Source organism: Pigmentiphaga sp. (assembly GCF_033795525.1).
Lineage (GTDB): Bacteria > Pseudomonadota > Gammaproteobacteria > Burkholderiales > Burkholderiaceae_B > Pigmentiphaga.
In genome coordinates this window covers 113,316-170,986 of sequence record NZ_JARYGM010000002.1, presented here as the reverse complement: position 1 = coordinate 170,986, position 57,671 = coordinate 113,316, and the positions used below count along the sequence as shown (strand labels likewise).

Genomic DNA, 57,671 nt, shown 5'->3' with positions numbered 1-57,671 from the left:
ACATCGGCGTGAAGGTCACCACCCATTCCCCCACGTTGACGACGCACGTGATCGACCCCGACGTGGACGAAGCACGCGACTACCTGTTGCAGGACATGCTGATGACCAGCAACGTGGCGCGCTGGGGCTACGCGGCTGGCGTGGGCCAGGCCAGCCAGGACCAGCCCCGCACCAACCTGGCTGCGGACCCATACTTCACCGACGGCCGGCGGCTGGTGCTCTTCGTGGCGCAAAGCCCGCGCGCCATGCAGGACGCCGAGTTCGTCCAATGGCATCCGGACGACTGCGATCCGGCCAAGCCGCGCGAAGCCCGGCGCCATTGCGTCAGGTGAACGATCTGCTGGCTGCCTGTAGACCTCGCTTATCCGCCGAACAAGTGGGGTTCACACCGCCGCCCCACAAGCAACACGAATCTCATCCAACAGCGCCCGCACGCTGTCCGGCAACTGCGCGCCGCTCCGCGTCGTAATCCCTATCCTCCGCTGCAGCCCGTCGAGCGATACCGGCAGCATGCACAACTGCCCAGCTTCGACCTCGTACTGCAGCTGATGGGTCGACAAAACCGTCAGCATGCCGCCCGTCACCAGCATCCCCCTGACCAGCGCCAGGTCGCCCGTCTCCACGGCGGGAACGGGTGGCGGTTCGCCATGGGCGGCGAAGAAGGCCTCCAGCGACTCGCGCAGCGGCGTGCCGGGGCGGGACAGCACCCAGGACTGGCCGCGCAGGTCGGCCAGTTGTACCCGTCGGCGCTGCGCGAGGGGATGTGTGGTCGCGGCCATGACGCACAGTTCGTCGGTAAACAGCAGTTCGTGATGCAGGGCCTGGTCGCCATCGGGACGCAACGCCCCGATGATGAAGTCCAGCTTGCCGCTCAGCAGATCTGCGCATAGCTGCTCGTAGGGGCTCTCGCGCGCATGCACGCGCAATTCAGGATGCGCAGCGCGGAGCGTGGCGATGGCCTGCGGCAGGATGCGGGTACGGGCGAGCGGCAGCGCGCCGACGGCGATCACGCCGGCCATGCTGCCCCGCAGCGCCGCGATGTCCTGGTTCAGATAGCGCAGCTCCGCCAGCGCCCGATCGAACCTGAGCAGCCACCGGCCGCCCTGGGTGCTGGGCACCATACCGCTGGGGGTGCGCAGGAAAAGCCGTTCGTGCAGTGCGGCCTCCAGCCGGGCAATCGAGGCGCTGACGGCGGGTTGCGACACGCCAAGGCGCCAGGCGACGGTCGGCATATGGCCGGTCTCGGCCAGCAGCGATGCCACCGTCAACCGGCGTTCGTCGAACAATCCTTCGACGGCTGCCGTGGTGGGCTCGATAGTCCGGCCGGCGCGAGCCGCTTCGTCCAACACCTGTTCGAGCTCATGTTCGATCCGGCAGAAGCGGGCATAGGCCAGCCGGCCGGCGGGCGTCGGCAGCATGCCGCGCCCGTGGCGCTCGAACAGGGGCACGCGCAGGCGCTGCTCCAGCTGACCAATGGCCCGGCTGACCGCCGACGCGGTGCGCAATAGCGTTTCGGCGGCCGGGCGGATGCCTCCATCCCGGGCAACCGCCGCCGACACGCGCAGTTCGCGCAAGGGAATCAAGTCCAGCCGGGAGAGCGTGTCGAGAGCGTCGGGTCGCATGGTAACCAATAAACAGAATCGAACGGGCGGTTTGCACAACTCAACCCGCCCACGTGCCCGGTTGGCACAATTCCCCAGAGCATCCAGGATAACGATGCCTGAACAGATAAGAGTACGACAACAGAGGAGACACAGAATGGATGACCGCCTACGGGGGGCCGCGCGCCGCCGATTCCTCAAGCTGGCTGCCGCCGCACCGGCCCTGGGCGCCTGGCCGGGATTGTCGCGGGCGGGCGCTTATCCGCAGCGGCCGCTGACCTTCGTCGTGCCGTTCGGTCCCGGCGGCAACGTGGATAGCGTTGGCCGCCTGCTGGCTGCGGCCATGGGTCCTCTACTGGGGCAAACCATCATCGTGGAGAACCGCGCCGGCGCGGGCGGCAGCGTCGGCGCCGCGCTGGTGGCACAGGCCGCGCCCGATGGCTACACCTTGATGGTCGGCTCGAACGGCCCGCTGACCGTGAACCCCTTCGTGCAGGCTAGGCTGCCCTACGACCCATTGAAGGACTTCGCCCCCATCACGCTCGCAGGCTCGGTCGCGCATGTGCTGATCGCCAACAAGAGCCTGGCCGCCAAGACGCTGCGGGATGTAACCGAGCTGTCGGCCCGGCAGTTCGTCGGCTGTGCATCGTCCGGGGTGGGCAGCGCTACCCACCTCACGCTGGCGCGCTTCAACGCGCAGACCGGAGCCCGGATCGAGCACGTGCCCTTCCGCGGCGGCAATACGCTGGTACCGGCGCTGCTGGGCGGCGACGTCCAACTGGCATCGATGGAATTCTCCACCGCGCTGCCGCTGCATCAGGCCGGAAAGGCCCGCATCGTCGCGGTCGCCGCGGCCCGGCGCAGCCCCTTGGCGGCGGACGTCCCCACTTTCATCGAGAGCGGCGTGGCGGAATTCACGGCGCAAAGCTACGTCGGCCTGCTTGCGCCAGCACGCACCCCGGCAGACGTGCAGGCCAAGCTGGAGCAGGCGGCCAATTCGGCGCTGGGTTCCGGAGAGCTGGCGGACCGGTTGCGCGGCCTGGGCCTGGACGTGGCCGATACCGCACAGCGGCAGCGTAGCGGCTTTGCGGCCTTCCTGCACGCCGAGTATGAACGATCGGGCGAGGCCGCCCGACTGGCGGGCATCAAGCCCGAATGATTTTGCAAGAGAGGATCACATGAGCATTACCCTGGGCATTATCGGATTCGGCGAGGTCGGCGGCATCTTTGGCCGCGGCCTGCGCGACAAGGAAGGCGTGGACAAAGTCTGCGCCTGGGACCTCAAATTCGGCGGCGACGCCGGCCCCACGGCACGCCAGGCCGCTACCGCGGAAGGCATCGAGCCGGTCGGCAGCATGGCGGCGCTCTGCCAACAGGCAACGCTGCTGATTTCTGCCGTTACGGCGTCCAACACGCTGGCCGTGGCCGAGGAGGCCGCCCGCCACGTGCGTCCCGGCACGCTGTTCCTGGACCTGAACTCGGCTTCACCCGGCACCAAGCGCAATGCCGCCGCCGCGCTGGAAGCCGCCGGCGCCCACTACGTCGAAGCCGGTGTCATGACCTCCGTCCCGCCCTACGGCATCCGGGTCCCCATGCTGCTGGGCGGCGCGCGGGCGCAAGACCTGGCCGCCACGCTGGCCGGCTGGGGCATGGACGCCAAGCCGGTGTCCGATGAACTGGGCGTGGCATCCGCGATCAAGATGAGCCGCAGCATCATGATCAAGGGCCTGGAAGCGCTGGTGATCGAAAGCTACGCCACCGCGCGCCACTATGGCGTCGAAGACCACGTGCTGCCCACGCTGCGGGAAACCTTTCCGCAGATCGACTGGGCCAAGCAAGGCGCCTATTTCTTCAGCCGCGTGGTCAAACACGGCAAGCGGCGTGCCGAGGAAATGCGCGAAGCGGCGCAGACGGTGCGCGAGGCCGGTTTCGACCCGTTCATGGCTAGCGCGACCGCCGACAAGCAGGCCTGGGTGGCCGGCCTGGCGCAGGAAGGCTTGTTCGACGGATTGGACGCCCAGTCGCCTTGGCAGGCCTATGCGGACCGTTTGCTTTCGCGTCGTTGACCGTTGCGCGCCACAGGACACGACCGCCTTATTGTTTCAGCTCGGACACGGCCTGCGGCGTGTTCCTGAAACTGATCGCCATCCGGTTGTAGGCATTCATCAGGCTGATGGCGATCGTCAGGTCGACCAGTTCGCTCTCGTCGAATACGGCCCGTGCCGCCTCGTAGTCCTCGGGTGGCACGCCAGTCTCGGCCACGCGCGTGACGGACTCCGCCCACGCCAAGGCGGCGCGCTCGCGCTCGTCGAACAGATCGCCGGCTTCTTCCCACGCCTGCAGCAGCGTGAGCTTTTCGATGGACTGCCCTTTCTTCAACAATGCCCGCGTGTGCATGTCGAGGCAGTAGGCGCAGTTGTTGATCTGCGAGATGCGCAGGTAGACCAGGTCGACGAGGGTATGGGAAAGACCGCTCTTCATGACGTAGCTATAGACGCTTCCCAGCGCGGCCACGCCGCCCGGGGCGATCTTGCTGTAATCGAGACGTTGGCTCATGGTGTTTACTCCTGGATGAGAGGACTTGCCGGACGAGGCGCCCGCGGCTGTTGCGCGGCCCCTGCCGGCGTTCTAGGAACCAGGGCCGCGAGGCCCAGGGAGATGGGTGGAATGAGCCATTTACCCCGTCCAGTGTAAACGGCCGTTCCGGATCAGGGCATCAAGCCACGCTGGCGCAACACGGCCTTGGTGATCGCCTGCCGCGCCGGCCCGTCGCTAAGCTGCGCCATGCGCATGTTCAGCGCATAGAAGTAGACTCTCCCACCCCGCTCCAGATAGCCGACCAGCCAGCCGATCTGCTTGTCCTTGGCCGGTTCCAGCCCGGTCCAGCCGGATTTGCCGCTCAGCCGATAGACATCGGTCGCTTCGAGCAGGAGGGCATCCTTCACGATGCGGGTAGAACGGCGAGAGACACCCAGCTTCTCGGTATAGAAGCGCTGCAGGAAGCGCACCTGCTGCAGCGCGGAGATGCGCAGATCGCCCGTCAGCCAGAAGTCATCGATGCGGCCGCCGATGTTCCGGTTGCCGTAATCGAACCGGTCCACGTAGGCCTGCATGCGGGCAGCACCGATGCGGCGGGCCAGCTCCTGGTAGTACCACACCACCGAATTCGGCAAGGCCGTGGCCAAGGTATGGTCCTGCGTCCAGGCCCGCGGCCACCAGTCCTGCCTGGGGGCACGGCGGCTGTCCCACCGCAATGCGAAGTCCGGTCCGCTCGCAACGCCGGTTTCCAGCGCGATCAACGAATTGGGAATCTTGTAGGTCGAGGCCGGCAGGAATCCTACCTGCGCACGGGGCGCGTCATGGCAAACCAGTGCGCCCGTCTGCCCGTCGAGCAGCACAAAGGTTCCCTGGGCCCCGGCCTGGCTAAACACGCGGGACAGGTTCGGATCTTCCTCGCACGGGAGGGCCGCCCAGGCAGGTGCGGTCGCGAGCAGCGTCATGCCGCAAGCCGCGGCGAGTTTTCGAAATAGGTTCAGTCGGAACATGATGTCTCTTGCAAAGTCTGGAGTGAATGACTGGTGTGCACGCTATCCCGGGTAACGGCAGCGCAAGATTACGCGTGCGCCAGACACGGGTAAAACAGGCCTGCGTAACCGGTGTAACCTCCATTCCCCGCACGCTTGCCTTTCCCACTTTTTTCTCGTTGCATCATGCCCAGGCAGAAAGTCCGCATAGAACTTCGCCCCCCTCAAGTAAACGGGCATCCGGCCCGCTACCAGTCGCTATGGCTGCTGGTACGCCTCTACTACGCGGAGCGCACGCGCACTGGTCCCGTGCCCGTCTCCGCCCTGCTCGCCCGCTTCCCGGGTAGCGCCAAGCTGCGCATGATCGTCTCGCGCGCCTATGCCGACTACCGCGCCTGGGGCATCGAGGTCGGATGGGGCCGGAACACGGACCGCGATCCCGCCTTGCTGGAACTGTCGGGGCGCAGCCGCGGCCCGTTCTGGCTGGCGCGAGGCCAGGCGCAACGACTGGACTTGAGGCTGGACGGTAAACCGGTGCGGTTACCCCAGGTCGCGGACTTCCTGGGACCCGAGTCCGCGCAGGATGACCGCGAGGATCCCGTTGCCTACGTCATGCAGGACGTCAGCTACTGGAACGAACTCACGCATGCCCTGCGCATGGCCAAGGACGGCGCCGCGAGCGCCGCCGAGCGCAGTGTGGCGCAGCGCTTTCGGGCGGCGCACCGCGCTGCCCAGGACGACTTCCAGGCCGCCTTGTCCGTCCTGAAAGAAAGCCTCGCCTGGCGCCGCCACGGGCAGGTCGAGCGCAGCGAAGACGCGCTGTCGCGCCTGCAACCCTACCTGCTGCCACGCGACGCTGGCCCGGGCCTGCCCACCTTTGCCGCCATGGCGGCCATTGCACATGCCTGGAACCTCTATGCCCAAGGCGGTGTACCCGCCGCCCAGGCTGAACTGGCGCGCATTGGGACCGACCTGGAACTGCAACCCGTCATTCGCTATAACCCGCGCGTGCGCTTCGAATTCCTGAACCTGCGTGCGCTGCTGTCCAAATCGATAGCCATGGCGCTGCAAACCGTTCCGCTTGCCGAACGCGCCGAAGCGGCGACCCAGGCCATCGAGGATCTCTCCGGCGCGCTGCGAGCCGCCTATGAAGCCGATTCCATCGAATCGGCCCAGGACGTCGCCGCCAATATCGGCTGGTCGCTGTGGCTGTTCTGGACCCACGGCTTGCTGGATACGGCGCAAGGGCCCGCTGAAGTGGTGCAACTGCAGGCCATCCGGTGGATAGGCCTGTCCGAATGGATATGCGACCGCTTCGGCGTCGGCGGCGGCTCGGCCTGGAACACCGTATTCCTGCTTCGCATCGCACGCGGCACATGCGCAGCGCAAGGGCGGCTGGACCTGCGCAGTTTCCAGGCCCAAACGCCGCTTTCCATGCGGCGCGTGGTGCAGGCCACACAGCCCTACCATGCGCCGTTCTCCGCGGCCAAGGGCTATACCAGCTGGTCGAACGTCGCGCGCTACACACTCGAGGAACACGACGCCGGGCATGCCCAATACGGCGCCTTGCAGCTGGCCAACGTGCTGCTGGAGACGGCATGGTTCAGCGCCTACGAGAACGGCCTTTGTGCCCAGGCCTATGACGCGGTCGAGCGGTTGGGCAAGCTGATGAAATCGCTGCGGAAGGATGAACGGCGGTTTTTCCGCGAGAGCCTGGCGTATTTACCGTGGGAGCTGGTGGCCGAAGCCGCGGAGCTTATGCCTGCGGCCGGAACACCGCCCGCAGGCAGTTATCGTCCTTTTTCTTGAACATGGCGTAGCCCCGTGCTCCGTCGTCCAGCGGCATAGGATGAGTCAGCAGGAACGACGGGTCCAGTTTTCCGCTCTGGATCAACTCGAACAGCTGAGGCACGTAGCGGTGGCCATGCTGCTGGCCCGAACGAACGGTCAGTGCCTTATTCACGATGGCACCCATGGGGAACTTGTCCATCCATCCTCCGTACACCCCCATGACAGACACCACGCCGCCCTTGCGGCACGCGCGGATGGCCTGCCGCAGGACGATGCCCCTGTCCGTCTCCAGAAAGGTGTGCTGCTTGGCGTAGTCGTACCAGTATTGCGGACCGTTCCCATCGGCCTCCATGCCGACACAGTCGATACACCGGTCCGGTCCCCGCCCGCCGGTCATCTCCTTGAGCGCCTCGTGTACGTCCACCTCTTCGTAGTTGACGGCCTCCGCTCCGCCCTTGGTCTCGGCCAGCTGCAGCCGCTCGGGAATGCGGTCGATGGCGATCACTCTATGCGCGCCCAACAGGTAGGCCGAGCAGATGGCCATGAGGCCCACGCCGCCGCATCCCCATACCGCTACCACGTCGCCCTCCCGGATGTCCGCCAGATCGGCGCCCATATAGCCTGTGGGCACGGCATCCGAGACGAACACCGCCTGTTCGTCGCGCACGCCTTCCGGGATCTTGAACGCGTTCACCTCGCCGAAAGGCACGCGGATGTACTCGGCGTGGCTGCCGGCGTAGCCGCCGAAGGCATGGCTGTAGCCGATGATGCCGGCGCAGGCATGGCCGTACGCCAGCTCCGTGAGCCGTGGCTTGGGATTGGTGTTGTCGCAGCAGGAAAACGCCTTGCGCAGGCAGTGCTCGCACGAACCGCACGCCAGGATGGACACGACGATCACCCTGTCGCCCTTCTTCAACGACGTCACGCCGTGGCCGGTCTCCACGATCTCGCCCAGGAATTCGTGCCCCAACACATCGCCCGGCTTCAATGCAGGCACGAAACCGCCGATCAGGTGCAGGTCGGAACCACACACCGAGGACATCGCCACGCGGACCAGAATGTCCTTGGGATTCAGGATGGCCGGGTCCGGTACCCGTTCAACGCCTAGCTGGTTGGGAGCCAGCCAACAGAGTGCGCGCATTCGCCTTCTCCTTACGCCTGAGGCTGCAATGGCGAGACGGCGGCTTCGCCGGTCTCCATGATCTGCTTGAGCCGTCTCAAGTCCTGGGTCATTTGCTGGGAAGGCGTCTCAGGCAAGAACACCCGGCTGGCTACCCGGCCCAAGTGGCCGGCTGGAGGCTGGTAGGCAACCACTGCGCGTACCTCCGTACCGCGATTGCCCGGCGCATCGTGAAACTCCACCCAGCCCGCATTGGGAACATCGGCCTCCTCGTCGGTTTCCCACGCGATACGCTCGTTGGGAAGGTCCTCGGTAATGGTCGAGGTCCACTGCACCGACTTGCCCAGCGGCGCCTTCACCGTCCAGCGCGACTGACGCTCATCCATCACCTCGATGCGCATGACGTGCCGCATGAAGCGGGGCAGATTCGAAAAATCGCGCCAGAACCCGTAGAGCTCCTCGCGGGGGCGCGCAATGGTCACCGCGTACTCGGACACAGTCGCGGCGGGCCAGCGGCGCGACCGCGCCACGGCGTCTTCGTACGGAGACGGTTGCAGCGCGCGCTTGGCCCAGCTGTAGCCCGTCACTGCGCGGCACAGCAGGCCGCCCGCGGCCACTATGCCGAGCTTGGCGCCTGCCCCGTCCCGGCCTGCCGCCCAGCACAACAGCACCAAGCCGCCCAGGCCCGAGGCAATACGTTCGCCCGTGCCCACGTTCGGACCCTTGTCCCGGGCCGAGGGTGCCCGCACGTCGGCCGGCCAGCCGGTCCGCGGCGACGCCTCGCCGGCCGGATCATGATGGTTCAGTACGCCGTCTGCATTCATTGCCGTTTTTCCTGCATGGGGGTTATCTGTCCGCGCCGCGGCCTGGAGCGGCCGGGCGCCGTTGCTCCGCTCACCGCAGCCGCTTCACTACTCTTGCCACCCGTGCGATACCGCCCGTGCCGCTTGCCGCCCGCCCGACCAAGGCGGTGCCCGCGGCCGTGAACAGCCCCCGTCGCAACGCCGTGCGGCTGCGCATCCCGGCCACCATGAGCAACACCCCCAAGCCGAACACAATCAAGTGCTCGCCCGGGAAATCCGGGCGGCTGTCATCGAACGCCTTCAGGCGCGCGAGGGGGGATCGAACGGGGCGATCATTCGTCGACGAGCTGGGTACGAGACCGGTTTCCAAGGCAGTTCTCCAGGACCTAACCGGCCTGAGCCCAGCAAGCGACATGCCCGTGGCGGCGCCCAGCAGGCTTTAACTTTTTGTAACGGACTTCTTATAATCGACGTCTTTCGCCCAAAAACGCCCCAAATATGTCCGTATCCCCCACCGTCAACGCCACAGCGCGGTGGCTCGACGTAGTCGAGACCTTCGTCACGGCCGCCGCCGGCCTGGCTTCCGCTTACGCGGGCTATACGGCATATCGACTGTCCAGGCACAACCAGACCGAACAGCCATGCCTGTCTATCCAGGGTCGCCGGTCCGCTGCCCAGGGCGCTCCGCGCCAGTTCCCGCGGATAACCTGGACATTGGACATGACAGTCGTCAACCAAGGGCCCCGACCGTTCCAGATCACCAACGCCGCCCTGCATTTGGTGGACTTCAACGGCGACACCGTCCCCATTCCGCTGCACGAGCTGGCCGGAACCTGGCTGATGTACGGCGACATGGTGAGCGACCACTGCGACATCATCGATACTGAAGGTTCGATCTGGAGCCGTCTTATCGAGAGCATGGCCGATGAGAACCGTCCCCGGTTCGTCATACAAACGTCCACGGGCAAGCGGTTCGAGCAAGTGATTTCGATGGACAGCTGGGTGTACATAAGGTCCAGGGCCGGCATTTGAGCCCCTGCCAGCTCAAGCACAGCAGCGGCATCACGCCCTATGCCGGCGTGATCTACCGCCTGAACGTGCAAACGTCCCTACGCCTGCCCACGCTGGTCGATATAGACTGATTGCTAGGGGCGGCGTATTGGTCAGCGGTTAGCAGGCGCGCTCATCTTGCGCACCACGGCATACAGGCGTCCGGTCTCCTGTACCAGAAACTGATCGAATTCCGAAGCGTCCTGATATGCCAGCGTTGCCTCCATCTTTTTCAGGCTGTGCTGGAAGTCCGCATCGTTTACCGCGGCACGCACGCTGGCGCGCAACGCCGCCATCACCTTTGGCGGCGTGCCCGCCGGCGCGAAAAGACCGGACCACACATAGTAGGTACTGTCGTAGCCAAGCTCCTTCAAGGTCGGGACATCGGGCATGCTCGACAGCCGCTCATCGCCGAGTATGGCCAGCGCCCTCACCTTGCCGCTCTTGGCGAAGGTAGCCGCGGTGGCAGGACCGCCCGTCGATAGATCGACCTGACCGCTGGCCACGGCCATCAATGCCTGGGAGCCGCCCTGGTAGGGAACGTGCAGCAGCTGTATGCCCGCGGCCTGAGCAAAACCATCTACACCGACATGCGCATTGGCGAAATAACCTGTGGACGAATAGCTGACCGTTCCTGGCTTGGCCCTCGCCCGGGCGACGATCTTCTCGACCGTACTCCCCTCCGGACGCATGGCCCCCATCAGTACGGTCGGCTCGTAAGTAATGCGCGCCACGGGCTGGAATTGCGCCAATTCGTAGGCCGGCACCTTGCCCTGCATGCGATCGGCTTCCGGCAAAATGACGTGACTGGTCAGGCTGATCAACAAGGTATAGCCGTCGGCGGGCGCGCGGGCCACCGCCGAGGCACCGATCGCCCCCCCTGCGCCCGGCCGGTTCGTCACGACCACAGGCTGGCGCAGGGTCTTTTCCATTTGCGCCGCCAACACTCGCCCCACCAGGTCTGCCAAGCCACCCGGCGCAAACGGTACGATCAGCGTGATGGATTTAGAAGGGAACTCCTGCGCCGCTGCATGCATGGCGGCAAGGCTGGCCGTTGCCGCCAGCAGCCATTTTCCGAATGTCATCCTTGTCTCCTGGTCCGCTTATGGTTTTGATATGCGACCCCGTACGCTCAAGGCGCCGGAACGACGGGATTGGACAGGACTCCGATTCCCTCGATCTCGCCTTTGACCACATCACCGACCTCGAGGTAGCGCGCCGCACGGACGATGTCATTACGCGTATAAGGTTTGCCTCCCAGCTCCTCGTCCCCGGCCCATGCCGTTCCGCCCGGCGTGCCGGTCGTGATTACATCGCCCGGCTGCAGCATCAGGAACTGCGAGAAGAAGCTGACCAACCGATAGACACCTGCAATCATCAGCGCGGTGCTGTTGTTCTGCCTCAGTTCGCCGTTAACGGTGGTACGCAGCGTTAGCCGCTGAGGGTCGGGAATATCGTCCGCCGTGACGACCACGGGCCCCACGGGGCACGAGGTTGCGAAATTCTTGCTGCCCCCCAACTCGATGACCGCAACGCCTCCCTGGAACGTGATCTGACGATCTCGCAATGTCACATCGTTCAGAATGGTATAGCCGTAAATGTGCGCGGCTGCGTCTTCTTCCCGAATCCATCGTCCCGGTTTGCCGATCACCACAGCGAGTTCGATTTCGTAGTCCAGCTTGCGGGTAAGCCTGGGGTCCAGCTCGATACCGGCGTCCGGCCCGATCACCGCACGCGGGGTCTTGAAGAAAAACGCCGGATCCTTGCCCGTCGACGCCAGATCGGCAATTTCGTCCAGGTGGTCGGCATAGTTGCCGCCTGTGGCCAAAATGATGCCAGGCGTCAATGGCGCCAACAGCCGGGCCGAAGGTACCACCACCCGCGAACTGCCGGCCGCGAGCGCGCGTCGTGCCAACGCCTGTCCCGACGCGGCGGAGGCAATGAATGCATTGACGTCGCTCAGCACCGTCCGTTCGGCCTCGCTGAGCCCGCCGCTAGCCGCGCACGTTGCGGCGATGTCCACCACACTGCCTTCGTTGTCCAACACCCCGAGGCGCGCACCCTGTGCACTGTCGAATCGGACAAGTTTCATCCCCGCTCCCTTGCTTTCATTTAGATCGAGTCTAGGGATCGTCCTTGCATGACGCCAAATTGGTCAGAATGGTACATTCTTCGCAAGGATTGGTTCGAACCAATCCGTACAAGAACCGAGGAAGACACGCATGCGCAAGAACGCTCCTGTCGAGCCCGTGCAAGCCGTAACGCGCTACATCGCCCAAAGCAAACTGCGCCCTGGAGAACGCCTGCCGGCAGAGCGCCATCTTGCGCCTCTGCTCGGCCTGAGCCGGGGCCATCTACGCCACGCACTGGCCGAGCTGGAAGCCAACGGCCAGGTGCAGCGCCATGTCGGCCGTGGTACCTATCTCAGCAGGCCCACGCGTCGGCCCGCGTCCCTGGAACCCTTGAAGATTGCATCGGTGACCAATCCGGTCGAGCTCATGACCGCGCGCCTGATCATCGAGCCGCAGACAGCCGCCCTGGCGGCCACCTATGGCTCGGCCCAGGATTTCTCGCGCATTATGGCGGCACTGCAACAGATGGAAGGCGAAAAAATCCTCTCTCGAACCCAGGCACAGGCCGAATCCTTCCATCGCGCTATCGCTGCGGCCTCGCACAATCGCCTGTTGCAGGCGCTGACCGACATCCTGTTCGAAGTGCGCACCGCCATACATGCCAGGCCTGCCGGCCCCTTCAACATGGCCGAGGACATCCAGCGCATGTATATGGAGCACGCAGCCATCGCGCAAGCCATCGTTAAACGCTCAGCTTCGGAGGCGGAGCGCCGCATGCGCTTGCATCTGGAATCGGTGCAACGGCAAACGGAGTCGTTCATAGTACCCAGCCGAACTCCGCCGCGTCATGACGACTGAAAAACCGCCGGCCGCCGCATCCAGCTCCCGCACCAAACCGCGACATGCACGATCCAGCGTCAAGTCCGCGGATCGCGTCCTCGACATACTTGAACTCCTGGCCAGCACGGGGCGCGCCATGACGCATGCCGAGATCTCGCGCCGGACAGGCATCCCGAAAAGCAGCCTGACCGCGCTGTTGCACAACCTCGTGGGCCGCGGCTACATCGAACAACTGCAGGACTCCCAGCAGTTCCAGCTCGGCGAAGGCGCCTATGCACTCGCACGGCGCGGCGCCCACAATCGCGACCTGCTGCGCGCCGGCGAACCGTGGCTGCAACGGCTCATGCATGAAACAGGAGAATCGGCCGGGCTCAGCGTGCTGCGCAACGACATGGCCGAGCGCATCGCGTCCGCTCAATCGCCCGACGCCGTGCTGTATTCCGTGCACGTCGGTGTCATGCAGCCGCTGTATGCCAGTTCGGCAGGCAAGGTATTGCTTGCGTGGTTGCCCCCGGCCGAGCGCGAGGCCTATCTGCAGCGCGTCAAGCTGCAACCGCGCACCAAGCAGACGATACGCTCCGTGGCGGTCCTGCGGCGGCAGTTGCATCAAATCCGGGAGGACGGCGTGGGCTGGTCCTTCAGCGAATTCACCTTCGGCATCGTCGGACTCGCCGTGCCCGTCCTGGACGTCCACGGGCGCGTGCTCGCGGCCCTGGGACTGGCCATGCCGGCCAGCCACCTGGACGACGCGCGCAAGCCGAAACTGCTAAAGGTATTGCGCAAGGCCGCCCTTGAGATCGCCGCGGCCACGGAGCAGGCCAAGTATCCCGGGTGAAAAGTGTTCACATGTGAGAACACGGTCTAGCGGTATCCACTCTTGAGCGCAACACTGCACGGCATGACACGAGACACCCACCCAGGTTGTCCAGGAGAGACGCATGCCGCAACCCACCCACATCCAGGAATCACTGAGTATGCCCGTCGCGGGCCGTTATGACGTCATCGTCGTCGGGGGCGGCGCTTCGGGCACCGTCGCCGCCATCGCCGCAGCGCGCACGGGGGCACGCACGCTGCTGATCGAACGCGGCGGCTGCCTGGGCGGCGCCGCTACCGCCAACCTCGTGGCCCAATGGGTCGCATTCTTCCATGGCGAAACGCGCGTGGTCGGCGGAATTCCCTACGAACTGGCCGAACGCGTGCAGGCCGCGGGCGGATCGGACGGATTCCACCGCTACGTGATGGGCGAAGCAGCCGGCACTCCGTTTCCGCTGCGGGTATTGCCCTTCAATCCCGAAACGGTGAAATGGGTGCTCGACGGCGCGGTGAATGAAGCCGGCGTGGACGTGCTTCTGCACACGACCTTCGCCCGGGCATTACTGCAGGAGGGGGCCATCACAGGCGTAACGGTCGAGACGGTACAGGGCCGCCTGGCCTGGCTCGCGCCCGTGGTGGTGGACGCGTCCGGCGATGCGCTGGTGTGTGCGAGCGCGGGCGTACCGTCCAAGAACGATGTCGGCGACCGCCAGCCCTGCACACTGTCCTTCCGGCTATCGAACGTGGACGTGCCGCGTTTCAAGGCGGTGCCGTCGGACCGGCGCCGCGCCCTGGTTCTGGGCGGCTTGCAGCGGGGGGAACTGTTCTGGGAAAGCCTGTCCTTCGTCAGCACCCCGGGCGGCACCGACGCTATCTGCCTGATGAGCCGCATCCAGGACATCGATGCGCTGAACGCCCGCGACGCATCGCGCGCCGAGCAGGAAGGCCGCCGGCAGATCGCCAGCATCGTGCGATTCCTGCAACGCGAGATCCCCGGCTTTGAAAACGCCATCCTGGCAGATGTGGCCGAGCGCGTGGGCGTGCGCGAGACGCGCCGCATCGAGGGGCGCTACACGCTGAACGAAGACGACATCATGCAGGCGCGCAGCTTCGAGGATGCCATCGCCCTCGGCGCCGGTCCCATGGACCGCCACCAGCCGGGCGGCACCGGCATCCGCCTGTATGCGCCGCCCGCCCCCTTCGAGATTCCGCTGCGCGCCCTATTGCCTGTGAACGTGGAGGGCCTGCTGGTATGCGGCCGCACGCTCAGCGCGACACGCGAAGCGATGGCCGGCGCGCGCCACATGGCGACCTCCATGGCAATGGGACAAGCGGTAGGCACACTCGGCGCCATTGCGGCGGCCAGCGGCCGCAACCCCTCGTCGGTCCCCGCCAGGGAGGTACAGCAGAGCCTGGAAAAAGCCCAGGCGCTTTTCCGCCGCGCGCAGCTTGCCAGTCAGGGCCAGCCGGCCTGATTCCCAGGAGACAACCATGAAAAAAACACTGTTCACCACCGCCTGCTTCGCCATACTTGCCACAGCCACCACCGTGGCATACGCCCAGGAATGGCCGAGCCGCACCACCACGGTGGTCAACCCTTTCAGCGCCGGTACGACCACCGACACCGTAGCGCGCGTCGTGGCCGAAGGACTGCAAAAGAAGTTCGGCACGCCCTTCATCGTGGACTCCCGGCCCGGTGCCGGAGGCATGATAGGCACCACGCTTGTCGCCCGTGCGCAGCCCGACGGCAGCACCTTCGGTGTCAGCATCGCCGGTCCGCTGGTCCACAACCCCTTGCTCTACAAAAGCATGGCCTACGACCCCGCCAAGGATCTCACGCCCCTGACGCTGGGCGTGCACCAGCCCTGCCTGTTGATCGCCTCCAAGGCGCTGGGCGTCAAGACGCTGCCCGAACTGATCGAGGTGCTGAAGAAGAATCCCGGCAAATACAACTACTCGTACGTGGGCAATGGTTCGCTGGGCCACCTGGTCATGACGCTGCTTGCCAACAAGAGCGGCACGCAAGTCGTCCCCGTGATGTACGCCGGCGCGGTCCAGGCTACCACCGCCGTGATGACGAACGAGGTGCAAATGGGCTGCCTGCCCGCGCAGGCCACCATGGCACAGGTGCGCGGCAACAACGTGGTCCCGATCGCGGTGTCCACTGCCGACCGCGCGTCGCTATTGCCCGACGTGCCGGCCCTGCGGGAGTTCTACCCCGAGATCGTCGGCAGCGCCTGGATGGGGTTCGTTGGGCCCGGCGGGATGCCACCCGCGCTGGCCGAGCGCATCAGTGCCGCAATCGGCGAAGTGCTGCGCCAGCCGCACGTCGTGGAACTGCTGCGCCAGCAGTTGATGCAACCCGCGCCCGGCACGCCGGTGCAATTCAAGGCGTTCATGCAAGAAGAGCTGGCGCGCTGGAAGCCCGTCATCGTCGACAACAAGATCACCGCCGACCAATAACCGTCGGCACCGAGCACCCAGGGAGAATGAGCATTGAAAAGCGATAGCACCAAGCCTTTGGGCTGCACCGCCAAGGGCGTGCCCGTCGTAGCGGAAGCCGACGTCGTCGTCATCGGCGCGGGACCGGGCGGATTCGCGGCCGCGCTGCGTGCCCGGCGCGAGGGCTGCCGCGTGGTCCTGGTCGAAAAATTCGACATGCCCGGAGGCGTCCATACGTCGGGCCTCCAGGGCGCCGCCAACCCAGGCATCGGCGGTATCCACACCGAACTGATGGAACGGTTCGCCAACGCGGGGGCCATCTACATCGCCACCGAGAAAGAACTGCCCGACTGGGCCGGCAATGCGCTGTCGCACTACGACTACTACCTCAAGCCAGGCTCGCCCTTCCGCCGGGCATCCTTCAATCCCGATGCCGCGGGCAACATCATGCTGCAGATGCTCGAGGAAGCCGGCGTGCAATCCTTCTACGGCGCCTCCTTCGCGGATGTCGAGATGGAGGCCGAAGGCCACGAGCGCCGCATCACCCATGCCATCATAGAAACGGTACAGGGCCGCCAAGCCATCCGTGGACGCATCTTCGTGGAAGGCAGCGGCACCGCGGAAGTGGTGGCGCGTGCGGGCGCACCCTTCGTAAGCGGCGGCGGACGGCAACCCGAAACCGTAGCCAAGGATGCACTGGAGCGCCCCATCCCCGGGGGCCTGCTCTGGATCATGAGCGGCATCGACTTTGCGCAGACGGCGGCCTACCAAAAGAGCAAGAACGATCCCGCGTTGAGCAAGCTGATCAACGCGGCGCGCGCGGCGGGCGACATTCCCCCGGAACTCTATCGCCCACGCCTGGCCGACCAGGGCGTCTATGGCGACCACTACATCGGCCATCCGACGGTGGACATGAGCCCCATCCAGGGGCCGGGTACCTTCATCCTGTGGCAAAACGTACCCTACGAATGGGCGCTGCACATGGACGAAGACGCCGAACACGCCTCGCGCGCCAAGAAAGAGCTGCGCCGGCTGATCGACGCCGAGGCCACCTTCCTGCGCAAGTACGTGCCGGGATTCCAGCATGCCTTCATGACCCACGTCGGCCGCTACGTCGGCGTGAGGGATGGCCGCCATCCCATAGGCGAATACGTTTTCTCCATCGACGACGCGCGCGAGGAACGGCGCTTTCCCGACGCCGTCACACCGCCCATGACCAAGACCTTCTTCTGGGACCAGTACGCGAAATACACCTTCGAGGTGCCCTATCGCTGCTTCCTGCCCAAAGAGGTCAACAACCTGCTGCTGACGGGCGCATCGCTGTCCTTCACCTTCGAGACCATCTTCATGGTCATGCGCAACTTCCCCTGGTGCTGCCAGACCGGCGAAGTCGCCGGCCACGCCGCCGCCCGCGCCATCCGCGAAGGCGTCGGGCCCAAGCAGATCCGCTGGACCGAGCCTCTGGCCTTCTAACCTCCAAGGAGACACGACATGAATGCTTCGGTCATCACCGAAACCCTCGCCACGCCCGTGCTGGGCCACTACGACGTCATCGTCGCCGGCGGCGGCGCGTCCGGCCTGGTGGCCGCCGTCGCGGCGGCCCGCAGCGGCGCGCGCGTCGCGCTGGTCGAACGCGCCGGCTGCCTGGGCGGCACCGCCACCTCGGGCATGGTCGCGCAGTACATCGGCCTGTTCAACGGCACCGTCCGCTGCGTGGGCGGCATAGGCTTCGAACTCACCCAGCGCATCCAAGCCGCGGGCGGCAGCGACGGCTTCCGCCGCTACACCCTCGCCGAGGCCAGCGCCAACCCCGTCACCATCACCAACTTCCCCTTCAACCCGGAAATCGTCAAGATCGTGGCCGACGACATGGCGCGCGAAGCCGGCGTGGACGTGCTCCTGCACTCGCGCGTCGTCGGCCCGCTGATGGAAGGCGGCCGCGTAGCCGGCCTGCTGCTGGAGAACGTTTCCGGCCGCCGCGCGCTGCGCTCGCGCATGCTGGTCGACGCCACCGGCGATGCCGTCATCGCGGCCGCTGCCGGCGTTCCCTACGTGGGCGAAGAACCCGAGCTTCGCGACAAACGCCAGCCCCTGACCCTGGTGTTCCGCATGTCCAACGTAGACGTGCGCACCTTCCGCGCGATCCCGCGCGAGCGCAAGCGCGCCATCGCCCTGGACGGACTGCAGCGCGGCCAGCTCGCCTGGGAAAGCCTATCCTTCTGCAGTACGCCCGGCGACACCGACGCCATCTGCCTCATGAGCCGCATCCACGGCATCGACGCGCTGGACGGCGCGGAACTGACACGGGCCGAACAGATCGGGCGGCAACAGATCAAGACCATCGTGCCCTTCCTGCGCGAACACGTGCCCGGCTTCGAACAATCCGTGCTGGCGGGCATCGCCGAACGCGTCGGCATACGCGAAACGCGCCGCATCGTCGGCCGCTACACCCTCACGACCGAAGACATCACGGGCGGCAAACGCTTCGCCGACGCCGTCGCCCTGGGCGCCGGACCCATGGACCTGCACGAAGCCGGCGGCACCGGCGTCGACCTGTGGATGCCGCCCGCCCCCTTCGAAATCCCCCTGGCCTGCCTGCTGCCCCAGTCCATCGAAGGCATCGTCGTCACCGGCCGGGCCATCTCCGCCACGCGTGAAGCCAACGGCGGCGCCCGCCACATGGGCACCGCCATGTGCCTGGGCCATGCGGCGGGCGCCTATGCCGCCCTGGTTGCCGGCGGCCAGGCCACGCTGGAGAACCCCGCCATCGACACGCTGCGCCAGACGCTGCGCGACCAGGATGCCTTGGTATCGACGGACGACGCACTGGCCGGCGCGGACAAGAACTCGGTCGAGGCGCGCCCCGCCTGAATGAATCAAAGAAGGAGACAACTATGCACAACGCCGTTAGACGCAACACGCTGGCAGCTGCCCTATTGACGGCAGCTACGGCCGGCGCCGCCTTCCCCGCGCTGGCCCAAGACTATCCCAGCAAACCCATTCGACTGATCGTGCCCTTCCCCGCCGGCGGCCCGTCCGACACCACCGCACGGTCGATCGCCGAAGGCCTGGGCAAGGAACTGGGCCAACCCGTCGTCGTGGAAAACAAGCCCGGCGCGGGCGCCATCATCGGCAGCGAATTCGTACTGGGACAGCCCGCCGACGGCCACACCCTGCTGATGGCCAGCAACGTCATCTCCACCGGAAAGTGGCTCTACCCCTCCATGGACTTCGAACCCGTTCGCGACTTCCGCGCCGTGGTCGGCGTGTTCCGCAGTCCCCACCAGGTGGCCGTCGCGCCCGACTTTCCCGGCCAAGGCATCCAGGACCTGATCGCCATGGCCAGGCGCGAAGGCGGGCGCATGAACTATGGCTCGGGCGGTTCCGGCACCATGCCGCACCTGGGCGCGGAGCGGTTCAAGCAGGTTACTGGCGTGGAGATGCAGCACATCCCCTATCGCGGCTCGGCGCCGGCCAACGTTGCGCTGGTGGCGGGCGACGTGCCGGTTCACTTCGATATCGAGTTTTCGGTACAGCCCCTGCTGAAGTCGGGCCGGCTACGGTCGCTGGGGGTGACGGCGTTGAAGCGGTCTCCGCAGTTTCCTGATGTGCCCACGCTGGATGAGCAGGGGGTCAAGGGCTTTGAGCTGTATTCGTGGTTTGGGATTGTGGCGCGGACAGGGACGCCGGATAGCGTCGTCAATCGGCTCAATCAGGCGATCAACCGGGTGATGGAGACGCCGGCGTTCAAGGAACGGCTGGCGGCACTGGGCGCGGAGAAGATTGGCGGCCCGCCGAGGGCGTTCGAGAAGATGATCAAGGATGACTATCGGCTTTGGGGAGACGTGATACGGAAGGCGAATATCAAGATTGATTGAGCGCGAGCGCTGGGGCTCATTATCGGAAGTGGTTTGACCGCCTGGCCTGCACGCTCTACGCTTAGCGCGTTTTTGTTTCTGATTCCAAGCGTTTCCCTGTCATGCCTCGCGCCAAACCGATGCCTTCCCGGGCCCCCTCTCCGTCCGACGCGCCCACACCTTCCAACGGCCCCGTGGCTACGAATCGACCGTGGGAGACGCTATCCGCAGACGGGGCAGACATTCCTATCGAGCAATTTGTCACGACCCTCGTACCGCAGCTGGCCAGCCTGATGCGGCGCAACGTCACAGGCGTATATGCAAGACAGCATGGGTTGACCGTACCACAGTGGCGTTTACTGGCGCTGATCGCTCGCTACAGCCCCTTGCCATTTACGGACGCCGTCACGCTCTCCGGTCTCGACAAAGGCCAGATCAGCCGCACCTTGCGCGAACTGCAGTCAAGCGGGCTATGCACAGTGGAGCCGGACTCCAGCGGCAACAAAAAGAAGGTAGTCTGCGTGATTAGCAAAGCAGGACTGGACCGCTACCAAGCCTTGGTCCCGGTCGCCCAACGAAAGCAAGTCGATTTGCTCGCGGCCTTGAGCCAGAGCGAGCGTCGGGCGCTATACACCAGCCTGATCAAACTGATGCAACGCTGCGAGAATCCCTAGGATTTTCCCCTAGCGACCTCACCAAAACACTGCGGTCGAAGCAGCACAAGCTCTTGATTTATTAAGGGAATCTAAAAAACCATCCCTCGGGTTCATCGCATCGGGCCTAACCAACATGTTGCAAAATCAACATGTTGCATCTAGGATGCCCACTCTTCCGGCCGATTCGTGGAGCACGGTCTCCACTAAAGAGCGTCATGGCATCACCGATTACTTGCATTGAAGATTTGCGCAGCCGGGCCAAGCGGCGTCTGCCGCGCATGTTTTTCGACTTCATCGATGGCGGCTCCTGGTCCGAGGCAACTTGCGCCCATAACACCGGGGATTTCGATTCGCTGCGCTTTCGGCAACGGGTAGCCGCCAAGCTTGCGGCGCTTGACTGCGAAACCGAGGTACTGGGCCGAAGGCAGCGCCTGCCCCTGGCCATCGCGCCCACCGGCCTCTCCGGTTTCATCCACGGCGATGGCGAGATCCTGGCAGCCCGTGCCGCAAAGAACCACGGCATTCCGTTCACACTGTCCATCATGAGCAACTGCTCAATGGAGGCCGTGTCAGCCGCCACTCAACGACACCCTTTCAATCTTCAAATTTCTATCTTCAAGGATCGCGGTTTTCTCCAGTCCCTGATCGACCGGGCACGCGCGCTGAGCTGCCCCGCGCTGATGCTCACACTCGACCTGCACCAGGTTGGCAGGCGCCACCGCGATGCCAAGAACGGCTTGGCTGTTCCTCCTCGTCTCACCTTTCGCCATCTGATCGAATTCGCCACCAAGCCGAACTGGGCCTGGAGCATGATTCGTACGCGGCATCGCAGCTTCGGAAACCTGGACGGCCAGTTGAGCGGCGTGCAAGGGCGGGACGCCATTGCCCAGTGGGCAGCGGGACAACTAGCAACCGACATCGGCTGGGACGACGTCAGCTGGGTCCGCGAGCGCTGGGACGGCAAGCTGATCGTCAAAGGCGTGCTGGATGCCGACGATGCCGCACTTGCCGTACAAGCGGGCGCTGACGCCGTACAGGTCAGCAATCACGGCGGTCGGCAGTTGGATGGCGCCGACAGCAGCATCCGAGCCTTGCCCGCCATTGTGGAGCGCATTGGCGACCGAGCCGAAGTTCACTTGGACGGCGGAGTCCGTACCGGACAACATGTGCTGAAAGCTCTGGCTCGAGGTGCACGCTGCATTCACCTGGGTCGTGCCCATTTATACGGCCTCGCCGCCGCCGGTCAGGCCGGCGTTGATCAGGCGATCTCACTGCTGCACGAAGAGCTGCGCCTGACCATGGCCTTCTGCGGCTGCCAGAGCGTGGCCGATATTCATCCAGGCATTCTGCTTTAACCCCTCTGGCCGCAATTCCCATTCACTTCATCACAAGGATGACTTTCATGAGCCTTAGCCGCCGATATCTTGCCGCCCTCGTTGCCGCGCTGGGCCTGGCCGCCCCAATGCTGACCCAGGCAGCCGACAGCTATCCGAACAAACTTATTAAGCTGGTTGTCGCTTGGCCTGCCGGGGGAGATACCGACGCATTGGCCCGCCTCTACGCCGAACAGTTGAGCAAGCGCCTGGGCCAGAATGTCGTGGTTGAAAACCGGGCAGGGGCGGCAGGCTCGATCGGCACGAACCAGGTGGCTCGCGCCGCGCCCGACGGCTACACCCTGTTGTTCACGCCGAACACCCACCCCATCGTTCCCCACGTGCTGCCGACCGGCGTTCCGTATCACGCCGTAGACGATTTCACACCCATCATCAATACCGGTACCTCCCCGTTCGCGATTGCTGCCAGCAATGAAAGTGGCATCACTTCGATCAAGCAGTTCGTTGATCAGGTGAAGGCGGGCAAGAACATTTCCTACGGTACGCCCGGCGCCGGCACGCCGATGCACGTGGTGGGCGAAATGCTGCTTCATGCGGCCGGCATCCAGTCCACCGCCGCGCACTATCGCGGCAATGCGCCGCTGACAACCGACGTACTTGGCGGCCATATTCCGATTGCCGTGGTCACGCCGGGGGTCATCTTCCAACATCTTGAAGCCAACAAGCTCAAAGCCTTGGCAGTGACCTCGTCCGAGCGCACACCGGTTTTGCCCGGCGTGCCGACGCTGCAAGAGCTGGGCTATGACATTACCTTGAATGCCTGGTGGGGCGTGTTCGCCCCGAAAGGAACGCCGGCAGGCATCGTCAACAAGCTCAACGCGGCATTGAACGAAGGGCTGAAAGACCCCAAAGTACTGAAGCAGATGGAAGACATGGGCGTCATCCCGGCCGGCGGCTCTGCGGAACGCATGGCGGAACTGAACGCCAGCGATTTCAAGCTGTATCAACAGAGCGTCAAGCAGTTCGGCATCTCGGTGCAATAAGGAAGCGCCTGAATGCATGTCTGTATCGTTGGTGCCGGGCTGATGGGCTTGACCAGCGCTTGGTATCTTCATCAAGCGGGTTTCCAAGTCACCATCATCGAACGCGAAGCGGCGGTGGCGCTCGGCGCCAGCCATGGCAACGGAGGGCAGCTTTCCAAAGGCCTGTGCGCGCCGTGGGCGGCCCCCGGTACTATCGGCACCGCTGTAAAAAGCTTCTTCCGTCCGCAAGGCCCATTGCGTATCAGGCTGAGTACTTCGGCTCTCCAATGGCGCTGGTTATGGCTGGCGCTCAAAAACAGCGGCGCCGCCACGTTCTCCCGAAATCGCACTGACATGGAGGCGCTTGCACGCTATAGCATTGCCGAATGGCATGCCTTGCGCCAGCACCTGCGGCTGCAGTTTGATCAGCGCGATGAAGGCATTACCCTGACACTGCAAACGAATGACGAATGGGAAAAGGCAAAACGCTTGCACGCCCATTTGCTCAATCGCGGACAACGGGCAGAGTTACTCGATCCAGCGCAATTATTGCAACTTGAGCCCGGCTTGGCCCGCTCCTCGCTGAACTTCACTGGCGCGTTGCACCTGCCCGATGAGTCCAGCGCTGACAGCAGCCGCTTCTGCCACGAATTGTCCGGCCATCTCATTGCCGGCGGCGTCGATATTCGCTTCAACACAGTCCTACAAGCAATTGACAGCCACGGCAAGAACGTCCGGGCGCTGCAGACCAGCAGCGGCCTGATACACGCTGATGCCTACGTGATGACGACCGGAGCATGGTCTTCACCGTTGCTAAAGCAGATACTCAAACTGCCGGTCTACCCGGTCAAAGGCTATTCGCTAACTGCAACGATCACGGATAGCGACAGCAGCGTCCAGACCGCGATTCTGGACGACCACGACAAGGTGTCCGTAGCCCGCTTCGGCAACCGGATCCGCGTCACCGCCTTTGCCGAATTCGATGGTTTCAACGCCAAACAAGACGCAAAGCGCCTGGCCCAACTGCGCGTCATGCACGACGCGCGCTTTCCAGGCACCGCTGACTTGGCCAGCGCCGAGACCTGGTGCGGCTTTCGCCCCATGACTCCCGAGGGCTCTCCCCTCATCGGCCCCACGCCGCTCGAGAACCTATACATCAACACGGGCCACGGCACGCTGGGTTGGACCATGGCTTGCGGCTCCGCCCGGCTCCTTACCCAGATCATGACGGGGACTCCAACCGCGCTGGATGCTGCTCCCTACTCTCCGCTTCGCTATACCGCCCTTCCCTCTTGACCTTACTCCCCATGCCAATTGTCAAAATAGAACTCCTCCCAGGCCGGCCAGACCAAGTCAAAGAAGCCATCGCAGCCGAAATCACCGACACCATGGTCCGTCATACCGGCTCCGCGCCAGAGCACATCTACGTGATGTTCGATGAAGTTGCACATAACAATTGGGCCGTCGCGGGCAAAACCTTTGCTCGCCAAGAAGGAGGCAAGTGATGACCCGACAACGCGTTTTTCTCATCGGCGCGACCGGCACCATCGGAAAGGCCGTGCACGAGATGCTGACGGCTCGCCAGCACGAAGTCATTACGGGCGGGTTGCAAGATGCAGACATTGAACTGGACCTCTCCAATCCCGATTCGGTCTGTGACGCGTTCGAAACGCTCGGACGCGCCGACGCCGTGATATCGGCAGCAGGAAGGGCTGCCTTCTTTCCCCTTGACGCCGCCGACGCCGCGCCCTTGGCCGAATCACCCTATGGGCTGGGTCTGATCGACAAATTGATGGGGCAGGTCAACCTGGCTTTGCTGGCCAGGCATTACTTGAACAAGGGCGGGTCGGTCACACTCACCTCCGGGACCACCAGCGACGACCCTATCATCGGTGGCTCGTCGTTGAGCATGGTCAATGGCGGCCTCGAGAAATGGGTGATGGCGGCCGCCACTGAATTCCCGGCAGGGCTGCGCCTGAATGCGGTCAGTCCCAGCATCGTAATCGAGACTCCGGCCGCTCAACGTGCCGCCTTCGCCGGTTTCGAGCAGATTCCCGCCAGCAAAGTGGCGCTGGCTTATGTGCGCTGCCTGGAAAGCCGAATTACCGGCCAGACTCTCAAAGTCTGCTGAGTCGGCCGTTAATCAGTCGGCCTCCTGCGCATACTGGGCGAATATGCCCAGAGATAATTTATGTGGCTGGTCTGCCGTTGCTGCGGTGCATCCCCGCTCGCGCGGGGAACACGTTGCGATTCGCGCGTCCAGCCTGGCCGAGCTCGGTTCATCCCCGCTCGCGCGGGGAACACGGCAAACTGCATCGCGATCTCTCGGTTTCGGGCGGTTCATCCCCGCTCGCGCGGGGAACACTCGAAGTCGATCGTGTCCACCGCCGGCGCCGGCGGTTCATCCCCGCTCGCGCGGGGAACACTGGCGCACGGCGGCGAGCTGCCATTCGAGATCCGGTTCATCCCCGCTCGCGCGGGGAACACGCGAGCATGTACGAGCGGCTCCAGGCAATGCAGCGGTTCATCCCCGCTCGCGCGGGGAACACGACCTTGCATTGAACGTGGAGAGCTTCAGCGCCGGTTCATCCCCGCTCGCGCGGGGAACACTTGAAGTTCGTCAGATGACGGACGGGGAAATTCGGTTCATCCCCGCTCGCGCGGGGAACACCTGATGGGGCTGGCGTTCGGTGTGGAGCTGTTCGGTTCATCCCCGCTCGCGCGGGGAACACAACCAGCAAACCGAGCAAAAAATACTCTCAACCGGTTCATCCCCGCTCGCGCGGGGAACACCGCTGGCGGCGAACTTTCGGTTCAGATCCTCAGGGTTCATCCCCGCTCGCGCGGGGAACACGGATAGGTCCCGGCGAACATGGGACATCAGTTCGGTTCATCCCCGCTCGCGCGGGGAACACCCCAGGCCGTTCAACACCGGACTGCCGCCTGGCGGTTCATCCCCGCTCGCGCGGGGAACACTGGAGGAAATCTGTGCTGGTGCCGGGGCCATACGGTTCATCCCCGCTCGCGCGGGGAACACCTGCTCAATGCGGCTAGTAGATGCCGTGTTAGCGGTTCATCCCCGCTCGCGCGGGGAACACATACCGCTTCGCAGGCCGCGTGCGGGCTGTTGCGGTTCATCCCCGCTCGCGCGGGGAACACATCCACAGAGACACGTTCCAGTGATTCCAGTTCGGTTCATCCCCGCTCGCGCGGGGAACACGCCCAGGCACAAGAATGGCCGATGCTGGACGACGGTTCATCCCCGCTCGCGCGGGGAACACTCACGGTCGGACCATAGGATTCGGCTTTCCGCCGGTTCATCCCCGCTCGCGCGGGGAACACTCGGCATGCGCGACATAGACGGCCGCGCCAGGCGGTTCATCCCCGCTCGCGCGGGGAACACGCCCGGTACGTTGATGCGCACATGGTCGCCGCCGGTTCATCCCCGCTCGCGCGGGGAACACGACTCGGTGCCGGTGCCGAACTTCGCCGTGGTCGGTTCATCCCCGCTCGCGCGGGGAACACGCCTTGTCGTTGTCGGCGAGCTTCAGGACGTCCGGTTCATCCCCGCTCGCGCGGGGAACACGCCATTTCCTTTGTGACAATGAATTCGCGCGGCGGTTCATCCCCGCTCGCGCGGGGAACACCGGACCGTTGCCGCTGTACTTTTTCACCCAGGCGGTTCATCCCCGCTCGCGCGGGGAACACCACGGGCTCGATCACGCTCCTGGAGCCGCGCTGCGGTTCATCCCCGCTCGCGCGGGGAACACTAAGGCGATTTTTCCATGCGGCAGTTTATCACCCGGTTCATCCCCGCTCGCGCGGGGAACACGCCCAGGCCTGCCACGTCAACTTCGACAAGGGCGGTTCATCCCCGCTCGCGCGGGGAACACCCGCTGTGCCTCGTCGCCCAATTGCCGAAGAGCGGTTCATCCCCGCTCGCGCGGGGAACACGCCTCCTGACTCCATTTCAGCGGATCGTTCGTCGGTTCATCCCCGCTCGCGCGGGGAACACGCCGTAATAGGCTCGAATAGCAGCATCATGGGCGGTTCATCCCCGCTCGCGCGGGGAACACCGCTGGCTGTGGCCATTACTGCGGCACATCAACGGTTCATCCCCGCTCGCGCGGGGAACACCTGACCGGCGGCAAGATGTCGGTCTACGACGCCGGTTCATCCCCGCTCGCGCGGGGAACACCCGCGTTAGGACGAGCAGCGCGATTTTGTAGCCGGTTCATCCCCGCTCGCGCGGGGAACACATGATCGACCGGGCCAGCGACTGGAAATCCGCCGGTTCATCCCCGCTCGCGCGGGGAACACGTACCGCTGCCGAGCGTGCCTGGGCACGTCCGCGGTTCATCCCCGCTCGCGCGGGGAACACCTTTACCCCCTTGTTATGTTTTCCCCCGTTTTCGGTTCATCCCCGCTCGCGCGGGGAACACGATAGGGTCCTCGTAACCGCGCAACACCACGCCGGTTCATCCCCGCTCGCGCGGGGAACACACTTAGCTTAAGTATTTGATTAATAACCCAAAAGCGGCCGCGCAAAAGTCTACCGAGTCGAATTGTTAAAGACCGGAATTCTCAAGGGGACGAAAAGCGACAAACCTCAACCCGTCGAACTCAACGGGAATACGCCGATTTTCTCCCAAGGTCTGGAACTCGTAGCCGGACTCGTGACTGCTTGCCCACGCCATCACGACACTACCGTCCCCATACCCTTCGGAAAGCTGCTGCCAGATCATCTCGCGAGTCCGCCTAGAAACGTCCCCAATATATACGCCCGCACGTACTTCCAATAGCCAGATTGCCATGCGTCCGCGCAGGCGTGGCGGAACGTTCTCAGTGACGACAACTACAAAGCTCATTACTGCGTCCGATGGCCTGCATCGCCGATGCTTTCTGGATTCGGGATCGCGGGCGGCACCGACTCAGGCGGAGCTTCGGGCGGCAGAATGTTGCCTGCGGCAAGCACTTCCTCAATTAGCGGAATGATTCGACCCAACAATTTAGTCGAGCGAAACAGGTCCCTACATGCCAAACGAACCTCCCGTTCGGGGGTGGCCGGAGCCTTCGCTGCTATATGGAAGGCCAAAGGCACTACGGTTTCGAATTTGAACAGGTCGGCAATATCGTAGACGAACGACAAGGGTTTTCCGGTATGGATAAACCCGACCGCCGGCGCGTAGCCAGCGGCAAGCACTGCGGCTTCCGTGATTCCATATAAACAAGACGTCGCCGCCGACAAGCAACGATTGGGGATATCGGCAGCATCCCACTGCTGCCGGTCATAATTGCGTGATCGCCAGTCAACCCCGTGCTGGCGGGCCAGCAGCTTATAGGTTTCTCGTACTCTTGCCCCCTCGATACCACGCAATTGTTCAACGCTGCGTCGAGCGGGTGCCGGCTCGCCGAAGCGCAACTCGTACATCTTGCGCACCACTTTCAGTCGCAGTTCGTCGTCAAGAGCCAGCTTAGCCTGGTAGAGCAGGCGATCCGCCCTTGCTCCACCAGGCTGTCCGCTGGCATAAAGCCGTACGCCGGACTCGCCGACCCATACCAGCAGCGTACCCACAGTAGAGGCAAGGTGCACCGCCGCGTGGGACACACGAGTGCCCGGCTCAAGCATGATACATGCCACCGAGCCGACCGGAATGTGCATACGCACGCCGCTCTGGTCTATAACGACGAAGGCACCATCTTGAACATCGATTTGCCCGTACTGAATGAAGACCATCGATACACGGTCCTTCATCGGCAACGGCTTTATCGGAGGAAGCATTTTCAGGGTGCAAGGCTTAGGAGGCCGAATCCGAAAGCCTTGGCAGGCCCTATGCCACGTTTCATGGCACCTGCCAGCAGAACCGCGTCCGTCACCCGTAGCCGGCCCTCAAAGCATGCTCGCCGGAGACTGATCGGCATATTCTCTTTTCGCGCCCTCAGCACATCGCTCGACATGACTAACGCAGCCAGGACCGAGAACCCCGATTTCTCGCCTTGCCGTGCCAACCACGCCAATTGAGCGTCTTCGGAAACAAGACCATATCGTTTCCCGTCCCGCGTTACCGTGGTATTGCCGAAAAGGCGAAATCGGTAATCCGTGGCGTGCCGCAGCTGCTGTTCCGGAATTAGAACCTTCGACTCGGGTACTCCCCTGAGATAGCGATCCCTCGACGTCAACGCATCCCAGGACGGCAACGTCTCGGACTGCACAAGGATTACCGCCTCGTGCCAGTCGATAACGGGTTCTGACCGCCACAGGAACCGAGGAGGTAACGCGCCGCTATCGTTGACGAAACACCGCGTCAACGTACGGTGCATTTCGTACGGGTTGGCCAGATCGCGTCTGGCCTCCTGACTGCGCGGATCAAGCCGCAGCCTGCTCAGGTGCATGCTTGCCTCCGGGGCGAAAGAAAACCGGCTTTACGAAACGTGGGCCAAATTGGCGCTGCGCGAACGCAGCAATAGGCTGGTCCATCCGAACGCTGCCCTCGGACGCATCTTCCACAACGCCGCGTTTGGACATATCGGCCGGCGTATCGTCAACGAGGTCCGGCCAGACCGCCAAGGCCTGCACCAACGGCAACGCCAGGAGTGCACCCGGCAAATGCACAGGTTTGGATGGAACGAAACTCTTACGTCCAAGAGCCAATGGCCAGCGCGGCCTGCGTAGCGCCTGGTCGATCTGATCGAGTAGGCTATGCTGCCCCTCCAGACCCACTAAGAAAACCGCGTCGGCAAGAAAGTACCGTGGGCTCACGATGGTGCGTCCGGCATCGGCCTTTCCGCTGGAGGCAATAGCGACACCCGTGGCTGTTTGGTAGTCCCGCATGACGATGCCTTCGCGGTCGACACGCACCCCCATTCGCAGTGCAGCGAGATCATCTACTGGACTTTCGCGCTCGCGTCCGAGCGCGGCGCACACCAACCCGATCACGCCGGACTTGGACGGCTCAAGCTGGGTATCACGCTCATCATAGCGACTAGTCGTCCCCCACGATTGCATCGGCCCGTACAATTGCAGCAACAACGTCGCCATGTCAGACACCGAGCGCTGATGCAGCCATAGCCCGCGCCTGCTCTGCAAGTGCTTCAAGCTTTTGGGCCCTTTGTCCCTTGCCGTCAGGCCAGCGACCAGTGATATCCAGCACAAGCCAGCGATCGTTGTCGGAGCCATAGACGGCCGAAACCTTATTGTCGTAGTCGACGAGCCGCTCCACCGACTGGTCCGACAATCCCTGATCCAGACGCGCCGTCACTGGTTTTTCGAAGGCGTTGGCCAAGCTCATCGGCACGCCGTGCCTAAGCGATATGCCGACAAATTCAGGCAGGTTCTGTGCTGCGAAAGTGTTCTGCTTGCCGGTGGGAACCGCGAGCACCATCGCCTTGGCGAAAGCCTCGACCGAGGAAAGGACGAGATCATCGTCACCTTGCAGGTTCTCGTGCAGCTTATTGAGATCAAGAACCGCATAGCGGTAAAACGTTGCAGAGTTGAACTCCACTTGGCCGATCATTCCTGCGCCGGTCTCATCGTCGCCGCCGCGATCGTCCACCGCCGTGAAATAGTCGAACTCCCGCTCGACACGATGCGTGCTAATGGCATGCGCAACTTGGCATGCGGCGTTCTGGTTGGCAGCCGGCAGATCGGCCAGCATTCGGCCGAAAAGCGCAACATCGACGGCCTTGCCACCATCGAGCAAGGCCTTTGCCTTCTTGAGCAGCTCGGGTGGCAATGCCGACTTGGCGTCCTTCTTGCTTTTCTTGTCACCTCCGGTCGGCAATTGGTCCCAATGCTCTGCGATCAACGAGGCAAATGCCGTGATCTCCCCTTCGCCAAGAAACAGCAAATACTCGGTCTTGCCGTCTTCCTTGATCTTCAATCCCGCAGCACCCAGCGCCACTTCGATCTTCGCTTCCGCTTCCTCCGGTTCACGATCGGCGAGACGTTCGCGTAGGAGCGCCTTAAGCTTTTTCGTGCGTACGCCACGATGGGCCGGCGGGATCAGATCATAATCTCTAGCCATCATCCGGATCGAACGTTTGAAGCATTGACTACTGACCCGGGCCCTGCGTTGTCCCCCGAAAATAGCGTCCTTGGGTGACCCGGTATCATCGCGATTGAGATTGGACGGGGCGAAGTTCTGAATCAGGTGGAATTCTAGAAATGCGCTCATGATGAGGTTCCTACGATCAGGTTCGGCGTGGGCGTCCTAGCCGTTGGTTTGTTGGCCTTCTTTGGGGTTCTTGTGTTCGTCCTGAGCGGCACGATAGAAATCGCGCGCCCAGTGCTGGCGGATACGGTCACGCCGTACCGGATCGATGTAGGGATTCATCCAACGGCTCAGGTCTTCGATCAACTGCACATAGTCCAACCCAATGCCATCCGCCGCCAGCAGGGTTGTCGCCTGCCGCAGATAATTAGCAATGTTGTCAGGATCAGCCCCGAGCAGGGCGACGAATCGCTGCTCGATGCTGCCGCTTTCGCGCCTCCGCTGCAGATCCGCGAAGGCGGATGCAAAGGAACGGGAAGTCTGCTGCGGGTGACGGGCAAACAGCCCAGCCACCACATACAACGCCAAGCGGTAAGCGTCACGCTCATGTGCATCAGCAGGCACGAACCTTTCGACATGAGGAAATGCGGGAGGATAGGAGCCTGGCGGAAATGCCAAGCTATGGCGAAGCCTGGCCAATGCCGCGTTGTCCTTTTTTCTTACTAGTCCCTCAAGATGGGCGACAAAATCCTGGGCAGCCAATTCATACCTCTTCAGAAAGCGCGACCTGTGGCTTGGGACACCACTTGTTCAATAGAGCGTGAAACCTTGGGGTGTACTCGCCATCAGCGCGCAGCGCCCTCGCCGATTGACCAAGACAGATCAAAACCTCGTTCCAGGCACGCAAAGCGGCCCCACGCATTGCCTGATGCCAATCGGAGGCATCGCCTATGGCGCCCTCTCCAAGCTCACGTAGAGCCCCCGGCAACGCGCGCTCCATCGTCGCAAAATAAGTCGCCGCGAAGGGGCCGGCCTCCAGCAGCGCCCTGGCTCGACCCTGAGTATCTTTGCTCTTGCTGTCGGGCAGCGCATGAGCCAACATCCAAGTGGCCAGTCTGCGCGCATCGGAGAACAATGACTCGGCAGCCCGCAGCAATGAACCCAGCTGCTGCGCCTTGTCTGGATTGATTAACAACTCGGATGGCAGCACGATGCTATCGGCGCGCCAACGGAGAATTTTCGCCTGATCGCTTGCAACGCCAGCGATCAGCAGCAACTGATGCGGCGGTCTGGTGGCATCCGCCAAGTGCAGATTGATTGCATAGTTCAGTACAGCGGCGGGTTGGCCGCCGCTACCCTGGTCGGGAACCAATGCAGGCAAGTCGCGCCATATCGCCCTTCCTTCTGTGAAAGTCAGGCGAACAAGCCCGTTCGATCCAGCCCGATAACTAGCCATCGGGTCTGGCGCATGCGGATCCTCGCCCAGCGCCTGCCCGGCTCCAAAATGCAACCAACGGACACCGCCGTCATTCTCCCGTACCAACAGGACAGCACGGCTTTGCCGCGTGTACCTGTCGTTAGGACCGGTCGCCAGGACAGGCTCGGCACGTATTTGATCCGTGGTCAGCGGCTCACGCTCCCATGCCGGGAGATCCGGCTCAGCATGAGCAGTCGGTGCCGGGTGCAAGGCCAGACACAAGGTGCTCGCCAGGTTCGGACCCAAAGGAACGACAGCAGCCGTGTTGACAAGAGCGCCGGCTTTGTCGGAGTCTCGCAATGACTTCACCAGGCCTGCAGGCGTGAACTGGAGGAAGCCCAGCAAAGTGCATACGGCATCGGCGGCGGTGATCGTAACCGGATCACCATCCCAGGCGTGGTCGAAAACTACCGGCGTATTGCCGTTAGCGCTGGCGAGTGCAATCTGTGTCCAGGGCTTGCGCTTGTCTCGGGTTTCAGGGGCGGAGGCCAGTGCGGGTACCTGGAGGAACGGGACTTCCGGGTGAAAGAGCCAGAAGCGGTCTCGCCACCGTTCCAAGTACGCGTGGATATCGGATAGCGGCAGGCCCTCGGCGTGCCAATCCGCCCGGTCTTCGTCACCCCAGCGCTCGCGCGCCTGGGTCAGGGCTCGGTGGACAATGGCCAATAGCAAACGGTACTGAGCCACCAGGCTAGGCGGCGCTGTTTCTGCCAAGGCGACGATCTCGCGACTACGGGCGAATACCTCCTTAAGACCCAATCGCACGACCGTCCCATCACCGAAACGGACCGGCAACCATTCTTCGTCCAAGAGGCTAAACGACTTGTCCACGTATTCCCCTCCACGGATTGGATCCTTGGTCCATCCCGATTCACGCTTCATCGAACAGCGACACGGCAGAAATGACCTTCAACGCCACTTAATCAACCGAAGGCGAGTGATGTTTTTAACAAAACAATTCAAAAGAAGTCAAAATGTTTCTTTAGAGGCGGGCAGCATCTCCGCTGCGTACAGCAAAAGCTGGAGACTTTATTACGCAGACTTTGTCGTTTCGTACACCAGTCCTAGCGATGGGTCCAAGACAAGGCCGAACCCGGCTGTAGCCTCGTAGCGTCCCTCGATTAGCGGCAAAGGAAACAGATTCCGCAAAAGCGGATGCTCCGCGAAGGCTGCAACGGGCTCGCTATTGTGGAAATGCCGTACCAGCGCCGCCCGCGAAACAGTGATTTGTCTGTCGTAAAGCCGGCGGGCGAGCGAGTCAGGTACGGGCTCTTTTGGTGAAAACTCGGGGCCCCCATGTACCCGCCACAGCTCGTCTTCAAGTACCTCAACGGGGACAACGGTGATGGATTCCGGTCCCAGCCTCGTGCGATTCAACAGTCCGGCAGCCTCGCCCCGTTCAGCTTCTTCATAGCCGCGGGGCTTGTTCACGTAGGCGTCGCTAGGACTGCTGCCGGGGTCGATGGCGATATTCAGAAACTCTCTCCGCCTAAGCTGCACCTTGGCCAGATGTTCGCCATGAAACACCGTATCGATGCGGGAAGCGACATCTGCGGCGACGCCTTCAGGAATCGGGGTGTCGCCATAGACGGCCTGGACCCAACGGTCTATGTCCGCCGGCAGATCGAGTCGAGAGACGGGATGCAGCAGCGCCCAGGTCCGTGCCAGAATGTATGGGTCATAGACATGCCCCCAACCGGTTTCCTTCAGTTCCGGAAGCCTGCCGGGAATCAGTCCGGCCACCCACAAACGCGGGCTCGCATGAACCTCGGGCCGCTGACGCAAATGGCGATGCAGCCGCCCTGCACGCTGCAGGAGCAGATCGACCGGAGCCAGATCGCTCAGCATGAAATCGAAGTCGAGGTCCAATGACTGCTCCACGACTTGCGTGGCCACCAGCAGCGCACGGCCCGGCCTGATACCATCCAGCCCGAAACGTCTCAGCACTGCATCCTCGAGCTGACGCCTTACCTCGGCAGGAAAACGAGCGTGAAACAGCAACAGCTCGGTATCGCTGTCCAAGTGCCGCTGCAGCAAAAGATACAGCTTCTGGGCTCGGTCAACCGTGTTGACAATCACCGCGCCGCAACCACCTTCGGCGACGAGCAACAGCGCCTGAGCAGCGAGCGAATCCAGGGATTCATCGAGGCCAGAGAGCGTGATAGGCGCCTGTTCCCTGGCAGCGAAATGCTCAGCACGAATCCCTGCGGCGTCGGCGATGATGACACGCGGATAGGCGAGCTCCGGTATCCGATTCACCTCCACCCCCCACCGAAGCAGCAGTTCTATCTTCAGTGACTTGGGCAACGTCGCACTCATGAGGACGACCGAACTGCCAAGCGCCTTGAGCCAGCATAGTAGAACAGCGATCAGGCCGGAGGTGTAGGTGTCATATGCGTGCACTTCATCAAGCACGATTACCCGATTGGCCAAGCCCCACAAGCGAACGAAGTGGTGTTTGACGTTGAGCACACTGAGCAACGCTTGATCGACCGTACCTACACCATAAGGAGATAACAAAGGACGCCTGCGCTGCGAGAACCATGCGGAGACCGCGATACTCTCGGCCCTCGAGCCGTTAATATCCCGCAATCGCCACACGTCCTCGGCCATCGATGCCCCACCGTGTATGAGCTGAATATCGATGTGTCCTGCTGCGAATTCCTCAAGGAAGGAGAGCGCTCTGCGAAAGATGGCATTTCCCGTCGCCTGAGTCGGCGTCGCCACATACAATCCACGGTGACCGTTGCTCGCTTGCAGCCTCAGCAACGCCAGAAAGGCTAGTTCCGTTTTGCCCTCGCCCATCGGCGCCTCGACCAAAAAAAGAGCCGGTCCTTGCGCTTGGCGAAGCAGGCAATCTCCCACCTGCTGCAATGGACGTGGCTGGATGCCATTGCGGCCGGTCATCCGACTGAGCAGCGACTCCGTCGTCGGTGAACCATCGAGCCCAACTAGCGGCCGATACGCGTCCCAACCAATAGTCCGTAAAGCCTTGGTCGCCAGATGGCATGCATTGGTGTAATGGTCGTGAAGCGACTCCTCACGCTCCCCTAGGGGAAACCAGTCGGGGTTCGAAGCAATCCAATCAGCCGTACTGGTGAGCCCGGCCAACCAATTGACTGCTGGCAAGCTTAGTCTGGGATACGTGGTCGCGCCGCCAGGAGCCAGGACTTTCCGATAAAGCGTCAGAATTTCCAACCGGACGGTTGCCCACTCGGAAGGCTCGCCGATAGGTCGACCGTTCTGAACTTCAGAAACCAAGAAATGAAAACCATGATGGGCAGCAACTGCCTGGACAACGCTCCGCCACCATGATCGTTCCTTACGCGGCATGCCTTCCATGAAATCGGATAGCAAGGCCGCGGATGCAAGGTCATGCCTGTCCATCTCGACGGCTGCTGCAGGATACGTCAAGCCGGCCTCACGACTTACCTGCATACCGGGTTCCCACTTGCTCTGAAACCCCGGAATGCCTTTGCCGAAATCGTGCAGTCCTACCAAAAGAGCCATCCAGCGCGAAACGTGTTTGGGCTCCAGGCCAAACGCTTCGGCAGCCCAGCGTCGGGTGGAGTCCGGCTCGTGTTCGAGAATGACTTGTGCCGTTGCGGCAACGTCCAGAAGATGGGCCAAGAGCCCATGTCCTGGTTCTCCGCTCTTCGCCCATAAAGACCTTGCCAAAGGCGAAAGGTGCGAGAAAGTCGGCATGTCCGCAACGCCGTTCATCAATTAAGCCCCCACCGAACCGACGCAGTGCGCCTTCTGAAATTGTCGCTGCAACCACGCCTTGGACGACGCCAGTGCATTGCTAAGATGACATAATAGTGGAGGCGGGTTGCAGCACACTTTCCCAACCTCGGACGCAAACACCGGGGGACTCGGGCGTCTACCATTTTGCCGGTAAGCCACCTGGGACGAAGTCACGACATTGACTGGGACGAAAGATTATCGCGCGGGGAACACGTAGGCATCCTGGCCTTTCTTCTTGACCCGCCTCGGTTCATCCCCGCTCGCGCGGGGAACACGGGACGATCACGGGCGATTTCTTCATCGGCAACGGTTCATCCCCGCTCGCGCGGGGAACACGACACGCCCGAGGTCCGGGCGCTGGTCGATCTCGGTTCATCCCCGCTCGCGCGGGGAACACAACAGATCGTCCTGCTGACCCGCGTCGCCGGCCGGTTCATCCCCGCTCGCGCGGGGAACACAGCAGCTATGCGCCCCATCTGGCCCAGGCATTCGGTTCATCCCCGCTCGCGCGGGGAACACCGCAATCGCATCGACACTTCGGGTTACTGTCGCGGTTCATCCCCGCTCGCGCGGGGAACACATATCCACGCTCGATTCCTTGAGCGCGACCGTCGGTTCATCCCCGCTCGCGCGGGGAACACGCGTGCGCGATGCTCGAGCAGAACACAACCGCCGGTTCATCCCCGCTCGCGCGGGGAACACAGCAGCCCGTGGGCCAGCTTGGCGATCGTCGACGGTTCATCCCCGCTCGCGCGGGGAACACCCGAAGGCGTGGACGCGGGCCCAAGCCGATGCCGGTTCATCCCCGCTCGCGCGGGGAACACACTTTCGCCGCGGTCGGGAAATGATCCGAGACCGGTTCATCCCCGCTCGCGCGGGGAACACCCAGTAGACAAACCGCTTACTGAAGGTGTCCTCGGTTCATCCCCGCTCGCGCGGGGAACACGTGCGCAGGAATTCCCGCGCTTCGTCGAGTTGCGGTTCATCCCCGCTCGCGCGGGGAACACGATATCCATGGGGATGCGCCGGCCGCGATCGTCGGTTCATCCCCGCTCGCGCGGGGAACACCCATGGTGGGCTCAATCACCCAGTCCATGTACGCGGTTCATCCCCGCTCGCGCGGGGAACACCCATTCGGCGCCTTGACCAACAGAAACCCGTGCGGTTCATCCCCGCTCGCGCGGGGAACACCCTATCAAGGTATCCCATGGCAATTACGAAAACGGTTCATCCCCGCTCGCGCGGGGAACACGGTGTCCCGAATCTATCGGCAAAGAGATCCGCCGGTTCATCCCCGCTCGCGCGGGGAACACCGCAATTGCGACCGCGAGCCGGCCCCATGTGACGGTTCATCCCCGCTCGCGCGGGGAACACTCGGTCGAGGCTTTCGCGCGAATCTGGGCCATCGGTTCATCCCCGCTCGCGCGGGGAACACCCCCAAGAACCTCATCGATATCTGATGTAGGACGGTTCATCCCCGCTCGCGCGGGGAACACGAGGGCGCTCATGCCTGACTAGCAGGATCCGCCGGTTCATCCCCGCTCGCGCGGGGAACACGTTCGCGCCCTTCCACGAAACGCGATCTTTGACGGTTCATCCCCGCTCGCGCGGGGAACACCTCGTCCTCGTCGATGATGACCTTCAAATCGCCGGTTCATCCCCGCTCGCGCGGGGAACACGGTCACCGCCCCGCGGCGGTGTTCGTGACGGTCGGTTCATCCCCGCTCGCGCGGGGAACACGATCTGGTCAATCGCAGAAATCAGAACGTTGACGGTTCATCCCCGCTCGCGCGGGGAACACGTGAAGTCGATCTGCGCCCGCTTCTTAGCCATCGGTTCATCCCCGCTCGCGCGGGGAACACAACGACGAAGACATCGAACTGCAATTCCTCGCCGGTTCATCCCCGCTCGCGCGGGGAACACGCGCTCATCCGCCATGGCTGGCGGGTACTGGGCGGTTCATCCCCGCTCGCGCGGGGAACACATTTGCTACAAGCGCGGATCAGCAGACCATGACGGTTCATCCCCGCTCGCGCGGGGAACACGCTAGATGAGATCGACGCATTGCGAGCCCAGCCGGTTCATCCCCGCTCGCGCGGGGAACACGGCAACAAGGCGTGGCGCAACGGCCGCTCGGGCGGTTCATCCCCGCTCGCGCGGGGAACACCAGCTCTGGATTACGGGCAGGGACTGGTGTGACGGTTCATCCCCGCTCGCGCGGGGAACACTGTTGTCTGGCCCCGAGACTACCGTTCGCCAACGGTTCATCCCCGCTCGCGCGGGGAACACCTGCGACGTACGCCATATGCCGATTCAATTGCCGGTTCATCCCCGCTCGCGCGGGGAACACACCGACGTGGGCGATGATGGCATTGTCATCGGCGGTTCATCCCCGCTCGCGCGGGGAACACACGGTCGGGGTTGGGGAATCCCGATCATACGGCGGTTCATCCCCGCTCGCGCGGGGAACACGAACACCGGCGAACGGCGCGAGGAAACCGAGTGGGTTCATCCCCGCTCGCGCGGGGAACACTGATTGGCAGTGCCGATTTCCGCGGGCGCATTCGGTTCATCCCCGCTCGCGCGGGGAACACCTAGCAAATTTCGTTCTCCGTACGCTACCTCACGGTTCATCCCCGCTCGCGCGGGGAACACCTCCCTCCGCCATTTCCAGACTAAGTACCCGGCGGTTCATCCCCGCTCGCGCGGGGAACACCCAGGTTCATGTTGGCAGAGATTTCCATGTCGCGGTTCATCCCCGCTCGCGCGGGGAACACGGTAGGCAAGATTCGAGTCGCGATGACATTCACGGTTCATCCCCGCTCGCGCGGGGAACACCAGAAGGGCAGTTCGAAGGAAAGGCATTCGAACGGTTCATCCCCGCTCGCGCGGGGAACACGGCTGGATGTGGGCGACGATCCGTTAAACGATCCGGTTCATCCCCGCTCGCGCGGGGAACACGCAGCGCGGCGCTTGACCAGGCCGCCCATTTTCGGTTCATCCCCGCTCGCGCGGGGAACACCCAGTGACGTACAAATTCACCCACATCGTCCGCGGTTCATCCCCGCTCGCGCGGGGAACACCGCGCGTTCACGCCCAATAACGTCCGCTATTTCGGTTCATCCCCGCTCGCGCGGGGAACACACTTAATGCAAGCGTTTGTTTTTAAAGAAGAAAATCAGCGACTAAAAATCTACCAGAAATCTGGCCAGCCAACCCTAGCCGCGCGCAACAGCGAGGTAAGGCAGCCCCTACTTCTTCCTAACCGGCGGCAAATCCGTACAAACCCCTTCCGCCACCTCGGCCGCCATCCCAACCGACTCACCCAAGGTCGGATGCGGATGGATGGTCTTCCCGATATCCACCATATCCGCCCCCATCTCGATGGCCAGCGCGACTTCGCTGATCAGATCGCCGGCATTCGTGCCCACGATCCCGCCACCGACGATCCGGTGCGTCTCTTCATCGAACAGCAGCTTGGTAAAGCCTTCGTCGCGCCCATTGGCAATGGCGCGGCCGGACGCGGCCCATGGGAACATGCCCTTGGTGACCTTGCGGCCCTGCTTCTTGGCTTCGTCTTCGGTCAGGCCCACCCACGCGACTTCCGGATCCGTGTAGGCCACGGACGGGATCACGGTAGCGTCGAAGTGGCTCTTCTGGCCGGCCGCGGCTTCGGCGGCCACGTGGCCTTCATGCACGGCCTTGTGGGCCAGCATGGGTTGGCCGACGATGTCGCCGATCGCATAGATGTGCGGCACGTTGGTGCGCATCTGGGAATCCACGGCAATGAAGCCCCTGTCGCCCACTTGCACGCCGGCCTTCTCGGCGCCGATTTTCTTGCCGTTGGGGCTGCGGCCGACGGCCTGCAGCACGAGGTCGTAGCGCTGGGGTTCCTTGGGGGCTTTTTCGCCTTCGAAGGTGACCCAGATGCCGTCGGCCTTGGCCTCGATGCCTACCGTCTTGGTCTTCAACATGATGTTGTCGAAGCGGTGTTCGTTCATCTTCTGCCAGACCTTGACCAGGTCGCGGTCGGCGCCTTGCATGAGTCCGTCCATCATTTCGACCACGTCCAGGCGCGCGCCCAGGGTCGAGTAGACGGTTCCCATTTCGAGGCCGATGATGCCGCCGCCGATGATCAGCATTTTCTTGGGGATGCTCTTCAACAGCAGCGCGCCGGTGGAGTCGACGATGCGTTCGTCTTCCGGGGCGAAGGGCAGTTTCACGGACTGGCTGCCGGCGGCGATGATGGCGCTGGCGAACTGGATGACTTGCTTGCCGTCCTGGGTCTGCACTTCCAGGTGGTGCGGGTCGACGAAACTGCCGACGCCGGTGACGACGGTCACTTTGCGGGCCTTGGCCATGCCGGCCAGGCCGCCGGTGAGCTTGCCCACCACGCCGTCCTTGAATTTGCGCAGCTTGTCGAGGTCGATTTCAGGCTTGCCGAAGGTGATGCCGTGTTCGGCCATCTTGGCGGCTTCCTCGACGACCGCTGCGGTGTGCAGCAATGCCTTCGAGGGAATGCAGCCGACATTCAGGCAGACCCCGCCCAGGGTGGCGTAGCGTTCCACCAGCACGACCTTCAGGCCGAGGTCTGCGGCGCGGAAGGCGGCGGAGTAGCCGCCGGGGCCGGCGCCCAGCACCAGGACGTCGCAGCTCTGGTCGGCCTTGCCGCCGAAGCTGCCGGCCGCCGGGGCAGCCTGGGGCAGCGGGACGGGATCGGGATCCGGCTTGTCGGACGTGGGCTCGCCCAGTTCATGCAGGGCCGGGGGCGCGGTCTCGAGCTTGCGCGATTCCGAGGAAACAGGCGGCGGGGCGACGTCGGGCTTGGCGGCCGCTGCGCCCTGGGCGGGCTCGATTTCGACCAGTACGGAGCCTTCGCTGACCTTGTCGCCGACCTTGACCTTGATGGCCTTGACTACCCCGCCCTGCTCGGCCGGGATTTCCATCGACGACTTGTCCGATTCGACGGTGATCAGGCTTTGTTCGGCCTTGATCGTGTCGCCGGGCGCAACCAGGATCTCGATGACTTCGACGTCCTTGAAGTCGCCGATGTCGGGTACTTTGAGTTCTATCGCCATCGTTGCTCCTTACAGCAGGATGCGGCGGTAGTCCGCCAGCACCGAGGCCAGGTAGGCGTTGAAGCGGGCACCGGCGGCGCCGTCGATGACGCGGTGGTCGTACGACAGCGACAGGGGCAGCGTCAGCTGCGGCACGAATTGCTTGCCGTCCCAGACCGGCTTCATATAAGAGCGGCTCACGCCCAGGATGGCCACTTCGGGCGCGTTGATGATGGGTGTGAAGGTGGTGCCGCCTATGCCGCCCAGCGACGAGATCGAAAAGCAGCCGCCCTGCATTTCCGAGGGCGAGAGCTTGCCGTCGCGCGCTTTCTTGGCCAGTTCGGCGGTTTCCTTGGCCAGCTCCAGGATGCCTTTCTTGTCGGCGTCGCGGATGACCGGCACCACCAGCCCGTTGGGCGTGTCGGCGGCAAAACCGATGTGGAAGTACTTCTTCAGGATCAGGTTGTCGCCTTCGAGCGAGGCGTTGAATTCGGGGAATTTCTTCAGCGCTGAGACCACGGCCTTGATCAGGAAAGCGAGCATGGTGACCTTGACGCCGGCCTTCTCGTTTTCCTTGTTGAGCTGGACGCGGAAGGCTTCCAGGTCGGTGATGTCCGCATCTTCGTTGTTGGTGACGTGCGGGATCATCACCCAGTTGCGATGCAGGTTCGCGCCGGAGATCTTCTTGATGCGCGACAGCGGCTTGGCTTCGATTTCGCCGAACTTGGCGAAATCGACCTTGGGCCAGGCCAGCACTTCCAGGCCGCCGCCCGCACCGCCGGCGGCCGGCGCCGCGGCAGCCGTGCCGCCGCCTGCCAGCGCTTTCTTGACGAAGTTGCGGACGTCGTCCGGGGTGATGCGGCCCTTGGGACCGGTGGCGGGCACCTTGGCCAAGTCCACGCCCAGTTCCCGCGCGAATTTGCGCACCGAGGGCGAAGCGTGGGCCTTGGAGGGCGCCTGCTCGGCCGCGGGATCGGCCGGCACGGGAGGCGGGCGGGTGCCTGCCGGAGCGGGCGCCGGGGCCGCCGCCGAAGCAGGGGCCGGCTTGGCTTCGGCGGCCTTCGCGGGGGCGCTCTCGGCCTTGGCGGGGGCGCTCGGGGCGGGCGCCGCGGCGCCGCTCTTGACCTTGACCAAGGGGCTGCCCTTGGAAACCTTGTCGCCGACCTTGACCAGCAATTCGGTCACCTCGCCCGCCACCGAGGTGGGGATCTCCATGGAGGACTTGTCGGATTCGACCGTGACCAGGCTTTGTTCGGCCGATACCTGGTCGCCCACTTTGACCAGCACTTCGATGACTTCGACGTCCTTGAAGTCGCCGATATCGGGCACGGCCACGGTTTCCTCGGCACCGCCTTGCGCGGGCGCAGTGGCCGGCTGAGACGCCTCGGCCTTGGGCGCGGGTGCGGCTTCCTGCTTGGCGGCCGGGGCCTGGGCCGGTGCGGCTTCCTGCTTGGGCGCCTCGGCCGCGCCGCCTTCGGCCTCGATCTCGACCAGCGGCGTCCCTTCGGACACCTTGTCGCCGACCTTGACCTTGATGGCCTTGACCACCCCGCCTTCGGCGGCAGGGATTTCCATGGACGACTTGTCGGATTCGACGGTGACCAGGCTCTGCTCCGCCTTGATGGTGTCACCCACCGAGACCAGGATCTCGATCACTTCGACATCGCTGAAATCGCCGATATCGGGGACTTTCAGCTCGCTCACATTACTCATTCTGTAGTCTCCAGAAAGCCGGACCCTCACCGGCACCCCTGCCGCAGGCAGGCGTGCGCCGGCCGGGCGGGCAAGACAGGGCTGGCCCTATCTTACCCATCCCGGCCGTCGATCAGGCGTATTGAGGGTTGGCTTTCTCGGGGTTGATGCCGTACTTCTTGATGGCTTCGGCCACTTTCTTCATGGGGATCTTGCCTTCGTCGGCCAGCGCCTTGAGGGCGGACAGCGTGACGAAGTGGCGATCCACCTCGAAGTGCTCGCGCAGCTTGGCGCGGAAGTCCGAGCGGCCGAATCCGTCGGTGCCCAGCACGTTGTAGGTGCGGCCCTTGGGAATGAACGGCCGGATCTGGTCGGCGAACGACTTCATGTAGTCGGTGGACGCGACGATCGGGCCTTCGGTCTTCTCGAGGGCCTGGGTGACGTAGGCCACCTGCGGCTTCTTGTCGGTGGGATGCAGCAGGTTGTGGCGCTCGGCGTCCAGGCCGTTGCGGCGCAGCTCGGTGAAGCTGGTCACGCTCCAGACGTCGGCGGCGATGCCCCAGTCCTTTTCGAGCAGTTCCTGCGCGGCGATGACTTCGCGCAGGATGGTGCCCGAACCCAGCAGCTGGACGCGCTGCTCGGCCTTGGCCTCGCTCTTCTTGAGCTGGTACATGCCGCGGATGATGCCCTCTTCGTCGCCGGCCTTCAGGCCCGGCTGGGCATAGTTCTCGTTCATGACCGTGATGTAGTAGAAGACGTTTTCCTGGTCTTCCACCATGCGCTTCAGGCCGTTCTGGATGATGACCGCCAGTTCGTGCGCGAAGGTCGGATCGTACGACACGCAGTTGGGGATGGTGGCCGACATCAGGTGGCTGTGGCCGTCCTCGTGCTGCAGGCCTTCGCCGTTGAGCGTGGTGCGCCCCGCGGTGCCGCCCAGCATGAAGCCGCGCGCCTGCATGTCGCCGGCGGCCCAGGCCAGGTCGCCGATGCGCTGGAAGCCGAACATCGAGTAATAAATGTAGAACGGCACCATGATGCGGTTGTTGGTCGAGTACGAGGTCGCCGCGGCGATCCACGAGCTCATCGCGCCCGCTTCGTTGATGCCCTCTTCCAGGATCTGGCCGTCGGCCGCCTCGCGGTAGTACATGACCTGTGCCTTGTCGACCGGCACGTACTTCTGGCCTTCCGGCGCGTAGATGCCGATCTGGCGGAACATGCCTTCCATGCCGAAGGTGCGGGATTCGTCCGGCACGATGGGCACGACGCGCGGGCCCAGCGTCTTGTCGCGCAGGAGCTGGGTCAGGATGCGCACGAAGGCTTGAGTGGTCGAGATCTCGCGGCCTTCCGCGGTGGGATCCAGCACGGCCTGGAAGGTCGAGAGCGCCGGCGCGGGCAGGTGCTCGTCGGCCTTCTGGCGGCGGCGCGGCAGGTAGCCGCCCAGTGCCTGGCGGCGCTCGTGCAGGTACTTCATTTCCGGCGCGTCGTCGCCCGGCTTGAAGTAGGGCAGTTCCTCGAGCTTGTCGTCGGGAATAGGAATGTTGAACCGGTCGCGGTAGGCCCGGATGATGTCGTTGTCCAGCTTCTTCTGCTGGTGCGCGGGGTTGCGCGACTCGCCGGCGGCCCCCATGCCATAGCCCTTGATGGTCTTGGCCAGGATGACGGTCGGGCGGCCTTCGCTCTTCTGCGCGGCGTCGAACGCGGCATAGACCTTGTGCGGATCGTGGCCGCCGCGGTTCAGGCGCCAGATGTCCTCGTCGCTCATGCGGCTGACCATCTCCAGCAGCTTGGGATGCTTGCCGAAGAACTTCTCGCGCACGAAAGCGCCGTCGTTGGCCTTGTAGGCCTGGTATTCACCGTCGACGGTCTCTTCCATGATCTGGCGCAGGATGCCTTCCTTGTCGCGCGCCAGGAGCGGGTCCCAGTAGCCGCCCCAGATCAGCTTGATGACGTTCCAGCCGCTGCCGCGGAATTCGCCTTCCAGTTCCTGGATGATCTTGCCGTTGCCGCGCACCGGGCCGTCCAGGCGCTGCAGGTTGCAGTTGATGACGAACACCAGGTTGTCGAGCTTTTCGCGCGAGGCCAGGCTGATGGCGCCCAGCGACTCCGGTTCGTCCATCTCGCCGTCGCCGCAGAACACCCACACCTTGCGCTTGCTGGTGTCGGCAATGCCGCGGGCATGCAGGTATTTCAGGAAGCGGGCCTGGTAGATGGCCATCAACGGGCCCAGGCCCATCGAGACGGTCGGGAACTGCCAGAAGTCCGGCATCAGCTTCGGATGCGGGTAGGACGACAGGCCCTTGCCATCGACTTCCTGGCGGAAATGGTTAAGCTGGTCCTCGGACAGGCGGCCTTCCAGGAAGGCGCGCGCATAGACGCCGGGCGAGGAGTGGCCCTGGAAATAGACCAGGTCGCCGCCGCGGTCTTCGGTCTCGGCATGCCAGAAATGGTTCTGGCCGGTCTCGATCATCGTGGCCAGCGAGGCGAAAGACGCAATGTGGCCGCCCAGGTCGCCGCCATCGGGCGGATGCAGGCGGTTGGCCTTGACCACCATCGCCATCGCGTTCCAGCGAATATAGGAGCGGATGCGGTTTTCCAGGTCCAGCTTGCCCGGATGCGCCGGCTCCATGTGCGGCGGGATGGTGTTGACGTAGGCGGTATTGGGCGAAAACGGAATGTAGGCACCGGAACGGCGAGCCAGGTCGATCAGGCGTTCCAGCAGGTAATGGGCGCGCTCAGGGCCTTCGCGGTCCAGGACCGCTTCCAGGGCGTCGAGCCATTCTTGGGTTTCCAGGGTATCTTCGTCGTTGGCCGCGTTTACGCCGGCCCCGACCTGAGGAAGAGCGGACATGCCTGTCTCCTGAGTCTCTGTAACATCCGGGCCGCTTGTAGCTGCCCGGGGGTTTAGTCGCCGTCGGCGGCCTTCGCTATGTAAAACTAGGGCCCTTCTGCAACTCCGGCGCGATTCTAGAAGGCAGGAAGCCTTCGATGCAATAAAAATTTCGCCTAGCGATATCATTTACCATAATGTGAAATCTAGCACGAATCGGGAATAAAAGCATTTTGCGGCGCAATAATCCTGGGCACTTTCGCGCGCACAACTGTGCGTAAACTTTCTTCATGTCTACCGTTCATCCTTCTAATATTCCCGCCCCGTTCAAAGACCTGGGGCGGTTGCGGCGCCGTAGCTGGTACTGGTTGACGCCAGCCATCGCGCTGGGCCTGTTCGTCTGCGTCATGGGCTCCATCCTGTGGTGGCTGGACGCCCGCGACGACGCCCAGCGCTATGGCACCCTGGTGCGCGACGTCGACTGGGCGCAGCAATCGATGCGCCTGCGCATGCTGGCGGCGCGCGACCGGATCGGCGCGCTGGGCCGCGACCTGGTCCGCACCAACATGACCGAAAGCCGCTTTCTGGACGATGCCCGGGAGTTGCTGGTGGAACATCCCGAGATCATCCACGTGGCGTGGATAGACGCGGATCGCAAGGCCGTGTGGATCTCCACGCCCGACCGGCGGGCCGGCCAGACCTTCCGCATGAGCGCGCCCGGCGAAACCGACCCGGAAGTCTTCCGCACCTTCGAGATCGCCCGCGACGAGCAGCGTCCGGCCTATTCCCGTCCCTACCGCGGCCAGTACAACGAGGTCTACCTGGACCTGTACGTGCCGGTCTACCAGGACGACCGCTTCCTCGGCACGCTGGCCACCGTATATTCGGTGGACGGCCTGCTGCAGCACCTGATCCCGCAGGAAACCTCCCGCAAATACAAGGTGTCCATCCTGGACGGCAACGACCTGCCGTTGGTGTCGTCGTCCTCCCGGGCGGACAAGGGCGCCATCCATACCTATGAAGTGCCGCTGGACCCGCCCGGCAACGGCATGATGCTGAGCGCCCGTGGCTACCGCACGCAGACGGACACCTCGCAGACCATGCTGGTCTGGGTGGTGGTGTCGCTATCGGCCGTCATCATCTGGAGCCTGCTGGCACTGTGGCGCCACACCCGCTTCCGCTCCGAGGCGGAACAGGCCCTGATCGCCGAGACGGCCTTCCGCCGCGCGATGGAAAACTCCATGCTGACGGGGATGCGGGTGCTCGACATGGAAGGCCGCATCACCTATGTGAACCCGGCCTTTTGCCGCATGATGGGCTGGGACGAGGCGGACCTGCTGGGCCGCACCCCGCCCTACCCCTACTGGCCGCAGGGCGACCATGCCGCCCAGTGGCGCAACACGGAAATGCTGCTGTCCGGCAATGCCCCCAGCAGCGGCTTCGAGATGGAGGCGCAGCGCCGGGACGGCTCGATCTTCTACGCCCGCATGTACGTCTCGCCCCTTCTGGACCAGCGCGGCGTGCAGACCGGCTGGATGACCTCGATGACGGACATCACCGAACCCAAGCGCATCCGGGAGGCGCTGGCCGCCGCCCACGAGCGCTTCATGACCGTGCTCGAAGGCCTGGACGACGCCATCTCCGTCACCGCCGAAACGCCCAAGGGCTCGGAATTGCTGTTCGCCAACAAGACCTACCGGCGCGTGCTGGGTTCGCAGGCGACCGGCCACGACGAGCTGTCGGCGGGGCGGCGCGGCCGCTTCACCGACGAGGCGATCGAGGTGTATTCGTCGTCCACTCACCGCTGGTTCGAAGTGCGCCACCGCATGCTGCAATGGGTGGACGGCCGCCGGGTCCGGATGCAGGTGGCGCGCGACATTACCGAGCGCCGCGCGGCCGAGGAGGCCTCGCGGGCCCAGCAGGAAAAGATCCAGCTCACCAGCCGTCTCATCACCATGGGCGAGATGGCCTCGTCGCTGGCGCACGAGCTCAATCAGCCCCTCACGGCCATCAATAACTACAGCATGGGTGTCGTCGCGCTGGTGCGCACCGGCGATACCGACCCCGCCAAATTGCTGCCGGCGTTGGAAAAAACCACCGCACAGGCCCAGCGGGCGGGTATGATCATCCGCCGCATACGCGAATTCGTGAAACGTAGCGAACCCAAGCGCCAGCGGGTAAGCTTGCCCACGATCGTGGATAATGCGGTCGGTTTCGCCGGGATCGAGTCCCGGACCCGACGGATTGAGATCGTTCAAAAAATACCCGAACAGTTGCCGGACGTTCTCGCCGACCCCATACTGATCGAGCAGGTCGTTCTGAACCTGCTCAAAAATGGTCTTGAAGCCATGCAGGATTCGGAGGGGCGGGAATTGCTGGTGGAAGCGAACGTACGCGAGGACATGGTGGAAGTGGCAGTCATCGATACCGGCCATGGCTTGGCCGATCCCGAACGATTGTTCGAGCCTTTCTACAGCACCAAGTCGGAAGGCATGGGCATGGGCTTGAACATCTGCCGCACCATCATCGAGTTCCACCACGGCCGGCTGTGGGCCGAACCCAATCCCGCCGGAGGGACCATCTTCAAATTCACGCTTCCGTGGGTCAGGCCCATCCTGCCCGCGGAGCCGGTTTCCGAACCGGAATCCGCCCCCAAGGAGCTTACCTAATGAGCAATACGCCCCAGTCCAGCACGGTCTTCATTGTCGATGACGACGAAGCCGTTCGCGATTCTCTACGATGGCTGCTGGAAGCCAATGGCTATCGGGTACGGGCCTACGACAGCGCGGAACGCTTCCTCGCCGAGTACGACCCCGAGGTCATCGGCGTGCTGATCGTCGATGTGCGGATGCCCGGCATGACGGGACTGGAACTCCAGGAACAGCTGATCGCCCGGAAGTCCACCCTGCCCATCGTCTTCGTAACCGGCCACGGCGACGTGCCCATGGCGGTCTCCACCATGAAGAAGGGCGCGGTGGACTTCCTGGAAAAACCGTTCAACGAAGCCGACCTGCGCCAAATCATTGCCAACATGCTGGAACAGGCCCACGCCCGCGCCGCCGACGAAGCCACCCGGCGCAGCTACGAGGCCCTGCTGGCGCGCCTGACGGTACGCGAACAGCAAGTGCTGGAACGCATCGTCGCCGGCCGCCTGAACAAACAGATCGCCGACGACCTAGGCATCAGCATCAAGACGGTGGAAGCGCATCGCGCCAACATCATGGAAAAGCTGCAAGTCACCACCGTCGCCGACCTGATGAAGGTCGCCCTGCACCACCGCCCCTCTTCTGCGGCCTGACCGCCCCCGTCGGCGGGGGCCAGGCGCCCCGCCCAAGACGAGACAGCCCCGCCCCAACCGCCTACAGCGCACGCCGTGCTCGGGGCGCGGGCCCCTCCCCCCTGCGCTAAAATAATCAAAGGCTCCGCCCTTTGTCCCTCCACTTCCCCGACCCACCATGCCCGCACGCCTCATCAACGGCAACGACCTCTCCAAACAGATCCGCTCCGACATCGCCCAGCGCGCCGCCCAGCTCACCCAGCAAGGCACCCGCCCCGGCCTGGCGGTCATTCTGGTTGGCGACGACCCCGCGTCGCACGTCTACGTACGCAACAAGGTCAAGGCATGCCACGACGCGGGCTTCCACTCGGTGCTGGAAAAATACGAAGCCTCCCTGACCGAGGCCGAACTGCTGGCCCGCATCGACCTGCTCAACCATGACCCGTCCATCCACGGCATCCTGGTGCAGATGCCCCTGCCCAAGCACATCGACCCCCACAAGGTGATCGAGGCCATTTCCACCAGCAAGGACGTGGACGGCTACTCGGTGCTGAGCGCCGGCGAACTGATGGCCGGGCTCGAGGGCTTCCGCCCCTGCACGCCCTACGGCTGCATGAAGCTGATCGAAAGCACCGGCTACGACCTGCGCGGCAAGCACGCCGTGGTCATCGGCCGCAGCAATACGGTGGGCAAGCCCATGGCCCTGCTGCTGCTCCAGGCCAATGCCACGGTAACGGTCTGCCACAGCGCCACGCCCGACCTGGCTCACCACACGCGGCAGGCCGACGTGGTGGTGGCCGCCGTGGGCCGCCGCAACACGCTGACCGGCGACATGGTCAAGCCCGGCGCCGTGGTGATCGACGTCGGTATCAACCGCGACGAGGCCGGCAAGCTGTGCGGCGACGTGGACTTTGCCAGCGTTTCCGAAGTGGCGGGCTGGATTACGCCGGTGCCGGGCGGCGTGGGCCCCATGACCATCACCATGCTGCTGGCAAACACGCTGGAATCGGCGGAACGCGCCGCCCGGCAACGCGCCTGACCCCGGGCCGGCCCCTCGCCGGCCACCGGCGGCCTGGGTTTACCGCGGGACGGCCCTGCTGCCGGGTTGGATTTCCCCGGGAATGTCCCCACATGCCTTGCATAGGCGCTCGTGCATAGCGGCCGCCGGCCGCCCGGTGGCGGCATAAGTGGCCGCCCCGAGCCCCATCTTCGCCTTTTTGGAGTTTCCCCATGAAGCAACCCGTATCGCCGCAGACCGCCGCCCCGACCGCCGACCTGGCCGACAACCCGCTCATGGACCTCTCCGGGCTGGCGCGGTTCGATGCCATCCGGCCCGAGCACATCACGCCCGCGGTCACGGCGCTGCTCGAACGGGCGCAGAAAGCGGTGGAAAAGTTGGAGGCGGACCAGGCCGCCGATGCGCCGGCGACCTGGCAGAACGTGGTCGAGACGCTGGATGAAGGAACCGAGGGGCTATCGCGCGCCTGGGGTGTGGTGGGCCACTTGAACGCGGTGGCCGATACGCCGGAGCTGCGCGCCGCCTATGGCGAGAACCTGCCCCGGGTAACGGAATTCTGGGCCGGCCTGGGACAGAACCAGGCCTTGTACGAACGCTACAAGAAACTGGCCGCGAGCGAGGAATTCCGCCACCAGACCCCGGCCCGCAAGAAACTCATCGAGAATGAGCTGCGCGGCTTTCGCCTGGGCGGCGCCGAACTGCCGGAAGAAGCCAAGCCCCGCTTCGCCGAGATCCAGGAACGGCAGGCGACCTTGTCGAAGGCGTTCTCGGACCACGTGCTGGACGCCACGAACACCTACTCGCTGATCGTGCGCGACGCGTCCGAACTGGCGGGCCTGCCCGATGACGTCAAGCAAGCCGCGCGCGAGGCCGCACGCAAGGCCGGCGAAGATACCGACGACGCCCCGGCGTGGAAATTCACGCTGCACTTCCCGTCCTATTTCCCCGTGCTGCAGTACGCCGACAACCGGATACTGCGCGAAAAAATGTACAAGGCCCACGTCACCCGGGCGTCGGAGCTGGCGCCCGAGCACGGCCAGGGCAATCCCGAGTGGGACAACGCCGCGATCATGTCGGAGCTGCTGCGCCTGCGCCGCGAGGAAGCTCGCCTGCTGGGCTACGCCAATTACGGCGAAGTCTCGCTGGTTCCCAAGATGGCGGATTCGCCCGAGCAAGTGCAGAAATTCCTGGTCGAGCTGGCCGAGCGCGCTCGGCCCTACGCCGAGCGGGACCTGCGCGAGCTGCGCGAATTCGCAGCCGGCGAGCTGGGCCTGGCCGAGCTCGAGCCCTGGGACATTGCCTACGCATCCGAAAAGCTGCGCCAGGCGCGCTACGCTTTCTCGGAAAACGAGGTCAAGCAATATTTCCCCGAACCCAAGGTACTGGCCGGCCTTTTCAAGGTGATCGAAACCCTGTTCTCGGTCCGCATCCGGCCCGACAGCGCACCCGCCTGGCACCCCGACGTGCGCTTCTTCCGCGTGGAATCGGCTGCCGGCACGCTGCTGGCGCAGTTCTACCTGGACCTCTACGCGCGCGAGGGCAAGCGCGGCGGCGCCTGGATGGACGACGCCCGCACCCGCTACCGCCGTCCCGGCGGCGAACTGCAAACGCCGGTCGCTTACCTGGTTTGCAACTTCACGCCGCCCAGCGGCGGCAAGCCCTCGCTGTTCACCCATGACGAGGTCATCACGCTGTTCCACGAATGCGGCCACGGCCTGCATCACATGCTGACCCAGATGGAGGACATGGGCGTGTCCGGCATCAATGGGGTGGAATGGGACGCCGTCGAGCTGCCCAGCCAGTTCATGGAGAACTTCTGCTGGGAATGGGCGGTGCTCGAGCAGATGACCGCGCACATCGAAACCGGCGAGCCGCTGCCGCGGGCGCTATACGACAAGATGGTGGCGGCCAAGAACTTCCAGGGCGGCTTGATGACCTTGCGGCAGGTGGCGCTGGCGGCCACCGACATGCACCTGCATACCGACTACGATCCGGACGGACCGCAAAGCGTGCTCGAGCTGTCGCGCGAGGTGAACGACCGGCTCCACGTATTGCCCCAGCCGGACATCTCGCGCTGGATCAATACCTTCAGCCATATCTTTGCCGGCGGCTATTCCGCTGGCTACTACAGCTACAAATGGGCCGAGGTATTGTCGGCCGATGCCTATTCCGCCTTCGAGGACGCCGCCACCGAAGACACGCTACGGCCGGATGTCGGGGCACGCTTCTTGCGGGAGATCTTGCAGGTAGGCGGGAGCCGGCCGGCCATTGAATCGTTCCGGGCCTTCCGCGGGCGTGATCCCAGTATCGAGGCCCTGCTCCGTCATAGCGGCATGGCCGAGAACGTGGAGTCCTGATCCCGCGCAATCAGCAGCCGGACGGCCGCGAGGTCGTCCGACAAGAGGTCGTCCAGGTTGGGTTCGCCGGGCAGCTTCAATAGCGGCTGGCTGCCGTAGCGGCGGGCCAGTTCGCGCGCGACCGGAACGGTGACTATGGCCTTGCGGCGCAAGGCGCTGGCCGACCCGGAAAACGGGAACTGGCGCTCCAACGCGACGATATCCCACCCGCCCGGGGCGAATATCCACGCGACATGGCCGTCGCGGTCTATGCCGCTCAGTACCAGCAATTCGGTAACGACACGATTTTCTTGCATGACACGCAACCCCCTCCGTCGGCGGCGGAGGGGCCGGCCAGCCTCCGCCACGCGATCGTCTTCTCGAATTTGCTCTATACGCAGAATATACACCAATAGATTGCGTACCACGCTTTGCGTGTCAGGCAACCGCCTCGGACAATCTCGCCATGGACATAGGGTCGGCGATCAGGTACACGCGCGAACGCCTCGGGCTCAAGCTCGAGGCGGTTGCCATGGAAGTCGGTACCGACGCCGGCAACCTGTCGCGTATCGAGACGGGCAAGCAAAAACCGTCGGTGGTGCGCCTCGAGCGCATCGCGCGCGCCATGAACGTCGGTGTGACGGACCTGTATGCCTTGGTCGAAAACGTCCACGTCCGGCCGGCAAGCCCCGAGTTGCGCGACGGCGACGACCTTCCCTACGGCAACGACGCACGTCTTCTACGGCGCAGCTTCGCCGCGCTGGATGCGCGGCACCGCAAGCTGGTCCTCGAATTCGTCAGGCTGCTCAACCGTATGCAGAAAGAAGAAAACGCCAAGCAAGAGACGGCATAACCGTTTCCTGCCTGGCGTTTTTGCTGCCGGCCCGGCGCCGGGCCGGGCGCCACGACGGGTGGCGCTACCCCCCTGATCAGGCCGGGCGGCGCACCAACTGCGAGATGTCCCGTACCGCGCCGCGGTCGGCCGAGGTCGCCATCATGCCGTAGGCCTGCAGCGCCTGCGACACCACACGCTTGCGATCCAGCGGCTTCCAGGCTTTTTCGCCCCGGGCTTCCATGGCCTGGCGGCGCTTGGCCAGTTCTGTATCGCTGATCCGCAGGTTGATGCTGCGGTTGGGGATGTCGATCTCGATGATGTCGCCCTCTTCGACCAGCCCTATGGTGCCGCCCTCGGCCGCTTCCGGCGAGGCATGGCCGATCACGAGGCCCGAGGAGCCGCCGGAGAATCGGCCGTCGGTGAGCAGAGCGCAGCTCTTGCCGAGCCCCTTGGACTTGATGTAGGAGGTCGGATAAAGCATTTCCTGCATGCCGGGGCCGCCCTTGGGCCCTTCGTAGCGGATGATGACCACGTCGCCCGCGTGCACGGCATCGCCCAGGATGCCTTCCACCGCATCTTCCTGGCTTTCGAAGATGCGCGCCTTGCCGGTGAACTTGAGGATGCTCTCGTCCACCCCGGCTGTCTTGACGATGCAGCCCTTCTCGGCCAGGTTGCCATACAGCACCGCCAACCCGCCGTCCAGCGAATAGGCATGGGCCTTGTCGCGGATGCAGCCCTCGGCCCGGTCCAGGTCCAGCCTGTCGAAGCGCTTGTCCTGGCTGAACGCGACCTGGCTGGGTACGCCGCCCGGTGCCGCGCGGAAGAAGGTATGCACGGATTCGTCCTGGGTGCTGGCGACGTCGTAGGCGGCGATGGCCTCGCCCAGGGTCTTGCTGTGTACCGTGGACACGGAGGTATCGAGCAGGCCCGCGCGATCGAGTTCGCCCAGGATGGCCATGATGCCGCCCGCCCGGTGCACGTCCTCGATGTGGTACTGCTGGGTGGCGGGCGCCACCTTGCACAGGCAGGGCACGTGGCGCGAGATGCGATCGATGTCGCTCATCGTGAAGTCCACGCCGGCCTCCTGCGCCGCGGCCAGCAGGTGCAGCACGGTGTTGGTCGATCCGCCCATGGACACGTCGAGCGCCATCGCGTTGGCAAACGCGGCCTTGGTGGCGATGTTGCGCGGCAGGACCGAGGCATCGTCCTGCTCGTAGTATCGCTTGCACAGCTCCACCGCCAGGCGGCCGGCGCGCAGGAACAGGCGCTTGCGGTCGGCATGCGTGGCCACGACCGTGCCGTTGCCCGGCAGCGAAAGCCCCAGCGCTTCGGTCAGGCAGTTCATGGAATTGGCGGTGAACATGCCGGAGCACGACCCGCAGGTGGGACAGGCGGAACGCTCGTAGTTCTCGACGTCCGCATCGGACACGGTAGGGTCGCCCGCCTTGATCATGGCATCGATCAGGTCCACCTTGATGATCTTCTGGCCATTGACGTCCTGCGCCGGATGGTAGGCCTCGATGACCTTGCCGGCCTCCATCGGCCCGCCCGACACGAACACGGCGGGGATGTTGAGCCGCATGGCGGCCATCAGCATTCCCGGAGTGATCTTGTCGCAGTTCGAGATGCAGACCATGGCGTCGGCGCAATGGGCATTGACCATGTATTCGACCGAATCGGCGATCAACTCGCGCGACGGCAGCGAATACAGCATGCCGCCATGGCCCATGGCAATGCCGTCGTCCACGGCGATGGTGTTGAATTCCTTCGCCACGCCGCCGGCGGCCTCGATCTCGCGCGCCACCATCTGGCCGAGGTCCTTCAGGTGTACGTGCCCGGGCACGAACTGGGTGAACGAGTTGACCACGGCGACGATGGGCTTGCCGAAATCGCCGTCCTTCATGCCGGTCGCGCGCCAAAGCGCACGGGCCCCGGCCATGTTGCGACCATGGGTGGATGTACGGGAACGGTATTGCGGCATGACGGTACTCGCGAAAAAGAGTGGCGAACGTAATAGTATAGGTCGGAAAGCAAGCAGGCGCGCCGCGGCCGGGCCCGCCGGCGACAGGCCGGCTCGACCATGGGCGGGATGGTGTCTGCCTCTTGTATGCCCCCGATAAAACAATAATAATTATCATTATCAATTTTTCAACGGCATGACCGAGCCCGTGATGACGACCTCTTCCCTGTGGCACCGCTACCTGGCCTTGAAGGCCGAACAGCCCAAGCTGCGCATGCGCGATGCGGCGGCCCGGCTGGGGGCCAGCGAAGGAGAACTGGTTGCCGCCGACCCGGCGGCGACTCGCCTGAAAACCGAGTGGGCGGCACTGCTGGGCGGCCTGAAGGCAGCCGGGCCCCTGCTCGCCTTGACCCGCAACGAAGCGGCCGTGCACGAGAAAACCGGCGTCTACGAGCACGTGCAGATCGAAGGCAAGATGGGCCTGGCGCTGAACCCGAACATAGATTTGCGTCTGTTCCTCTCGCAATGGCGGCATGCCTTCGCGGTCGGCGGCGAGCGCCCCAGCATGCAGGTGTTCGACCAGCAGGGCGAAGCGGTCCACAAAATCTATGTGGTCGAGGACACCGATCGCGCCGCCTTCGAGGCATTGCTGGCCGCCCACGCCGATGTGCCGCGGCCGGTCGCGCCCGAACCCCGCCCTTCCCCGGAACACAAGGCCGACGAAGAAGTCGACATCGACGCGTTCCGGCAGCAGTGGCGCGAGCTGCGCGACACGCACGAGTTCTTCGGCCTGTTGCGCCGCCATGGACTGGGCCGCGTGCAGGCGCTGCGGCTGGCGCCGCCCGAGTTCGCCCGGCAGGTGGGCATCGGCGCGGTGGATGCGGTGCTGGGTGCCGCGGCGGAGTCGGGACTCCCCATCATGGTTTTCGTCGGCAATGCCGGCTGCGTGCAAATCCATACCGGGCCGGTACATCGCATCGCCCCGATGGGCCCTTGGCTGAACGTACTGGACCCGGGCTTCAATCTGCACTTGCGCATGGACCTGTGCCGGGAAGCATGGCTGGTCCGCAAACCGACATCGGACGGCATCGTGACGTCGCTCGAATGCTATGACGCCGACGGCGCCTTGATCGTGCAGTTCTTCGGCGAGCGCAAACCCGGCAAACCGGAACTCCCTCCATGGACCGCGCTGGCCGACAGCCTGGCGGACATCGCGCCCGGCACGCCGCGGCCTTCAGCGGCATGATCATGGCGATGGCGCCGCGCGCGTGGCATTGTGCGGCGGGTGCGGCCATGGCGCTGCTCCTGGCCGCGTGCGCGGCGCCGCCGGACAAGGCGGCTACATCGACCCTGGCGGCGGAGCTGCCGCAGTACGACATCGTCCTGCTGGGCGAGGTGCACGACAACGCGCAAGGCCATAGACTGCGCGCCGAGGCACTGGGCGAGGCGATCCGGGCCGGCTGGCGGCCCGCCATCGCCATGGAACAGTTCGACCGCGAGCGGCAAGCCGACCTGGACCAGGCCATGGCGCGCTGCACCGACCCCGATTGCGTCATCCGGGCCGCCACGCCGGCCAGGCCCGGCTGGGACTGGGCGCACTACCGGCCCGTCCTCGCGCTGGCGCTGCGCGAGAAACTGCCTATCGTTGCCGCCAATCTCTCGCGCGCCGACGCCGGTACGGTGATGAAGCAGGGACCGGCTTCGGTCTTCGACACCGCGCAGCTGCGCGAACTGGGGCTCGATGCGCCCGCGCCCGACCTGCTCGCTGCACAGCGCAAGGAAGTGGCCGAGGCCCATTGCGGCGCCCTGCCCCACGCCATGCTCGACGGCATGGCCACGGCACAGCTGGCCCGCGATGCCGTCATGGCCCTCGCCCTCGAGCATGCAAGCCGTGCGCCGGCCGCACCGTCCGGCGCACGCTCCCGGCCCGTCGTGCTGCTGTCCGGCAACGGCCACGTCCGGCGCGACATAGGCGTGCCTCGCTGGCTGAAGGGCCATGCCGTCCTTTCGGTCGGTTTCACCGAACAACCCGTGCCGCCCGGCACCTACGACCGCACGGTGCCGGTCGACGCCGCGCCCCGCGGAGATCCCTGTCAGGCGTTCGGCTCCAGGCCTGGCGGCCGCTAGCCCTTCCACACCTCGCGCGCAACATCCACGGTCAGCCTCAGCTTGGCCCACTGCGCTTCTTCGGCCAGGTTGTTGCCTTCCTCGGTCGAAGCAAAGCCGCACTGCGGGCTCAGGCAAAGCTGGTCCAGCGCGACGAACTTGGCCGCTTCGTCGATGCGTTTCTTGACGTTGTCGGGGTTCTCCAATTCGCCGGTCTTGGTGGTGACGAGCCCCAGCACGATGCGCTGCTTGCCCGGCTTGACGAAGCGCAACGGTTCGAAGCCCCCGGCGCGGGCGCTGTCGTACTCGAGGAAAAAGCCGTCGATGCCGACCTTGCCGAACAATGTTTCCGCGACGGGCTCGTACCCGCCTTCGGAAATCCAGGTCGAACGGAAATTGCCGCGGCAGATGTGCATGGTGATG

General features: G+C 64.1%; 47 protein-coding genes and 2 CRISPR repeat arrays (2 of these 49 cut by a window edge). Of the genes, 25 read left to right on the top strand and 22 right to left on the bottom strand.

Features of this window, described 5'->3' with window-relative positions; all coding sequences use genetic code 11:
• Positions 1-332, top strand: partial view of an LssY C-terminal domain-containing protein gene (locus tag QHC78_RS05545; protein ID WP_319742892.1) — the end only. 1,045 nt of this gene lie to the left of the window's left edge; 332 of the gene's 1,377 nt are visible here — the last part of the coding sequence; its start codon lies off the left edge, out of view; the stop codon is at positions 330-332.
• Positions 333-383: 51 nt separating this feature from the next.
• On the opposite strand, the gene QHC78_RS05540 is transcribed toward QHC78_RS05545, so the two are convergent.
• Positions 384-1,622 carry a LysR family transcriptional regulator gene (locus tag QHC78_RS05540; RefSeq protein ID WP_319742891.1) on the bottom strand — a complete coding sequence of 413 codons (1,239 nt, stop codon included), beginning with the start codon at positions 1,620-1,622 and terminating at the stop codon, positions 384-386.
• 136 nt (positions 1,623-1,758) lie between these two features.
• On the opposite strand from QHC78_RS05540, the gene QHC78_RS05535 reads away from it, so the two are divergent.
• Together QHC78_RS05535 and QHC78_RS05530 are read left to right on the top strand one after the other, a co-directional pair.
• Positions 1,759-2,760 (top strand): Bug family tripartite tricarboxylate transporter substrate binding protein, encoded by a 1,002-nt coding sequence (locus QHC78_RS05535; protein WP_319742890.1) that lies wholly within the window; start codon positions 1,759-1,761, stop codon positions 2,758-2,760.
• Positions 2,761-2,779: 19 nt separating this feature from the next.
• Positions 2,780-3,667 carry a DUF1932 domain-containing protein gene (locus tag QHC78_RS05530; RefSeq protein ID WP_319742889.1) on the top strand — a complete coding sequence of 296 codons (888 nt, stop codon included), beginning with the start codon at positions 2,780-2,782 and terminating at the stop codon, positions 3,665-3,667.
• Between the two features lie 28 nt (positions 3,668-3,695).
• On the opposite strand, the gene QHC78_RS05525 is transcribed toward QHC78_RS05530, so the two are convergent.
• Both QHC78_RS05525 and blaOXA read right to left on the bottom strand, forming a co-directional pair.
• Positions 3,696-4,157, bottom strand: coding sequence for a carboxymuconolactone decarboxylase family protein (locus tag QHC78_RS05525; RefSeq protein ID WP_319742888.1), 462 nt, complete (start codon positions 4,155-4,157; stop codon positions 3,696-3,698).
• A 152-nt stretch (positions 4,158-4,309) separates the two neighbouring features.
• Positions 4,310-5,146: a class D beta-lactamase gene (gene blaOXA, locus QHC78_RS05520; protein ID WP_319742887.1), complete on the bottom strand. Its 837-nt coding sequence runs from the start codon at positions 5,144-5,146 to the stop codon at positions 4,310-4,312.
• A 165-nt stretch (positions 5,147-5,311) separates the two neighbouring features.
• Between blaOXA and QHC78_RS05515 the strand changes: the two genes are divergently transcribed.
• Positions 5,312-6,934, top strand: coding sequence for a hypothetical protein (locus QHC78_RS05515; RefSeq protein ID WP_319742886.1), 1,623 nt, complete (start codon positions 5,312-5,314; stop codon positions 6,932-6,934).
• Here QHC78_RS05515 and QHC78_RS05510 read toward each other — a convergent pair.
• The 3 genes from QHC78_RS05510 to QHC78_RS05500 form a co-directional block, all read right to left on the bottom strand.
• On the bottom strand, positions 6,882-8,057 hold the full coding sequence (locus QHC78_RS05510) for a zinc-dependent alcohol dehydrogenase (RefSeq protein WP_319742885.1): 1,176 nt from the start codon (positions 8,055-8,057) through the stop codon (positions 6,882-6,884). The genes QHC78_RS05515 and QHC78_RS05510 overlap by 53 nt on opposite strands.
• Before the next feature lie 11 nt (positions 8,058-8,068).
• A complete protein-coding gene (locus QHC78_RS05505; RefSeq protein ID WP_319742884.1) occupies positions 8,069-8,860 on the bottom strand; it encodes an SRPBCC family protein in 792 nt (263 codons plus the stop codon).
• Between the two features lie 70 nt (positions 8,861-8,930).
• Positions 8,931-9,209: a hypothetical protein gene (locus tag QHC78_RS05500; RefSeq protein WP_319742883.1), complete on the bottom strand. Its 279-nt coding sequence runs from the start codon at positions 9,207-9,209 to the stop codon at positions 8,931-8,933.
• Positions 9,210-9,337: 128 nt separating this feature from the next.
• On the opposite strand from QHC78_RS05500, the gene QHC78_RS05495 reads away from it, so the two are divergent.
• Complete coding sequence (locus QHC78_RS05495; RefSeq protein ID WP_319742882.1) at positions 9,338-9,871, top strand: hypothetical protein; 534 nt, start codon at positions 9,338-9,340, stop codon at positions 9,869-9,871.
• 131 nt (positions 9,872-10,002) lie between these two features.
• Here QHC78_RS05495 and QHC78_RS05490 read toward each other — a convergent pair whose 3' ends face one another.
• Together QHC78_RS05490 and QHC78_RS05485 are read right to left on the bottom strand one after the other, a co-directional pair.
• Entirely contained in the window at positions 10,003-10,974 is a 972-nt protein-coding gene (locus QHC78_RS05490) for a tripartite tricarboxylate transporter substrate binding protein (protein ID WP_319742881.1), read from the bottom strand.
• 47 nt (positions 10,975-11,021) lie between these two features.
• Positions 11,022-11,981: a fumarylacetoacetate hydrolase family protein gene (locus tag QHC78_RS05485; RefSeq protein WP_319742880.1), complete on the bottom strand. Its 960-nt coding sequence runs from the start codon at positions 11,979-11,981 to the stop codon at positions 11,022-11,024.
• A 130-nt stretch (positions 11,982-12,111) separates the two neighbouring features.
• Between QHC78_RS05485 and QHC78_RS05480 the strand changes: the two genes are divergently transcribed.
• From QHC78_RS05480 to QHC78_RS05420, 13 genes are all read left to right on the top strand, one after another.
• A complete protein-coding gene (locus QHC78_RS05480) occupies positions 12,112-12,819 on the top strand; it encodes a FadR/GntR family transcriptional regulator (RefSeq protein WP_319742879.1) in 708 nt (235 codons plus the stop codon).
• Positions 12,809-13,636: an IclR family transcriptional regulator gene (locus QHC78_RS05475; RefSeq protein ID WP_319742878.1), complete on the top strand. Its 828-nt coding sequence runs from the start codon at positions 12,809-12,811 to the stop codon at positions 13,634-13,636. The genes QHC78_RS05480 and QHC78_RS05475 overlap by 11 nt, the downstream gene beginning before the upstream one ends.
• Before the next feature lie 103 nt (positions 13,637-13,739).
• Positions 13,740-15,089, top strand: coding sequence for an FAD-dependent oxidoreductase (locus QHC78_RS05470; RefSeq protein WP_319742877.1), 1,350 nt, complete (start codon positions 13,740-13,742; stop codon positions 15,087-15,089).
• A 16-nt stretch (positions 15,090-15,105) separates the two neighbouring features.
• On the top strand, positions 15,106-16,077 hold the full coding sequence (locus QHC78_RS05465; protein ID WP_319742876.1) for a Bug family tripartite tricarboxylate transporter substrate binding protein: 972 nt from the start codon (positions 15,106-15,108) through the stop codon (positions 16,075-16,077).
• Positions 16,078-16,110: 33 nt separating this feature from the next.
• Positions 16,111-17,529, top strand: coding sequence for an FAD-dependent oxidoreductase (locus QHC78_RS05460; RefSeq protein WP_319742875.1), 1,419 nt, complete (start codon positions 16,111-16,113; stop codon positions 17,527-17,529).
• Between the two features lie 18 nt (positions 17,530-17,547).
• Entirely contained in the window at positions 17,548-18,927 is a 1,380-nt protein-coding gene (locus tag QHC78_RS05455; protein ID WP_319742874.1) for an FAD-dependent oxidoreductase, read from the top strand.
• Between the two features lie 23 nt (positions 18,928-18,950).
• Entirely contained in the window at positions 18,951-19,934 is a 984-nt protein-coding gene (locus QHC78_RS05450; RefSeq protein ID WP_319742873.1) for a Bug family tripartite tricarboxylate transporter substrate binding protein, read from the top strand.
• Positions 19,935-20,107: 173 nt separating this feature from the next.
• A complete protein-coding gene (locus QHC78_RS05445; RefSeq protein ID WP_319742872.1) occupies positions 20,108-20,587 on the top strand; it encodes a MarR family winged helix-turn-helix transcriptional regulator in 480 nt (159 codons plus the stop codon).
• Between the two features lie 197 nt (positions 20,588-20,784).
• Positions 20,785-21,924 (top strand): alpha-hydroxy acid oxidase, encoded by a 1,140-nt coding sequence (locus tag QHC78_RS05440; RefSeq protein WP_319742871.1) that lies wholly within the window; start codon positions 20,785-20,787, stop codon positions 21,922-21,924.
• A 47-nt stretch (positions 21,925-21,971) separates the two neighbouring features.
• Positions 21,972-22,946 (top strand): Bug family tripartite tricarboxylate transporter substrate binding protein, encoded by a 975-nt coding sequence (locus QHC78_RS05435; RefSeq protein ID WP_319742870.1) that lies wholly within the window; start codon positions 21,972-21,974, stop codon positions 22,944-22,946.
• Positions 22,947-22,958: 12 nt separating this feature from the next.
• Entirely contained in the window at positions 22,959-24,221 is a 1,263-nt protein-coding gene (locus tag QHC78_RS05430) for a D-amino acid dehydrogenase (RefSeq protein WP_319742869.1), read from the top strand.
• Positions 24,222-24,232: 11 nt separating this feature from the next.
• Entirely contained in the window at positions 24,233-24,430 is a 198-nt protein-coding gene (thmT, locus tag QHC78_RS05425; protein WP_319742868.1) for a 2-hydroxymuconate tautomerase, read from the top strand.
• Positions 24,430-25,056, top strand: a complete 627-nt coding sequence (locus QHC78_RS05420) for a short chain dehydrogenase (RefSeq protein WP_319742867.1) — start codon at positions 24,430-24,432, stop codon at positions 25,054-25,056. Before thmT ends, QHC78_RS05420 begins: the two co-directional genes overlap by 1 nt.
• Positions 25,057-25,139: 83 nt before the next feature.
• A CRISPR array of direct repeats spans positions 25,140-27,428; the repeat unit is 29 nt; unit sequence CGGTTCATCCCCGCTCGCGCGGGGAACAC.
• 65 nt (positions 27,429-27,493) lie between these two features.
• Here the strand turns inward: QHC78_RS05420 and cas2e are convergent.
• The 11 genes from cas2e to aceE all read right to left on the bottom strand — a co-directional run bounded on the left by cas2e (position 27,494) and on the right by aceE (position 45,737).
• Positions 27,494-27,793, bottom strand: coding sequence for a type I-E CRISPR-associated endoribonuclease Cas2e (gene cas2e, locus QHC78_RS05415; RefSeq protein WP_319742866.1), 300 nt, complete (start codon positions 27,791-27,793; stop codon positions 27,494-27,496).
• On the bottom strand, positions 27,793-28,680 hold the full coding sequence (cas1e, locus tag QHC78_RS05410) for a type I-E CRISPR-associated endonuclease Cas1e (protein ID WP_319742865.1): 888 nt from the start codon (positions 28,678-28,680) through the stop codon (positions 27,793-27,795). Before cas1e ends, cas2e begins: the two co-directional genes overlap by 1 nt.
• A 29-nt stretch (positions 28,681-28,709) precedes the next feature.
• Positions 28,710-29,318, bottom strand: coding sequence for a type I-E CRISPR-associated protein Cas6/Cse3/CasE (gene cas6e, locus QHC78_RS21115; RefSeq protein WP_413816417.1), 609 nt, complete (start codon positions 29,316-29,318; stop codon positions 28,710-28,712).
• Positions 29,293-29,964, bottom strand: coding sequence for a type I-E CRISPR-associated protein Cas5/CasD (cas5e, locus tag QHC78_RS05405; RefSeq protein ID WP_319742864.1), 672 nt, complete (start codon positions 29,962-29,964; stop codon positions 29,293-29,295). The genes cas6e and cas5e overlap by 26 nt, the downstream gene beginning before the upstream one ends.
• A gap of 1 nt (position 29,965) precedes the next feature.
• Positions 29,966-31,099, bottom strand: a complete 1,134-nt coding sequence (cas7e, locus tag QHC78_RS05400) for a type I-E CRISPR-associated protein Cas7/Cse4/CasC (protein ID WP_319742863.1) — start codon at positions 31,097-31,099, stop codon at positions 29,966-29,968.
• A 36-nt stretch (positions 31,100-31,135) separates the two neighbouring features.
• Positions 31,136-31,678 (bottom strand): type I-E CRISPR-associated protein Cse2/CasB, encoded by a 543-nt coding sequence (gene casB, locus QHC78_RS05395; protein ID WP_319742862.1) that lies wholly within the window; start codon positions 31,676-31,678, stop codon positions 31,136-31,138.
• Position 31,679: 1 nt separating this feature from the next.
• On the bottom strand, positions 31,680-33,224 hold the full coding sequence (casA, locus tag QHC78_RS05390) for a type I-E CRISPR-associated protein Cse1/CasA (RefSeq protein WP_319742861.1): 1,545 nt from the start codon (positions 33,222-33,224) through the stop codon (positions 31,680-31,682).
• Positions 33,225-33,425: 201 nt separating this feature from the next.
• Positions 33,426-36,098, bottom strand: coding sequence for a CRISPR-associated helicase Cas3' (cas3, locus tag QHC78_RS05385; protein ID WP_319743458.1), 2,673 nt, complete (start codon positions 36,096-36,098; stop codon positions 33,426-33,428).
• Between the two features lie 288 nt (positions 36,099-36,386).
• Positions 36,387-39,284: direct repeats of the CRISPR family, unit length 29 nt; unit sequence CGGTTCATCCCCGCTCGCGCGGGGAACAC.
• Positions 39,285-39,391: 107 nt separating this feature from the next.
• Entirely contained in the window at positions 39,392-41,218 is a 1,827-nt protein-coding gene (gene lpdA / locus QHC78_RS05380) for a dihydrolipoyl dehydrogenase (protein ID WP_319742860.1), read from the bottom strand.
• A gap of 9 nt (positions 41,219-41,227) precedes the next feature.
• Positions 41,228-42,910 carry a dihydrolipoyllysine-residue acetyltransferase gene (gene aceF, locus QHC78_RS05375; protein ID WP_319742859.1) on the bottom strand — a complete coding sequence of 561 codons (1,683 nt, stop codon included), beginning with the start codon at positions 42,908-42,910 and terminating at the stop codon, positions 41,228-41,230.
• A 112-nt stretch (positions 42,911-43,022) separates the two neighbouring features.
• Positions 43,023-45,737 carry a pyruvate dehydrogenase (acetyl-transferring), homodimeric type gene (aceE, locus tag QHC78_RS05370; RefSeq protein WP_319742858.1) on the bottom strand — a complete coding sequence of 905 codons (2,715 nt, stop codon included), beginning with the start codon at positions 45,735-45,737 and terminating at the stop codon, positions 43,023-43,025.
• 269 nt (positions 45,738-46,006) lie between these two features.
• Between aceE and QHC78_RS05365 the strand changes: the two genes are divergently transcribed.
• The 4 genes from QHC78_RS05365 to QHC78_RS05350 all read left to right on the top strand — a co-directional run bounded on the left by QHC78_RS05365 (position 46,007) and on the right by QHC78_RS05350 (position 52,368).
• Complete coding sequence (locus tag QHC78_RS05365; RefSeq protein ID WP_319742857.1) at positions 46,007-48,385, top strand: PAS domain S-box protein; 2,379 nt, start codon at positions 46,007-46,009, stop codon at positions 48,383-48,385.
• Entirely contained in the window at positions 48,385-49,014 is a 630-nt protein-coding gene (locus tag QHC78_RS05360; RefSeq protein ID WP_319742856.1) for a response regulator transcription factor, read from the top strand. Before QHC78_RS05365 ends, QHC78_RS05360 begins: the two co-directional genes overlap by 1 nt.
• A 157-nt stretch (positions 49,015-49,171) precedes the next feature.
• Positions 49,172-50,032 carry a bifunctional methylenetetrahydrofolate dehydrogenase/methenyltetrahydrofolate cyclohydrolase FolD gene (gene folD / locus QHC78_RS05355; protein WP_319742855.1) on the top strand — a complete coding sequence of 287 codons (861 nt, stop codon included), beginning with the start codon at positions 49,172-49,174 and terminating at the stop codon, positions 50,030-50,032.
• Between the two features lie 191 nt (positions 50,033-50,223).
• Positions 50,224-52,368 carry a M3 family metallopeptidase gene (locus QHC78_RS05350; RefSeq protein WP_319742854.1) on the top strand — a complete coding sequence of 715 codons (2,145 nt, stop codon included), beginning with the start codon at positions 50,224-50,226 and terminating at the stop codon, positions 52,366-52,368.
• Here QHC78_RS05350 and QHC78_RS05345 read toward each other — a convergent pair.
• The gene (locus tag QHC78_RS05345) at positions 52,335-52,664 is read right to left on the bottom strand and encodes a hypothetical protein (protein ID WP_319742853.1); all 330 of its coding nucleotides are present in this window, start codon (positions 52,662-52,664) and stop codon (positions 52,335-52,337) included. The genes QHC78_RS05350 and QHC78_RS05345 overlap by 34 nt on opposite strands.
• A 149-nt stretch (positions 52,665-52,813) precedes the next feature.
• On the opposite strand from QHC78_RS05345, the gene QHC78_RS05340 reads away from it, so the two are divergent.
• Entirely contained in the window at positions 52,814-53,200 is a 387-nt protein-coding gene (locus tag QHC78_RS05340; protein WP_319742852.1) for a helix-turn-helix domain-containing protein, read from the top strand.
• A gap of 76 nt (positions 53,201-53,276) precedes the next feature.
• Here QHC78_RS05340 and ilvD read toward each other — a convergent pair whose 3' ends face one another.
• Positions 53,277-55,163 carry a dihydroxy-acid dehydratase gene (ilvD, locus tag QHC78_RS05335; protein ID WP_319742851.1) on the bottom strand — a complete coding sequence of 629 codons (1,887 nt, stop codon included), beginning with the start codon at positions 55,161-55,163 and terminating at the stop codon, positions 53,277-53,279.
• Between the two features lie 190 nt (positions 55,164-55,353).
• Here ilvD and QHC78_RS05330 point away from each other — a divergent pair, with 190 nt between their 5' ends.
• Positions 55,354-56,388: a hemin-degrading factor gene (locus QHC78_RS05330; protein WP_319742850.1), complete on the top strand. Its 1,035-nt coding sequence runs from the start codon at positions 55,354-55,356 to the stop codon at positions 56,386-56,388.
• Positions 56,322-57,269, top strand: a complete 948-nt coding sequence (locus tag QHC78_RS05325; protein WP_319742849.1) for a ChaN family lipoprotein — start codon at positions 56,322-56,324, stop codon at positions 57,267-57,269. Before QHC78_RS05330 ends, QHC78_RS05325 begins: the two co-directional genes overlap by 67 nt.
• On the opposite strand, the gene QHC78_RS05320 is transcribed toward QHC78_RS05325, so the two are convergent.
• Positions 57,266-57,671: the final stretch of a cobalamin-independent methionine synthase II family protein gene (locus QHC78_RS05320; RefSeq protein WP_319742848.1), read on the bottom strand. The gene runs 704 nt beyond the window's last position; the window shows 406 of its 1,110 coding nt (coding positions 705-1,110); its start codon lies beyond the right edge, outside the window; it ends in the stop codon at positions 57,266-57,268. The two genes, QHC78_RS05325 and QHC78_RS05320, sit on opposite strands and share 4 nt — an antisense overlap.

Coding starts and splice junctions, on each gene's coding strand:
- QHC78_RS05540 (WP_319742891.1), bottom strand. CDS start 1,622: ATGCGACCCGACGCTCTCGACACGCTCTCCCGGCTGGACTTGATTCCC.
- QHC78_RS05535 (WP_319742890.1), top strand. CDS start 1,759: ATGGATGACCGCCTACGGGGGGCCGCGCGCCGCCGATTCCTCAAGCTG.
- QHC78_RS05530 (WP_319742889.1), top strand. CDS start 2,780: ATGAGCATTACCCTGGGCATTATCGGATTCGGCGAGGTCGGCGGCATC.
- QHC78_RS05525 (WP_319742888.1), bottom strand. CDS start 4,157: ATGAGCCAACGTCTCGATTACAGCAAGATCGCCCCGGGCGGCGTGGCC.
- blaOXA (WP_319742887.1), bottom strand. CDS start 5,146: ATGTTCCGACTGAACCTATTTCGAAAACTCGCCGCGGCTTGCGGCATG.
- QHC78_RS05515 (WP_319742886.1), top strand. CDS start 5,312: ATGCCCAGGCAGAAAGTCCGCATAGAACTTCGCCCCCCTCAAGTAAAC.
- QHC78_RS05510 (WP_319742885.1), bottom strand. CDS start 8,057: ATGCGCGCACTCTGTTGGCTGGCTCCCAACCAGCTAGGCGTTGAACGG.
- QHC78_RS05505 (WP_319742884.1), bottom strand. CDS start 8,860: ATGAATGCAGACGGCGTACTGAACCATCATGATCCGGCCGGCGAGGCG.
- QHC78_RS05495 (WP_319742882.1), top strand. CDS start 9,338: ATGTCCGTATCCCCCACCGTCAACGCCACAGCGCGGTGGCTCGACGTA.
- QHC78_RS05490 (WP_319742881.1), bottom strand. CDS start 10,974: ATGACATTCGGAAAATGGCTGCTGGCGGCAACGGCCAGCCTTGCCGCC.
- QHC78_RS05485 (WP_319742880.1), bottom strand. CDS start 11,981: ATGAAACTTGTCCGATTCGACAGTGCACAGGGTGCGCGCCTCGGGGTG.
- QHC78_RS05480 (WP_319742879.1), top strand. CDS start 12,112: ATGCGCAAGAACGCTCCTGTCGAGCCCGTGCAAGCCGTAACGCGCTAC.
- QHC78_RS05475 (WP_319742878.1), top strand. CDS start 12,809: ATGACGACTGAAAAACCGCCGGCCGCCGCATCCAGCTCCCGCACCAAA.
- QHC78_RS05470 (WP_319742877.1), top strand. CDS start 13,740: ATGCCGCAACCCACCCACATCCAGGAATCACTGAGTATGCCCGTCGCG.
- QHC78_RS05465 (WP_319742876.1), top strand. CDS start 15,106: ATGAAAAAAACACTGTTCACCACCGCCTGCTTCGCCATACTTGCCACA.
- QHC78_RS05455 (WP_319742874.1), top strand. CDS start 17,548: ATGAATGCTTCGGTCATCACCGAAACCCTCGCCACGCCCGTGCTGGGC.
- QHC78_RS05450 (WP_319742873.1), top strand. CDS start 18,951: ATGCACAACGCCGTTAGACGCAACACGCTGGCAGCTGCCCTATTGACG.
- QHC78_RS05440 (WP_319742871.1), top strand. CDS start 20,785: ATGGCATCACCGATTACTTGCATTGAAGATTTGCGCAGCCGGGCCAAG.
- QHC78_RS05435 (WP_319742870.1), top strand. CDS start 21,972: ATGAGCCTTAGCCGCCGATATCTTGCCGCCCTCGTTGCCGCGCTGGGC.
- QHC78_RS05430 (WP_319742869.1), top strand. CDS start 22,959: ATGCATGTCTGTATCGTTGGTGCCGGGCTGATGGGCTTGACCAGCGCT.
- thmT (WP_319742868.1), top strand. CDS start 24,233: ATGCCAATTGTCAAAATAGAACTCCTCCCAGGCCGGCCAGACCAAGTC.
- QHC78_RS05420 (WP_319742867.1), top strand. CDS start 24,430: ATGACCCGACAACGCGTTTTTCTCATCGGCGCGACCGGCACCATCGGA.
- cas2e (WP_319742866.1), bottom strand. CDS start 27,793: ATGAGCTTTGTAGTTGTCGTCACTGAGAACGTTCCGCCACGCCTGCGC.
- cas1e (WP_319742865.1), bottom strand. CDS start 28,680: ATGAAGGACCGTGTATCGATGGTCTTCATTCAGTACGGGCAAATCGAT.
- cas6e (WP_413816417.1), bottom strand. CDS start 29,318: ATGCACCTGAGCAGGCTGCGGCTTGATCCGCGCAGTCAGGAGGCCAGA.
- cas5e (WP_319742864.1), bottom strand. CDS start 29,964: ATGGCGACGTTGTTGCTGCAATTGTACGGGCCGATGCAATCGTGGGGG.
- cas7e (WP_319742863.1), bottom strand. CDS start 31,099: ATGAGCGCATTTCTAGAATTCCACCTGATTCAGAACTTCGCCCCGTCC.
- cas3 (WP_319743458.1), bottom strand. CDS start 36,098: ATGCCGACTTTCTCGCACCTTTCGCCTTTGGCAAGGTCTTTATGGGCG.
- lpdA (WP_319742860.1), bottom strand. CDS start 41,218: ATGGCGATAGAACTCAAAGTACCCGACATCGGCGACTTCAAGGACGTC.
- aceF (WP_319742859.1), bottom strand. CDS start 42,910: ATGAGTAATGTGAGCGAGCTGAAAGTCCCCGATATCGGCGATTTCAGC.
- aceE (WP_319742858.1), bottom strand. CDS start 45,737: ATGTCCGCTCTTCCTCAGGTCGGGGCCGGCGTAAACGCGGCCAACGAC.
- QHC78_RS05365 (WP_319742857.1), top strand. CDS start 46,007: ATGTCTACCGTTCATCCTTCTAATATTCCCGCCCCGTTCAAAGACCTG.
- QHC78_RS05360 (WP_319742856.1), top strand. CDS start 48,385: ATGAGCAATACGCCCCAGTCCAGCACGGTCTTCATTGTCGATGACGAC.
- folD (WP_319742855.1), top strand. CDS start 49,172: ATGCCCGCACGCCTCATCAACGGCAACGACCTCTCCAAACAGATCCGC.
- QHC78_RS05350 (WP_319742854.1), top strand. CDS start 50,224: ATGAAGCAACCCGTATCGCCGCAGACCGCCGCCCCGACCGCCGACCTG.
- QHC78_RS05345 (WP_319742853.1), bottom strand. CDS start 52,664: ATGCAAGAAAATCGTGTCGTTACCGAATTGCTGGTACTGAGCGGCATA.
- QHC78_RS05340 (WP_319742852.1), top strand. CDS start 52,814: ATGGACATAGGGTCGGCGATCAGGTACACGCGCGAACGCCTCGGGCTC.
- ilvD (WP_319742851.1), bottom strand. CDS start 55,163: ATGCCGCAATACCGTTCCCGTACATCCACCCATGGTCGCAACATGGCC.
- QHC78_RS05330 (WP_319742850.1), top strand. CDS start 55,354: ATGACGACCTCTTCCCTGTGGCACCGCTACCTGGCCTTGAAGGCCGAA.
- QHC78_RS05325 (WP_319742849.1), top strand. CDS start 56,322: ATGGACCGCGCTGGCCGACAGCCTGGCGGACATCGCGCCCGGCACGCC.